Origin of the sequence: Phyllobacterium chamaecytisi, from assembly GCF_020164455.1 — a bacterium.
GTDB lineage: Bacteria > Pseudomonadota > Alphaproteobacteria > Rhizobiales > Rhizobiaceae > Phyllobacterium > Phyllobacterium chamaecytisi.
This window is the reverse complement of record NZ_JAIQWW010000006.1, coordinates 113,518-171,188: the sequence shown is the minus strand read 5'-3', so window position 1 is coordinate 171,188 and position 57,671 is coordinate 113,518. Positions and strand designations below refer to the sequence as shown.

The following is a 57,671-nucleotide window of genomic DNA, read 5'->3' as shown; positions in this document are numbered from 1 at the left end:
GCTTCGATTTCCTTGGCGAACAAGGGCACGAAAGCAGAGTTGAACGCGCCTTCCGCGAAGAGCCGCCGGAACGTGTTTGGAAAACGGAAGGCAGCATTGAAAGCATCGGCGACAGGACCCGTACCCAAAGCAGAGGCCATCAGCATTTCGCGTGTGAAACCGAAGACGCGGCTCATCAACGTGCCGGACGCAACCGTTGCAAATTTCTTGACCAAGCTCATTCTATTCAGCCGTCATGAGGATGTTTTGCCGTTGCGGCTGGGCGGTCGTGATGTCTCCTTCGCCAAAGAGCGCAAGCAGCTTCTTGCGGATACGATTCTGGCGTGTCGTATTGGTGATCTGGTGACCAACAAGATCGGTGACGTAGAACACGTCGATGACCTTTTCACCGAAGGTCGTCACGTGTGCAGAGGCAATATCGAGTGAGAGATCAGAGATAGTCCCGGTTATCTCAGATAGAACGCCGGGACGGTCCAGGCCTTCCACTTCGATGACCGTGAATTTGTTGGAAAGCGTATTGTTTATCTCGACACGCGGCGTAATGCGGAAGGCTTTGACCGCGCGCTTCGGTTTGGTGCGGCTTGCCAGCATCTCCGGCAGGTAGGACTTCCCGGAAAGCACGTCTTCGATCAGCCGGCCGACGCGCATGGCGCGCCGCCGTTCATCATCGTCGGTCGGGAATTCGCGGCTTATGAGGATCGTATCAAGTGCGCGCCCGTCGCTGGTCGTGAATATCTGCGCATCGACGATGTTGGCGCCGGCCCCGGCGCAGGCGCCCGCGATGATTGAAAGCAAACGCGGATGGTCGGGTGACAGTACGGTGATCTCTGTTACACCCTCGAAATCATGGGTTTTTACCATGGTGGCGAGTGCTTTGCCGCTGGCATCGGTCTCGCGCACGAAATTGGCGTGGCGAATCTGATCTTCGAGGCTGACGGTCAACAAGTAGTTTTGATAGTGCAATGCGAGGTATGACTGGCGCTCAATCTGCGGCCAGGATGACAGCGCATTGTCGAGCTGAGTGCGGGCGTGATCGGTGCGCTCCTTGCGGGAGACTTCCGAAAATCCGCCAGTCAGCATCAATTCCGTTTCGTAAAAGAGATTACGTAGCAACTGGCCTTTCCAGCCATTCCAGACCCCTGGTCCGACTGCCTTGATATCGCAGATGGTCAAAACCAGCAGCAGTTTCATCCGGTCGAGGGTTTGGACAATCTCAGCAAAATCTTCGATCGTCTTTCGGTCGTTCAGATCGCGAGACTGTGCCACTCTACTCATCGTCAAATGCTGTTCGACGAGCCAGGCAACGGTTTCCGTGTCGGCCTGTGACAGGCCCAGACGCGGGCAAATCCGCCGGGCGATCCTCGCACCGGCAATGGAGTGGTCTTCCGGCCTTCCCTTGGCAATGTCGTGAAGAAGTAGTGCCACATAGAGAACCTGCCGGTCTTTTTTCAAACCGGGCATGATCTGATTGGCAAGAGGGTGTTCTTGTCCAAGATCGCCGTGGTCGATTTCCGACATGACTGCGATACAGCGCAACAAATGTTCGTCGACAGTATAGTGATGATACATGTTGAATTGCATCATCGCGACGACCTTGCCGAAATCGGGAATGAATTTGCCAAGTACTCCGGATTCATTCATTCGCCGCAGGATGAGTTCGGGGTTGCGCTCCGAGGTTAGCACTTCCAGAAAAAGCCTGTTCGCCTCAGGATTTTCCCGCAGATCAGCTTTGATCAGCGACAGCGAACGCGACACCAATTGCATAGCGTCGGGGTGGAACTCCAGGCCATGCTGGTCCGCCAGACGAAACAGGCGGATTATATTGACAGGGTCTTTCCGGAAGACATCGTCATTGGCAATGGTGATGCGGTGGTTGTCGACGACGAAATCGCTTGTGCCGGGGAGCTTTCGCTTGCGGCGCGAAAACGTGAGGAAAATCCGGTTGAAACCGGGAACGTGCTTGGCTTGCTCTTCTTCCAAAGCGGCGCAGATGATGCGTGTAAGATCACCGACCTCCTTGGCGATAAGGAAGTAGTGTTTCATGAACCGCTCGACGTCTCGCAGACCGGGATGGGCGGTGTAGCCGAGCCGCCGGGCGATCTCGCCCTGGATATCGAACGAAAGGCGTTCCTCTGCCTTGCCGGTCAAGAAATGCATATGGCAGCGTACAGCCCATAGCAGATCTTCCGCCTTACGGAAGATCTTGTGTTCCGCACGAGAAAGAACCCCCAGGTCGACCAGTTCATCACTTGTCTTCACCCGGTAGTAATATTTTGCAATCCAGAACAGTGTATGCAGATCGCGCTGGCCGCCCTTGCCTTCCTTGACGTTCGGCTCCACCAGATAGCGCGTCTCGCCCGCCTTGCGGTGACGGGCGTCACGTTCGGCAAGCTTGGCCTCGATGAAAGCCGGCCCGGTACCCTTGACCACCTCGGCATCAAAGCGTTGCACCAGTTTGGCGAAAAGGTCTTCATTCCCGCAAAGGTAACGGGCCTCCAGAATGCTGGTGCGGATCGTCATATCGCCCAGCGACTGACGGATGGACTCATCCAGATTACGAGTCGCGTGGCCGACTTTGAGACCGGCGTCCCACAGCATGTACAGAATATATTCGACGACTTGCTCACCCCAGGGTGTCTGTTTGTAAGGTAGCAAGAACAACAGATCGATATCGGAACCGGGTGCCAGTCCCCCGCGACCATAACCGCCAACCGCCACGACCGTCATCCGTTCCGCAGTAGATGGGTTCACAGCGGGATATACGTGGGTAATTGCGAAGTCATAGAGCGCAGAAATAATCTGGTCCATCAGATAAGAAAGCCGGATGGAACAGTGCGTACCGCTAGCATCCTTCATCAGCATGTCTTCTGCCGACTTGCGACCCGCGATCAGCGTCTGTTTCACAAGCTGCAACACGTCGTTACGCTCGACGGTGGCAGTGCCCAGTTTGTTCGTTGACGTGACCAACTCTTCAAATTGGCGATGAAGCTTGGCCGGGTTGACGATCTGTTCCAGTCTCAGGTCTGAAGCGTTCATGAATACGTCTTTATGGATAATGGCCGCACGCTATAGCGCGAATTTGCTTCAAACGAAACGATTACATTTGCCGCGTTTCATACAGACGCCATTCAAGATGTCGTGTTCGCGACGAGGCCCTTCAACCGGTAGAGCGCCTCCAGCGCTTCACGCGGTGTCATCTCATCCGGATTGATGGTGGACATGGCTGCGAGCAGGCCACTATCCTTACCTTGAACAAGCTTGGGTGCCTGTCGCTTCACTTCAACGGAAAACAGAGGCAAGTCGTCGATCAGCTTGTCGGCCTTGCCAGAGGTCTCTCCCGCTTCAAGCTGGTGCAGCACATCGCGGGCGCGATTGACGACGGCTTCTGGCAGACCAGCCAAACGGGCCACCTGCACACCGTATGAACGGTCGGCGGCACCCTTGGCGACCTCATGCAAGAACACGACATCGCCGTCCCATTCCTTCACGCGCATGGTCACATTGCTGAGCCGTTCGAGTTTTTCTGAAAGTGCAGTCATTTCGTGGAAGTGCGTTGCAAAAATTGCTCGACACTGGTTCTTTTCGTGCAAGTATTCAACCGCAGCCCATGCAATCGAAAGGCCGTCGAAGGTAGCGGTACCGCGGCCGATTTCATCGAGGATGACGAGCGAATGATCGCTGGCCTGGTTGAGAATGGCGGCGGTCTCGACCATTTCCACCATGAAGGTAGAACGCCCGCGCGCAAGATCGTCCGAAGCGCCGACGCGGGAGAACAAACGATCCACAATGCCGATATGAGCAGAGCCGGCCGGAACGAACGAACCCATCTGCGCGAGAATCACAATTAGTGCGTTCTGACGCAGAAAGGTCGATTTACCGCCCATGTTCGGGCCGGTCAGCAGCCATATTGCTCCCTTGCCGGCCCCCCCTGGAGAAAGATTGCAATCATTGGCAACAAAGGGAGCGGCCGCTTGCCGACGTAGCGATTGCTCGACGACCGGGTGCCGTCCGGCCACAATCTCGAATGCAAGGCTGTCATCGACCAGCGGTCGGCAGTAGCCTTGTTCTTCGGAGAGAGCCGCCAGCGATACGGAGACGTCAAGCGCCGCCAGCGCCGCAGCACCTGCACGAATGGTGTCGGCGTTGGCCACGGTCTCATTGGTCAAGGCGTCGAAAACGCCAAGCTCGATCGAAAGCGCTCGTTCGGCGGCATTTGCTATCTTTGTCTCAAGCTCTGCCAGCTCCGTTGTCGTGAACCGCATCGCATTGGCAATGGTCTGACGGTGGATGAACTTGCTCTTGGCTTCATCCGTATCGGTCATGACCGAGGCATTGTTGGCGGTCACTTCGATGAAATACCCAAGCACATTATTGTGTTTGATCTTCAGCGATCTGACGCCAGTCGTTTCCATGTAATCGGCTTGCAGACCGGCGATGATGCGGCGCGAATGATCCCGCAGTGCCCGCATTTCGTCTAGCTCGGCATGATATGCCGGCCGGACGAACCCGCCGTCGCGTTTGAGAAGCGGCAGCTCATCGGCAAGCGCCCGGTCAAGGTGTATGGCGAATTCCAGCGGCAATTGGCGAAGACATTCTCTCACTCGCGTGAGTTCTGTCGGCAGTTCCTCGCGCTCCAGCAATTGTGCGATATCGCCGGCTGCTTCAAGACCGCGGGCGAGTGCACCCAGATCGCGCGGACCGCCGCGACCGACTGCGAGCCGTGACAGGGCGCGGGGCATATCGGGCACGCCTTTCAACGCTTCACGCGTCAAATCTGCAAGCGGTTGGCGGAGGAGGAAAAACGAGATCGAATCCAGTCGTTCCGCGATCGCTGCCGGATCAGTCAGAGGTGAGGTCAACCGTTCCGCCAGGAGCCGCGCCCCGCTACCTGTCACCGTTCGGTCGATCGCCCGTAGCAGACTTCCTTCGCGTTTGCCGGAAAGCGTGCGCAGAAGTTCAAGATTGGCGCGGGTTGCAGGGTCAATGAAAAGCGAAGAACCTTCCGACTCCCGCTCGGGCCGCATTAGCGGCGGCCGTTCGGCAATCTGTGTCTTTTCGACATAGGCGATAGCACCGGAAATCGCTGAAAGCTCGGCACGCGAGAATTGACCAAATCCGTCCAGCGTGCTGACGTCGAAATAGCGCTGAATACGGCTTTCGGCCGTAGCGCTGTCAAATAAACTGGGTGGCTGCGGACTAACCGCCCGGCCGATGACATCGAAGACCGGGCGCAGATCCAGATCATGAAATACCGGATCTGCGACAATCAATTCGCGTGGATCCACACGCAGGATGTCCGCGAGCAACCGGCCCGGATCGGTTTCGCTGACCCGGAATGTTCCGGTTGAAATGTCGATCCAGGCAAGCGCAAAATGACCGCTATCCGAGCCCTTTACCCGGCCGAGCGTCATCAAATAATTGGCTTCGGATGGGTCGAGCAGTTTTTCCTCGGTAATTGTGCCGGGAGTCACCAATCGAACGACATCACGTTTTACGACGGATTTTGCCCCACGTTTCCTGGCCTCCGCAGGATCTTCGATCTGTTCGCATACCGCGACGCGAAAGCCACGCGCGATCAGCTTCTGCAGATAATCGTCGGCGGCGTGGACCGGTACGCCGCACATGGGAATATCGTCGCCCAGATGCTTTCCGCGCTTCGTCAGCGTGATGCCGAGTGCCCGCGACGCCTCGACCGCATCATCGAAAAACAATTCATAGAAATCGCCCATGCGATAGAACAAGAGACTATCCGGGTTCGTCGCCTTGATTTCGATATACTGCTCCATCATCGGCGTTGGTCGCGCCAATATGTCAGCGTCATAAGGGGACGGTTCGATGATGGCTGCCAGTTCGGCCAAGACGCTCTCCTGATTTCGATCAGGAGCAATCTATTCGCTAACGGGGAATTTACACACCTCTTCCGAGTTCATCCGTGGCTTTTCTCCACAGATGATCGGTCCAAGTCGAAGGTCTCTAGACGAAGCGCTTCGCTTCAGCAGCGTAATGGCTGACATAGCGTTCCGAAATACGGCTGACCGGCAGAATGATGAAGACATCGGTTGTGCCAAAATCATGGTCGACCACGGCGCCATCGCCAATCATCGCGCCAAGCCTTAAATAGCCCTTGATCAACGGCGGCATGGCGAAGAGAGCTACTTTTGGATTGATCGCTTCATTCGGAACGAGATCCATAGCATGGTAAAGCGCGGGCAGTGCGCGAACGTCCCAGTCGGGTGTCGCACGGCAATTGTGCTGCAGGAAGGACAAAGGCAGTGCGTGCGCCGCAGGAACCGTTCCCTGGAAGGATGCGCAGCCAAACATCACACCGATCGAATGATAGCGGCAATAGGTCCAAATCCCCTGCCAAAGCAATTCGACCGTCCGCTTCGACCGGTATTCGGGGAGGACACAGGAACGGCCGAGCTCAAGAAAGCGCAATTCCGGCTTGGCGGTAACAAGCCGTTCGATCGAAAATTCGCTGGCTGAATAGAATCCGCCAGTTTCGAAAGCTTTTTCGGAGCGCAACAGCCGATAGGTGCCAACAATCTGCTTGTGTTTTGGACCGGCTATGGAGGTGTCATAGACAAGAAGATGATCGCAAAAAGGATCGAAACGGTCTGCATCACGCTGCTCCATCGTGGCAGAACCTTTGGCACCCAACTCGTCAAAAAAAACCTTGAAACGCAATTGTTGTGACGAAGCGATTTCATCTTCCGTTTGCGCGAGGCAAACCTCCATCGTGCCGATGCGGCCAAGCACCGACGCAAGGTGTGGCGCCGTAAACGGCGAGGAAGTTGAATCAACGTGCGACATCACGCGTTGATCTTTAGTGATTGAAGCCGGTTCAAGCAAGGCGATGGTCATATCGATTTGGCTCATCCAGGAGATTTATCGGTATTCGTTCGTTCGTTGAATACAACAATTGGATGACGGCTACATGACGTGACAATGGGCTAATTACCCAGTTTCGCTTCAATTTTTGCCGGTTTGCCCGCCGCCCGTCCGCCGGTCGCGCAACCAGACAAAAATTTCCTCGATTACGACCAATGCTGCGCCAACCGATATGTAAGCGTCAGCGAGATTGAAGACGGCAAACGACCATGACGGCAGGTGGAAAAGAAAATAATCTATGACATACCCATGCAGGATGCGGTCGATGAGATTGCCGATCGCACCACCAATGATAAAGGCAAAACCAAACCGTGAAATCCAGCGCGTGGACGCCGTGCTCCACCACAGATAACTGACAAAACAAATGACGATGATCGTCAGGGCTATCAGCGCTGTATCTCCGAACCCACTTAACATCGAAAAGGCGATCCCATCATTGTGCACGCGAAACAACGCGAAAAAAGGCAAGAGATCGATTTGCTGCTGGTAGTCCATGCCAGTCTCGATGAGATACTTGACGATCTGATCACTGACCGTGGCGAAGGCGATGATGGCCAGAAGACTGTAGAATGCTTTGCTTTTCATAAATCCATTTTCTCAAACGTCAGGGGCAAGTTTCAATGCGTCGCGCCGGATCTCGAACAACATGACGCCGGTCGCAATGGCGAGATTGAGCGAATCGGCACGGCCCTCCTGCGGAATACGCGCGAGCTTGTCGCACGATGAAGCCAATTGATCCGGCAAGCCTTGTTGCTCGTTCCCCATCAACAAAACGATCGGTTTATTGGCATAGGGGATCGTTCGATAATCGACTGCACCTTTCAGATGTGTTCCAACAACTAGCCCAGAGAAACCTTTTCGCCAGGAGAGAAACTCGGCTTCAGTCGCACGTATGACAGGCATTGCAAAAACCGAGCCCATCGTGGCTCGGATCGTTTCCAGCGAGAACGGATCAGTGGTATCCCCAATGAGAATGATGCCTTTTGCGCCTGCTGCGTCCGCGGTTCGAATAATCGTCCCGAGATTGCCGGGATCGCGCACGCGGTCGAGTGCCACATAGACCTCATTGCCTTGCGGTTTGATTGCCGACAAGGATTGCACCTTCTGTTCGAAAACACCGACGACCATTTGCGGGTTATCGCGACGCGTTATGGCAGCAATGACTTTTTCGCCGACCTCAAGAACATCACCACCCTTGGCGATCGTGCGCGCGGCAACTGGCTCGACTAGCGAATTGCCCTTGCCTGCCTTTGAGTAAACCAGGGTTTTGATGATCCAGCCCAGGTCAAGGGCATCGATGACGAGTTTCAGTCCTTCGGCGAGGAAAACGCCTTGCTGGTCACGGAATTTTTTGATCGCCAGCGCACGCAAATCCTTAACGATCGGATTGGTCAGGCTCGTGACCTCCTTGACCCTGCCAGGGCGAACCAAACCACTGCCGCGCTGGTGATCATCCTGTTTGGTCATCAAGCGCTCCAGCGGCTGAAAAGAGAGGTGGAAAGGGCACGATCGGATGAACGCTCCCGCAGGATAAGCTCGCCTGACTCGACCTTTCCTCCAAGCCCGGTGAACGCATCGCGCATCAACTCGTGAATCGCAAAAAACGAAGCGCGGATCGAATAGGCGGTCAGAACGACGGCAAGTGGATTTGGCGTGAGGATCGAGCGACAAAGGTCGACCATGTCTGGCAGGTTGTCGAACAGCTGCCACACTTCACCATTGGGTCCACGTCCATAGGCGGGCGGGTCAAGAAGAATGATGTCGTAGCCACTGCCTCGCCGCTCTTCGCGTGCGACGAATTTCATCGCATCTTCGCATATCCAGCGAATGGGTTTGCTGGAGAGCCCTGCCATCTCCTGATTTTCCCGCGCCCAGACAATGGCTTTCTTCGAGGCGTCAACATGCGTTACCTCTGCTCCCGCTCGCGCCGCCACAAGGGACGCGACTCCTGTGTAACCGAAGAGATTAAGCACCTTGACCGGGCGTTTGGCGTTGCGGATCAGCTGGTCCATATGTGACCAATGCGTGCCTTGTTCAGGAAAAACGCCGACGTGCCGGAACGACGTGAAACGTCCGAAAAACGGGATGCCGTCATAGGCAAGCGGCCAGGTTTCACCGAGTGGAACTTTTGGAAAATGCCAACGTCCGACGCCCTCCTCATCCGTATTGCCGGTGAATATAGCATCGGCCTTGTCCCACTCCGTTCTGTCCCAGGCAGGCAGCCAGATCGCCTGACCTTCTGGACGGACGATCCGATAGGGGCCGTATTGTTCCAGCTTGAGGCCATTGCCGCTGTCAAGCAGGGCATAGTCATCGGAAGGCGAGGTTTCGAGGATGAGGCCGGTTCGTTCCAGAGGGCGTACGCCGGTACGGCGAGTCAAAACGCGCTTTGGAGCGGCTTCCGAACGAGGGGCGGATTTTTGCTGAGGATCGATATCAGTGGCGCGGGGTGCTTTGGCAAATTGCGGCCGCGGCTTCGTTGCGGTTTGCCGATGCGCTGCTCCTTTCGGAGCGCTCGCTTTCTGACCCAGCCCTTTTGCCTTCCTGATTTTTCCGCCGGACGATTTCAAGCTGTGCACCCTCGCAGTTGATTGGATGTTTCCTATGTCAAGAGGAGGGAAGGCGAAAGCAAAAAACGTTCAGGCGGAAGCCGAGATCGCCCTTTCATAGATCAAAATGCCCGCCGCAAGGTCTTCCAGAGCGGCGCCAACCGATTTGAACAGCGTGATTTCGTTGGGGGATTGGCGCCCCTTGATGGTGCCGCGCGTCAGGTCAAAAAGATCGCCGATGACATGGCTTTCGTTGACGACGCCCGCCTTGATCGGTTGCACGATATCACCACCCTCTTTCAGTGCACCGTCCTTGGTATCAACAAAAACGCGCGCGCGTTTGACGCATTCGTCGTCGCTTTCGCGCATCGAAGGCGTGAATGCTCCAATGAGATCCACATGGGCGCCGGGTTTCAAATGTTTGCCAAGGATCAATGGTTCAGTCGAAAGCGTGCCGGCAGTTATGATATCGGCTTCGGCGATTGCCTCATGCTTGTCGTTCACAGCCTTGGCGTTGAAGCCATCCGCAGCGAGTTCTGCAGCTACTTTTTCAGCACCGGCGAAGTTGCGGTTCCAGATAGAAATTTTCGTGATGGGACGGATGGCACTGTGGGCGCGAGCGAGAAATCCCGAAAGCGCACCAGCTCCGAGCACGACGAGATTGGACGCATCTTCACGAGCCAGATACCGAGCTGCGAGCGCCGATGCGCCAGCAGTGCGCCACAGGGTAAGCCGCTGTCCGTCAATGAGCGCCTGTGGTTCGCCGGTCTTGCCGTCAAGCAAAAGATACACACCCATGACAGCTGGTTTCGAAATGGCACCATTGTCCGGGGATACGGTAACGATCTTCACGCCCATATAGCCTTTTGAGGAATCCCCCAAAGCATTGAAGTCAGACCAGGCAGGCATCAGCAGCAGCGTGGAAGCGGCGCCATCCGGGCGATCGACGGTGTGATGATGGCGTACAGGCTGAATCACTCCCTGACGGAAAGCCTGTTCGAGTGCGTCGATCATATCCGGCCACTTCAATAGCCCATCGACCTCGACCGGGGAGATCAGTTTCATTTCATATCCTTGACGGTTGTTTAATGGAGTGAAGGAAGGTTTGGCGTAGACGGTGTCTCGGCCGACGCCTTGCGGGCTTCCTTGCGCAATAACTCCGCTTCGAGCTTGCGCTGACGGGCGAGTTTTCGATGTTTGCCCTGATTATACCAAGTTGCCAAGCTCCCGAGGATCAAACCGAGGATCAGAGAGGCAAACAACCAGACGAAAAGCGGAGCGGAGTAGGAGAGGGCAGGATTACCCGGGTTAAAAGGATCGATTGTGAACGATATCGCCTCGCGATTTGCTACTGACAGGGCAATCAGGATGACGGCAAGCGGCACCAGAATGAGGACAATGACAATACGCGTGATCATATTTCTCTCCTGCAACGCTTCTGATGCTTGAGGGACGCGCCCCTAGCCGTTGCCATTCAGCCTGTCGCGCAATTCTTTACCGGTCTTGAAGAAAGGGACCCATTTTTCCTCAACGTCGACGCTTTCGCCGGTGCGCGGGTTACGTCCGCTACGCGCTGGGCGGTTCTTGACGGAAAATGCGCCGAAGCCACGCAGCTCGACCCGATTGCCTTCAGCCAGTGCATCGGTGATCTCGTCAAAGATGGCGCCGACGATGTTTTCCACATCACGCTGAAACAAATGCGGATTGCGGTTGGCAATGATCTGCACGAGCTCTGATTTGATCACAGCGAAATCCCTTTCGGTTCAAGATCAGGAGGACAAGGTCAAAAAGCACTAACCTGAATACTATGTCACTGATCTTATGAGTTTAATATCCTTATTGCGCGCCGACAGGCTTGCCGTCAACGTGCCAAACAGAAACGAGTCCGTCAAGGAACATGCGATCACCTGTCAATTCGCGCAGCACCCCCGCACTTTCTTCCGGAAGGCCGAGATATCTGGTCAGCATTTTAAGGGCGGAATGCGAAAAAAACATACCGAGGGAGGACTTCTCGACGGGCTTCCATTCGACGACTGGAAGTTTGGCATCGATACCTTTTGTTTTGAGCCAGGCGATTGCCTTGTCTTCGCCGCCAAGTTCGTCAATCAGTTTGTTGGCAACCGCCTGGCGACCTGTAAAGACTGATCCGTCGGCTAGGGCCAAAGCTTGTTCGTGCGTGAATTTACGCCGCTCCTGGACCAGACCGACAAACCAGTCATAGGAATCGATGATCATACGATGAATCATCGCCTTTGCTTCGTCGCTCGCCGGATTGAAAAAATTAGGTTCTGCCTTAAGCGGGCTGGATTTGATCGTTTCGACTTTCACCCCTATCTTGGTCAAGAGCTCAGAAATATCAGGATACTGGAAAAGCACACCAATGGAGCCGATAATCGAGGACTGGCGCGCCACGATGTGATCGGTCGCACTCGCAATCATGTACCCGGCCGAAGCCGCCAGCGTTCCAACTTGGGCAACGACGGGCTTCTTCAGGGCGAGCTTGCGGACAGCTTCATAGATAGCTTCACCGCCGGCCGTTGTTCCCCCCGGTGAATCGACGGAGAGGATCACGCCCTTGACCGCGTCGGAATCTTCCACGTCCTTCAGACGCTTAAGCAGTTCATCATTTTCAAAAATCGTGCCCTCAACGCGAACCTTGGCGATATGCGGCGCTGATTTACCGGAAAACCCATCGGGGCCGGCATTAAAAAAATAAAGTGAAATCAATGCAAGGGCGATGAGCAGGAGCGTGAAAGCGCGCCAAAATGTCAATTTCCTGCGAAGCCGTCGTCTATCGATAATTGCATCAGCAGCGTTTGCCATCGTCCTATCCATTCGCTCTCAAACCAGGGTCAGTTATTCTTTGCGGCATCATTTCGTCGAAGTCCAGACTTGCTGCGGGCGCTTGCTCGGCAGTTTGGACCTTGTATCTCGTCAAACGACGGCATACTTGTTGCAACGAGTGCAACTTGTGCGACGGGTACTTGTCCATTTCATCGAAAAATAACCATATTGGCGTTCAACTAGCCATTATATTGTAATCGGTAAACACAACCAGACCTATGTCCATTGAAAGAAACGATACGCATGCGGGGCGCGATGCCACCGCCGACGCCGACCATCATGCTGAGGTCGCCCGGCAGTTCGCTGGCTCTGACAAAGACTCCATGGTGTTTCGTGCTGCGGAACGCCACTCGAGGCGCGTGCGGTTTCTGAAGTTTGCCTTGCCTGCGGTCGCTCTGATCGGTGCCGCTGTTTTTTCCTGGTTCACTTTCTTTTCCACATCGAGTGTGCCGAGCAACATTTCGCTCGATAATGCCGGGATGGAAAACGGCAAACTTGTCATGACCAACCCGAAACTTGACGGATTTACGAAGGACAAGCTTCCCTACAAAATGAGCGCCGTAAAGGCATTGCAGGACGTGGGCAACAGCAATGTGATCTCGCTGGAGGGGATTAGTGCGGAAATTCCGATTGGTAAGGAACTGCGCGCGCAGGTCACTGCGAAATCTGGTGTATACGACAATGCGAACCGGCAGTTGAAGCTCGACAGCGCCATAAGCTTGACAACATCCGATGGCATTACTGCCCTGCTGCAATCGGCTAATATAGATATAGCTGGCAACACGATGTCGACGGACGATCCAGTCAGCGTAAAAAATAGCAAGTCGAGTATAACCGCGGACAGTATGCAAATTACCGAAAGCGGCAAGGTAATGACTTTTGAAAAGCGGGTAAGGCTTGTCATTCTGCCTACAAAGCTGCAAGAAGGTGACAAGGAAATCAAATCGTCAGAGTAACGTCTGGGGAATATTGCTGATTTCAAGGGAAATCCCGGATTTAGGAGAGAAGACGATGTCGTGCGGGGCAAAACTGATCAGCATTTCGACCGTTGCGTTGGGCCTGTTGGCATCGTCCATGATGATTGCTCCCGTCCTCGCCCAGGATGCTGCCACAGCAACAACCGGAATAAAATTGTCAGGCGACCAGCCGATCCAGATCGATGCTGACAAGCTTGTTGTACATGACAATGAGGGCACTGCTACCTTCACAGGCAATGTGACCGTCGTACAAGGTGCCACGCTTCTGAAAGCGGGTTCCATGATCGTCTATTACGTCAAGGGCCCCAAGAAAGACGCGAGTGGCAAAGATGCAACCGGCGCAGCTGCCGCTGCTGACGCGCCAAAAACCACGGGAGTGGCGGGTGCCGGAGCCCAGGATATCGATCACCTCGAGGTCAATGACAAGGTCTACGTCAAATCCGAAGATCAAGTCGCTACCGGTGATCACGGCACTTTCGATATGAAAACCGAAGTGCTGGTTTTGACTGGCAACAAGGTTGTCCTTTCCCAAGGCGACAATGTTGCCGTCGGGTGCAAGCTGACAGCGCAGCTCAAAACGGGCGAGGCCCAGCTTGAAAGCTGCAAGAGTGGTCAGACAGGTCGTGTCTCTATCGTTGTGGCTCCCAAGAACGCTCCGAAGAACTGAGCCTATAGTGTCCTTGTTTTCGCGTCGCTCTTCCAGCAAGCTTTCCGCTCGGCCTGACTCTACCATCTCTCAGGAAATGCGTCCTGCTGACCCTGCGGCGGTTGACCGTATGAAGGGCACGCTTGTCGCACGTGGCATCACCAAGAGCTACAATGGCCGCCAGGTCGTCAACGGTGTTTCCTTTGGGGTACGCGCTGGCGAAGCCGTTGGTATCCTGGGTCCCAATGGCGCGGGCAAGACCACCTGTTTCTACATGGTGACTGGTCTGGTCCCGGTCGACAAGGGCACGATAGAAATCGATGGTTTCGACGTAACGACGATGCCGATGTATCGCCGTTCTCGGCTGGGTATCGGCTATCTGCCGCAGGAAGCCTCAATTTTCCGCGGTCTGTCGGTTGAAAACAATATCAAGGCCGTTCTCGAGGTTGTCGAGAAAGATCGGAGCGCTCGCGCTCAGGAACTTGATTCATTGCTCGAGGAGTTTCACATCGCTCACCTGCGCAAGGCTCCCGCGCTTTCCCTGTCAGGTGGTGAACGCCGGCGGCTGGAAATAGCCCGCGCCCTGGCGTCTCGTCCTAATTTCATGCTTCTGGACGAACCCTTTGCAGGTGTGGATCCGATTGCCGTTGCGGATATACAGCAACTGGTGCGTCATCTGACCGGCCGGGGCATTGGTGTGCTGATCACCGACCATAATGTCCGCGAGACCCTGAAGCTGATCGACAGGGCCTATATCATCCATGCAGGACAAGTGCTTACCCACGGTCGACCTGATGAAATTATTGCCAATCAGGACGTTCGACGACTTTACCTTGGGGATCAGTTCAAGCTCTGATTTTCCCATTTTCGCGATTTCATTCGCAAGAAATGCCATTTCTCCTACGTCTTTAGATTGAAAATTGCCGCGCCAACACGTTTTTCCCTTGCTTGTGATTGACAAGCAAGGATTGGGCCAGTTCTGTACAGCTGCAAAGGAAATCGTACGGGAGTACCCGCGCCCACCATGGCTCTGTCGGCAAAGCTCGATCTCAGGCAATCCCAGGCATTGGTAATGACGCCGCTGCTGATGCAGTCGATTCGACTGCTGCAGTTGACGCATATCGAGCTCGAACAATTCATAGAGCAGGAGATTGAAAAGAACCCCTTGCTCGAGCGCGATGATACAACGGGCGAGCATTTTTCGCTTGATGAGCGCGGCTTCAGCACCGATCGGATTTCCAGTGATGAACGCGAATTCGGCAGAGGAGCGGTGAGCACCGATGCCGAAGCTGATAACCCTTTGGATGGGCAAGCCGATCATTGGCTGATGAGCGGTGAATCGACGAGTTCTGGTTCGATGTCGGATACGTTTGATAGTTCTCTTGAGAACATCTTTCCCGACGATCCGGGGACACATGATTTTATTGCCGGCGACCTTGCCTCGCAGTGGAAGTCGTCTTCTGGCGATGGCTATGTTTCAACCGGTGGCGAGGGATATAATCTCGAACAGGTGACAGCAACGCCGCAGACCCTTCGGGACCATGTCGCCGAGCAGATTATTTTCGCCTTCGCATCGACGGGCGACCGCCTTATCGCCGCTGAGCTTGCCGACCATCTCGATGAGACAGGCTACTTGCGGGCTGATGTAGAAGAAATCGCCGCAAGGTTTGGTGTCGATGCCAGTCACATCGAGAAACTGATTGCAGTCTTGCAGGGGTTCGAGCCCACAGGGCTGTTCGCGCGTGACCTTGCGGAGTGCCTGTCACTCCAGTTGCGCGCAAAAAACCGCTTAGGCTCGAGCATGAAAACCTTGCTGCAAAACCTCGATTTATTAGCCAAACGGGATTTCCACAGTCTCAAGAGGCTTTGTCATGTAGGTGACGCGGATATTCTGGCTATGTTGCAGGAAATCCAGCACCTTGATCCAAAGCCTGGGACAGCCTTCTCTTCCGGCGTAGCGGATAGCATCGTGCCCGACGTGCAGGTGGACACCGCGTCTGATGGAAGTTGGCGAATTGAGCTTAATCCCGATGCCCTGCCGCGAGTGCTCATCAACAACAGCTACTATGCGACAATAGCGAAAACGAAAACCTCTCCCGCCGAGAAGACGTTTCTGAGCGAATGCTTGCAAAGTGCCAACTGGCTAACGCGTAGCCTTGATCAGCGGGCACAAACAATTCTCAAGGTCGCCACGGAGATTGTTCGCCAGCAGGAACAATTTCTTCGTCACGGCGTTGCCTATCTGAAGCCGCTCAACTTGCGCAATGTTGCTGACGCGATCGGCATGCACGAGTCTACGGTCAGCCGGGTCACAGCGAACAAGTACATGCTGACCAGGCGGGGGGTGTTCGAATTACGGTATTTTTTCAATGCGGCGATCGCGGCAACAGAAGGTGGGGAGCAGCATTCATCGCAGTCGGTACGCCATCAGATCAAGCAGCTAATCGACGTGGAAACACCGGACGACATTTTATCGGATGATACAATTGTGGATTTGTTGAAGGAGCAAGGAATCGAGATTGCACGGCGTACCGTCGCAAAATACCGGGAAGGCATGAATATTGCCTCCTCTGTGCAAAGGCGGCGAGAAAAAAAAGCTCAGGCATCGGCGGGCAAGGACGATGGAAAGTCTGGATTCATCCGCCACGTGGGTGTAGAATTTTGTTGAGTGGGTAATTGAACCGGACCGAAGAAGTCTGGTGAGGGAGACAAGCGCCGGTAATTTGCGACAATTGAAGTGAAAGCGCACCTTTGAATGAAGAATCAGCAATTGAAACGCGATGAAACGCTCGCACGGGTTGTACGGGATGTCTTTGCTCGCCTCCCCACAACAGTGTAGATTGGTTCGGGCAATGAAAAAATCGCAATGAAGGTGAGGTATCATGAGTCTGCGTGTATCTGGGAAACATATGGACATTGGTGACGCTTTCCGCATTCGTATTGAAGAGCGGATAGGGGAGATGGTCTCCAAATACTTCGATGGCGGATATACCGGTCATGTCACGGTGGAAAAGCAGGGATCTCGATTTATTGCCGACTGTCTTGTCCGCCTCGATACCGGTACGGTGCTGCAGGCGGCGGGCGAAGCGCAGGATCCATTACTTGCATTTGACGCAGCGGGTGAACGCGTTGACAAGCGTCTCCGGCGCTACAAAAGACGCCTGAAGTCGCATCAGGCTCCAGGTTCAAATGGGGTTTTCGATGATGTTTCTTACACGGTGATGGCGCCCGTACCGGATGATGATGAGGATATTCCGGAAGATTATGCGCCAACCATAGTTGCCGAGACATCTATGGCGCTGAGAAGCATGAGTGTGGCTTCTGCGGTCGTGGAACTCGATTTGAAGGATAGTCCCGTCGTTGTTTTCCGAAACGCTGGCAGTACGCAGGTAAATATTGTATATCGCCGCGCCGATGGAAATATTGGCTGGATCGATCCATCGACAGTGGCGGGTGAAAACGTTGCTCCGACGTGAAGAAGCGGATTCATAGCGAATTTTGAACTACCGCCCGCGTACAGCCAGTATGCGGGTGGTAATTGGAAGGAAGAGAGATAATGGATCTGGGTGATCTCATTCAGCCCGACGCTGTCCTGCCCGCATTGAAAGTCAATTCCAAGAAGCAACTCTTGCAGATCATGTCGGAAAAGGCGGCCGCCTTGACCGGCCTGAGCGAGCGAGAAGTATTTGACACGATCATACAGCGTGAACGCTTGGGCTCAACTGGCATTGGCGACGGCATTGCCATTCCCCATGGAAAGATCAATAGCGTGAAGCGAATTGCCGGTGTTTTCGCTCAACTCGAAACGCCCGTCGCTTTCGAAGCACTGGACGACCAGCCGGTTGATATCGTGTTTCTGCTCTTGGCGCCAGAAAATGCCGGGGCCGATCATCTTAAGGCATTATCCCGCATTGCGCGCATGCTGCGCGATCCCGAGCGCATTGCAAAACTGCGCACCGCCCACGATGCGGGCCTGATCTACGAGCTGCTGACATCGCAGCCAGCGTCTAACGCCGCCTGAGTATTGGCTCATAAAGCCGCCGTTTTTGAGCGGCTTATGAGGAGTGGCGGGTCTTGCGTCCGTAGAGTTCCAGTCGGTGATGGACGATATCATAGCCGAGAGACTTGGCGATCTCTTCCTGTAATTTTTCAATCTTGTCGGACTTGAACTCCACTACCGCGCCGGTATCGATATCGATCAGATGATCATGGTGTTCGCCGTGGGCCTGTTCGAAACGCGATGGTCCGCCATTAAAAGCATGGCGATGGATGGCACCCATCTCTTCCAGCAGATTCATGGTCCGGTAAACGGTGGAAAGAGAAATGCTGTCGTCAATCTCTATGGCACGATGGAAAATCTTCATCGCATCGGGGTGATCTTCGGTAGATGTCAGAATGTCGATGATAATCCGCCGAGGCCTGGTGATACGAACACCAGCCTTGCGCAGTTCCTTTTCATAATTCGGTTTCTGATTCAATGCATGTTTCATAACGCCGACTATGCGCCAGATCGACGTCAGTTGCAAAGATTCTCAACTGGTAATCCGACTGGAAATGAGCTCTTCGGCCTGAAACAACACTGCCGCCAGTGAAATTTCACGGGCGGCAGTGTTATAACAACGCGGAAACTAGCGTTATGACGCGAGCACTTCGATGATGACTTTGTGCTCTCCCGTGGGTTCCAATGGAATGCCATTTTCCGCTTTGGTGAGCTTCTTACCGTTGACAGTGATCTTAGCGGTACCCTTCGATACCGATTTGACTTCTATCGAATAGCGGGCCTCGCCATTGCGCAGAACGAAATTGAAGCCGCTCCATTCCGATGGAAGCGCAGGATCGACGAACAGCCTGTCATTTCGGCGGCTGATGCCAAGGATAGCTTCTGTCGCCACACGGTAGAGCCATCCGGCAGATCCGGTATACCAAGTCCAGCCGCCGCGTCCGCGCATGGGATCTACCGAATAAACATCTGCAGCCACCACGTAAGGTTCCACACGATAAAACTCGGCCTTCTCCATTGTCAGCGAATGGTTGACGGGGTTTAGCTTCTTGAACCAACGGTACGCTTCATCCGCATCGCCGAGCTTGGCCATGGCAAGAACTGCCCACGTTGCGGCATGCGTATATTGCCCGCCATTTTCGCGCACTCCGACCGGATAACTTTTGATATAGCCTGGATCATGCCGCGTCTTGTTGAATGGTGGCGTGAACAGCTTGATGATATCGACGTCATCGTCGATGAGATGCGTTGCGACCGAGTGCATTGCCCGCTTGCTGCGGTCTGGATCGCCATAGCCGGATATAACGCTCCAGGATTGAGCGATCGAGTCGATCTTGCACTCATCGCTCTTTTTCGATCCAAGCGGAGCACCGTCGTCAAAGTAGCCACGACGATACCATTCGCCATCCCAACCGTCCTTCTCGAGAGCGGCTTTCAGACTTTCAATATGGGCCTCCCATCGCAGGATGCGTTCCTTGTCCTTGAATTGTTTTGCTATCGGCAAGACGTCACGCAAAGTGCTGATCAGGAACCAGCCAAGCCATATGCTTTCGCCCTTGCCGTCTTCACCGACACGGTTCATGCCGTCGTTCCAGTCACCCGTCAGCATCAGTGGCAGGCCGTGAAGGCCTGTGCGGGCAACGGCAAGGTCAAGCGCACGGGCTGCGTGCTCATAAACGCTGACTTTCTCGTCTGAGATCGTCGGTTGGTAAAAGGCGTCGTGCTCACCGTTTTCGAGCGCCCTGCCTTCGATGAAAGCGACCTGCTCATCCAGTATACTCATGTCGCCAGTCACCGAGGTATAGTGGGCAATGGCATAGCCGAGCCAGACCACATCGTCGGAGATCTTCGTGCGAACGCCTGCGCCAGTCGTTGGCAACCACCAGTGTTGGACATCGCCTTCTTTGAATTGACGGGCCGACACGTTGAGAATTTGATTACGTGCGAGCGATGGATCCAGGATCAGCATGGATAGTGTATCTTGCAACTGGTCGCGGAAGCCAAAAGCGCCGCTCGCCTGGTAGAAAGCCGAACGTGCCCAGATACGACAGGCGAGGCTCTGATAAGGCAGCCAGCGATTCACCATGACATTGAAAGCGTCGTCCGGGGTGTCAACTTGCAATCCATCGAGGAAGTCTGTCCAGATCGCTCTCGAAGATGAGAGAGCGTCTTTGAACGGCCGCTTGCTATGGCTCGCAAGAATCTCGCGAGCCTCCTCGCGGCTGCCGGCATCGCCCATATAGAAGACCAGCTCCTGCGTTTCGCCCGCGGCGATTTTGATGTCGACTGCAAGTGCAGCACAGGGATCGCCGCCGGCTTCGACCAGGTTTGACAGCCTCTTTGCCTGAAGCACCGCATCTGGACGATCGACAGAACCGAGCGCTCCGAAGAACTCGGCGCGGTCGGCTGTATAGGACTGCGGCTTTACACTAGCAGCATAGAACGCCACACGTTCACGCCGGTCCGTGCCATATGGATTACGAGCAAACAGAACGCCGGTTTCAGCGTCGCAGGACGGCACGATGAATGGCGAGGTCTTTGCGCGGGCATTACCAAGCACCCATTCAACAAATCCGTAAACACGCAATTGCTTGGCGGTACCGCCATTGTTCGTGATCTTGAGGCTCGATAGGCGAACGGGTTGGTCGGGATCGATCGTATGCGTAAGCTCAAGTCCTATATTGCCGTGGCGTGAAATAAAGGTCGAATAACCTTGTCCATGCCGGGTCTCATACTGGACAGAGGGGTCGCGAAGCACCGATGCCGTCGGTGAGAACGCGGCATTCTTGTCCGTATCCACCACATAGATAGCCTCACCGGACCGGTTGATGACCGGATCATTCGACCACTGTGTCAGCTGATAGTCGCGGCTATTGCCGGACCAGGTGAAACCTGCGCCTTCGGCTGATACGTGAAAGCCAAAATTCGGGTTGGAAATCACATTGATCCAGGGCTGTGGGGTGCTGCCCAGCCCACCAAGACGAACGACATATTCGCCGCTTTTCATGTCGAAGCCGCCAAACCCGTTCCAGAATGATAGGTCGTCAGCAGAAATCTTGGGACGCCGTTTGTTCATGAGCTGCGTCGGCGCCGGCGCGATCCCCCGCAAATCGCTATTTTCAATGTCACCGGTTATTATAGATTTACCCCTGGTTTCCGTGACAGGCACCAGGTCAGCAGTCAGTCCTGCGATGCGTTTCAATTGCTCGGAAAGCGAACCATTTTGCGCGTGCAGGACAATACGGGCTGCAGCCAGAAGCGTGTTGTAGCTGGCGTCGCTCATCTGATCTTTACGGACAGCAAAGATGTGGACACGCGGTCCGAGCTGAGCGCCGCGGGCACGGCTATTTTCGCAGATCGCTTCCAAGCCGCGCTGGAAATCCTGTGCGTAGGAGAACGAACGTTCGTTGATGACCACAACGTCGACAACAAGACCCTTCGCACGCCAATACTCGTGCGCCTTCAAGAGGTTTCTCAGGGTTTCCATATCGGCTTCATCATCAATGCGCAGCGCAAGGATCGGGAAGTCACCGGAGATCGACATGGGCCAAAGCTCGGATTGACTGCCGAGCCCGCTTGCAATGTTTTCGGACGGCATGCGCAGTGCCTTGTCGGGATAGATCAGGTTGGTTGCGACGCGCTGGAATTCAGCTGCCTCGTCGGGATTGATACCGATGTGGTGAAGGCGAACTTGCGAGCTCGTCCACGACAGCGAGAATTCACGGGTAAAGCAATCCGGATGGCGGAAGCGGGAGACGACCTCCTCGAGCTCCTGACGGTTGGGACGTACGAGAGTCCAGAAGACCAGCGTCACTTTCTTGTGCGCGGGCACGCGAACACGGCAACGCAGCGAAGCAATGGGATCGAGCACAAAACCATGACTGCCGCTGAGGGTTGCACCTTCGTCGAAAGCGGCCGGATTGCGCAGGGAACGTCCGCGGCCGATAAAGTTGCGCCGGTCGGTTTCAGCCTGAATTTCGCGCATCGCACCGGAACTGTCGCTTACGACATGCGCTACGTGAATATCCGGATCATCAGCACCCCGCTTGCGACGTGTGGCATAGATCGCATCGCCACGCTTGTCGATCTCCGTCTCCACGAACATCTTGGCAAACGCCGGGTGAGCGGTATCTGTATCTTCGTTCGTCAGGACCAGTTCGGCGTAAGACGTGACTTCAATGATGCGGTCTTTGGTGCCAGTGTTGGTGATGACGATACGACGGCCTTCCCCATCGGAATCCGAGGCAACGATAGTCTCTACGGTAGTATGGATCGTGCCATTTTCCTTGACGAATTCCGCCTTGTAGTCGGCGAAGATGGATGTACTTTTCTCGCCTGCAACGCGCACAGGATCGCCTGTTGCTGACCACCATTCGCCATTTTCGAGGTCCCGCAAGAACAGGAACGTACCATAACCGCTTTCGAGGGGATCGGGTTGGAAACGCGTAATGGCAAGACCATTCCAGCGGCTGTATCCGCCGCCATTGGCAGTGACCATCACCGAATAATGTCCGTTCGACATTATTTGCGTTGCGGTTGGCGCACTCAATGGATTCTGGATGAAGCGGATAGAAGCCGTTTCTTCCGAGCTCTCCACCGCCTTGCGCATCGGGTTCTCTGCTTTGGCTTGCAGAACCGGTATTTCGCGTGGAGCTTTCTCTTGCAGAAGCAGCTCGGCTGCTTCGATTACAGGGTCCGCGTGAAAACGCTCACGCATTCGACCTTCAAACACAACATTGTTGACGGCGACAATCGACATGCCGTGATGGTGGGCCATGTAATTGCGGACCACGGCATATTCTTCATCTTCGCGGACGCGTGACTTGGTAAAGTCCACGGCGTCATAAAAACCATACTGTCCGAGTGCACCCATGGCGCGCAAACGTTGCAGATTCTTGACAGCGGCAGCCGGTTGATACTGGCTGGCCATTATGCTGGCATAGGGCGCTACAACGTAATTCTTCGAAAGGCCGCGCTTGAGGCCGAGTGTCGGAACGCCGAAATTGGTATATTGGTAGTTCATCTCCGGGTCGCGAGCGTTATAAGCCGCTTCGGAAATGCCCCAGGGCAACCCCTTGGACTCACCATATTCGATCTGCCGTTGCACGATCAGCTTGTTGGTTTGATCCAACATGCTTCCAAGCGGTTCAATCATGACCAGAGGCGGCATGAGGTATTCGAACATCGACCCGGACCAGGAGACCAGCGCACCGCGCCAGCCAACCGGCACCAGCAATCGCCCGAGCTTGAACCAGTGATCCACCGGGATATCGCCTTTGGCAATGGCAAAGAGGCTCGCCAGGCGTGCTTCGGAGGCGAGAAGGTCATAACAGCTGGCATCGAGCTCGTTGGTTTCCACGCGGAAACCGATGGACAAAAGGCGCCGCTCCTTGCGCTCCAGGAAGGTGAAATCGGTGTCGAAAGCAAGTTGCCGCGCTCGTGTGGCGAGGGTACCCAAGCGTTCGCGCAGAATGTCTGTGCTCTCGTGGCTCCCAATTGCATCGTCCGTATGTCCTTGACACGTCTTGACGAGCAGTAGCGCCCACTCATTGGCGGTGGCGCTAATCGGGCTTTCGAGCTCGCCATGCAATTCTTCGGTCAGGCGCTGGATATCTCCCGCGAAGAGAGCAAGGTTGATTGTGCGCAGCGATGCGGTTTCGGGCTCCTCCTTGATCGTCGTGATTGCCCGGCGGAAATTGGAAACGCGTTCTTCAAGGCGCCGGCGCAAGGGCCTCAAAACGCGGCGATCATCCGGAATGTCACTGATGGCTTCTTCAAGAATATCGCTGACGTCGAGAACACCGTCGAGATCGCTCTGTAGATAAACTGAGGGTGCTTCGGCCCATTTCTCAAGCGCCGACGACAAGGCGACCAGATGGCCTGCAAGGTTTCCGCTGTCCACAGCGGAAACGTAAAGTGGAAGTAGTGGGCGCAGCGTGGTCGTTTCGTACCAATTGTAGAGATGGCCGCGATATTTCTCCATCTTCTCGAGAGTCTCGAGCGTCTGGTCGATACGCGTCAGTGTCTCGTTGAAACTGATCCAGCCGAAATCCCGGGCTGCGACGGTCGAGAGCAAATACATGCCGATATTGGTCGGCGACGTGCGCGTCGCAATAACGGGATACGGGTCCTCCTGGAAGTTGTCCGGTGGAATGAAATTCTGCTCTTTGGTGACAAATGTATCGTAGTAGTGCCACGTACGGCGGGCGAAACGCCGCAGTTCACCCTTGTCGGATGAGCGCACGTTCAAATCATCGAGCGGTTTGGCTGAGCGGCTGACGAGCCAGGCGATTACCGGCGATAGCAGCCAGATCAGTGCGAAGGGAACTGCGAGAAACCAAGCCCGGCTTTGAATCGCCAAGGGAAGTCCAATAGCGATCAGGGCGACAATTATCGCGGGCCACATGAGTTGCAGGTAGTAGCTCAGCGTATCGGGTGAACTCGTCTTTGCCTGGGCCGCAGCGCGCCACTCAAGCAGATGTTTGCGCGAAATGAACAGACGATAAAGCGTCCGGACGATCGCATCGAGCATCAGGCAAGCCATGTTTGCGATGAAGGTGATGCGCAGGGCGATATCGGCTGCCCCCGCAAAAATGTCCGTGAGAATCGCCTGGAAGTGCCCCTTGAGCGACAGGTTCATGTCTGTCGGCACCAGGTTTGTAAATAATATCATCGTCGGCACGATGAACATGCTGAAAATCATGAAGCACTGCCACAGTGTGGCAAGTCCCGGTGGCAGCAATGTCCAACCTGCAATGGAAGCCAGGATCCAGAAGATCGGTGTAAGCGAGCGGCGAAGATTGTCGACCATCTTCCAGCGCGTGACAGCAGTCACACCGGGTCTCGTACTGAAAAGATAAGGCAGGAGCTGCCAGTCGCCACGCGTCCAGCGATGATGGCGCGAGATATCGACATTGTAGCCCGTGGGGTAATCCTCGACCACTTCGACATCACTTACGAGCGCGCTACGCGCATAGCCGCCTTCGAGCAGGTCATGGCTCAGAACTGCGTTCTCACCGATCTTTCCGTCAAGTGCAGCTTCAAAGAAATCGATATCATAAAGACCCTTGCCGGTGAACGTGCCTTCTCCCAGCACGTCCTGATAGACGTCGGAAACCGCGAAAACATAAGGGTCGATGCCGCGATTGACCGAGAAGACGCGCTGCAGGAACGAGGCATCATCGCCGGTCGTCAGCGAAGGGGTGACCCGAGGCTGCAGGATAGCATAGCCACTCACCACACGGCCTGCCTTGGCGCTGTAGATGGGTCGATTGAGCGGATGAATAAGCTTGCCGGCCAGACGATTGACGGAGTCCGGCGTCAGGCGGGTGTCCGAGTCGAGCGTCATCACAAACTTGATGTCGGTCGGGACTTCCTCGTTCGACGGGAAATACGTCGTATCCTTGTCGCCGCGCAGCAGCATATTGAGCTCGTGCAATTTGCCGCGCTTGCGCTCCCAGCCCATCCAGCGGTTCTCCTGCGCATTGAACAGGCGCTTGCGATGCAACAGGAAGAAGCGGGGATTGTTTTGCGTGTAGTGCTCGTTGAGCGCGGTGATTTTCTCCCGCGCATAGTCGAAGATGTCGAGATCATCGTCGGTCTGTTCGAATTTGCTGTCGGCCCAGTCCGTCAAAAGAGCGAAATAGACCTCGCCGCGCGGATTGGTGAGATAGTGAACTTCGAGATTGCGGATATGCTCATCGACGGAGTCACGCGAGGTAATCAGCGTCGGCACGGCAACGAGGGTTTTTGCCTCCGGAGGCAGGCCATTCTTGTACTCGAAGCCGATTAGCCGCGTCGGCGGCATGAACATCGGTATGATCCAGTTGACGAAGCCGTTGGCTGTTTCCATCGTGGGGAACACTGCCAGCAAAGTGAACAGCCAGGTCATGCCGTCAGACAATCCGGCACGACGCAGGAAATAATTGATCAGTAAGAGGATGGCGATTGAGAAGAACGAAGCCGGCGCCCACAAGCCGGCGAGACCCAATCTCCGGTAGAAACGTACCCAGCGAATAAGCACGGTCGGCTTGTAGTCACACGTCTCTTCAAGTTCCGGACGGCCGTCTCCAGCAAGATAATAGCCAACATCGCGTTTGCGCTGCTCGGTAACGCCACCTTCGCCGGCGGTCTCTTCAGCACTTTTATGCGCGAGTTCGAGAGCCGATTGTGTGATGTCGTGTTCGCTCTTGCCTGAGCGGCGGGCAATCTTTTCAATAGCAACGCGGTAGGCATTGCGAGAATGAAAGTCGAGCGCGTCGAAATTGGAGTTGTCGCGCAGAACGGCATCGACGCCGCTGACTGTCTCAAACCAGGTAATCCAGTCAACGTCATCGATCGCCTTCAGGCTGCGAATGAGATTGCCCATGCTCACGCCACCCGTCGATTGGCGGGTATGTTCCTGGATGATGGCATCCTCGGAATCGCTGCCATTCTTTTCGAGCTCGTCTTCGAGCCACGCGACCGCGGCTCCGGAGTGAGCGGTGCCGCCACGCAAACGATAAAGCAGGTGGGTGGCAAAAGTGCTGTCCTTGGCCGCCGGCGCATACTGTGCCAAAAGCTGCGGAAGGGTATCTTTCTCAGCGTTCAGCGTAATTTCGTCGGCAACGCTATTTGCATAAGCGCGCATGCGGCGGGCACGCTCGACGCGCAGGGAAAGACGCCGGGCATTTTCGATTAGAATAAAGCGAACGGCGGATGGAAGTGCCCACAATTCGCCGATATGCAGAGGTTCGACGGTCTGGAAGCCTTCAACGATGGCGCTCAGGCTATTCAGCGAAAACTGGCTGTCCGTGTGCGCGACGTAGAGCCAGGCAAGCGCCATTACCCGCGGGATATTGGGCTGGTTCGCAAGTGGCGGCAACTGCCTGAAAAATTTCTTGGGCAGGTCGCGCTCGACCTGCTGTATGTTCTGGTCGACCAGGTAATAATTGTCCAAAAGCCATTGAGCCGCTGGTGTTATCGTTTCGCCGTTGCGTGCTGCCGCATCGGAGGAACGGTAGGAATGCAGGATCAGTCTGGCGTTTTCGACTGTTCTCTGCTCGAAAACCATCGGCTCGTAATCGGGCAATCGAACGTCTTCGCCCTTCGCCACCCGGGTCCCAAGATCCCTCAAATCGTCGATTGATTTATAATGAGCCCGTATAGGGTTAGGTTGGACAGCAAAAATCTGACCAACGGTCTTCTTCTGGGATGCAAACGCTTGAAAAAAGCTCAATACGGGCATTGTTTTCATTTCAGTTTGGAAGAAAGAATCTTCGGGATTGCAGCACTAAGGCGATCAGGGGCCGATCGTCCCACGTTCAGTTTACGGTCTAATCGGGTCATGGCAATTAAGCTATCACCACTTTTATCGTTAGCGATCAGTTTTGATGAAAATGAGTCAGATTTCTATTGGTCTTTGTACGCAATTTTGAAGCTTCTGCACAGGGAAAAGCCGCTGTAGCGGCGGGTCGCAGCCGAATAGCCGAACCCTTTGCGATAACTGTGGGGCCACTGACTGTAACAAAAAAGACCAGGATATGGCTATCCCGGTCTTTCGCTAAGTTGGGTCGTATCAGCTCTTCGGGAACACGCGCCAATGTTTGGGGCGAAAAGCGATGCGGCTTGTTTCCGTTGCCGGATGATCCGCTGGAATTTCGATCTCCACATGGTCGGTTACCCCAGCTATTCGGAGCTCGATGCGTCGCGTAGCACCGACACGGCGGCTCGCAACGACTGTACCGGCGATGCCTCCGTTGGAGTCCTCAATAAGATCGACATCGTGCGGTCTGAAATACAGCAATCCTTCGCCGTCAGGTCGATCGCTCGAGATACTCAACGCTTGGCCATCAAGCCACAATTCGCCGTTCTTGACCTGAACTTCGATGGAACTCGATTCACCAATGAAGCTGTAGACAAACGGTGAATTCGGCCGGTCATAGACCTCATCGGGGGTACCGATCTGCTCTATCCTCCCTTGGCTCATGACCACAACGCGGTCAGCCAATTCCAGCGCCTCGTCCTGATCGTGCGTCACGAAAACAGTCGTGTGCTTGGTCTTGTCATGAATCTCACGCAACCAGCGGCGAAGCTCCTTGCGGACCTTCGCGTCGAGCGCGCCAAAGGGTTCGTCCAGCAACAACACACGCGGTTCGATCGCCATCGCGCGGGCGAGCGCAACGCGTTGACGCTGGCCGCCAGAAAGCTGCGCCGGATAGCGCTTCTCAAGACCGGAGAGCTGCACGAAGTCCAGAAGCTCCGACGAGCGGCGACGAATTTCATCCTTGCTGGGCCGACTTGAACCCGGACGTACCTTCAGGCCGAAACCGACATTGTCGATCACTGTCATATGGCGGAACAGAGCATAATGTTGAAAGACGAAACCGACATTCCGCTCCTGTACGGACTTCAGCGAAGCATCCTCATCGCCGAAGAAAACCTTACCCTCGGTGGGAGTTTCAAGTCCCGCGATCAGACGTAACAGGGTGGTCTTGCCAGAGCCGGACGGACCAAGCAGCGCAATGAGTTCGCCAGAATTGATATCAAGTGAAACGTCGTGCAGCGCTGGAAACCGATCGAATTCCTTGCGCACACCACTTACGCGAACATCCATAAATTCTATTCCTCTCTAGTGTCCGCCAACTGCACGTAGCTCCGCGCCGTACCTCAGCTCCAGCAGAGTCTTGAGAACAAGTGTTACCAGCGCAAGAAGCGCCAGGAGCGAAGCCACTGCGAAAGCAGCGACAAAATTATATTCATTGTAAAGAATTTCGACATGCAGCGGCATCGTATTGGTGAGGCCCCTGATATGTCCTGAAACGACAGACACTGCGCCAAATTCCCCCATGGCCCGGGCGTTGCATAAAAGTACGCCGTAGAGCAAGCCCCATTTGATGTTTGGGAGCGTCACATGCCAGAACGTCTGCCAGCCATTGGCTCCGAGCGACAAGGCGGCTTCTTCATCGGTTGTACCTTGCTCTTGCATCAGCGGAATCAATTCTCTCGCGACAAATGGAAAGGTGACGAACATGGTCGCCAGCACGATTCCTGGCACGGCAAAAAGGATCTCGATGCCATGTGATTTCAGCCAAGGACCCAATGCGGATTGCGAAGTGAACAACAGCACGTATACGAGGCCAGAAATGACCGGCGATACCGAGAACGGCAGATCGATCAATGTGGTCAGGAAAGCCTTGCCCTTGAATTCGAACTTGGCGATCGCCCACGCTGCGACAACGCCGAAAACAACGTTGAGCGGTACCGCGATGGAAGCTACCAGCAGTGTCAGACGAATGGCTGCCTGAGCATCAGGTTCTGAAAATGCAGCGAAATATTCGGACGGGCCCTTGCGGAACGCTTCGACAAAAACTGACACAAGCGGAAGCACAAGAAACAGCGCAAGAAAAACCAGGGCAATCCCGGTCAGGATAAAGCGCGCCGTGCGCCGCTCGGTGGTGGCGTGCCGCGCCGTGGCTGTTGGATCTGTGACTTGAACAGGATCAAGCGCCATAACCATACCTCCTCCGGCTCCAGGCCTGAATGAGATTGATGACGAAAAGCATGAAAAATGAGATTAGCAGCATGATCGTCGCAATCGCGGTCGCACCTGCATAATCAAATTCCTCCAGTCGGATCACGATCAAAAGCGGCGCAATTTCCGATACATAAGGAAGATTACCGGCGATAAAGATCACAGAACCGTACTCACCGACCGCCCTCGCAAATGCCAGCGCGAATCCAGTCAGGATGGCCGGCTGCAAGCCCGGCAAGAGCACCCGCGTAATCGTCTGGAAGCGGTTGGCGCCGAGTGTCGCTGCAGCTTCTTCGACTTCCTTGCGGATTTCTTCCATCACTGGCTGAACGGTCCGAACCACAAAGGGCAGACCGATAAAGATCAGGGCGATCGTTATGCCGATTGGTGTGAATGCCACCTTGATCCCGATCAGATCGAGCCAATGGCCTATCCAGCCGTTTCTGGAATAAAGCGCCGTCAGCGCAATGCCGGCAACTGCCGTCGGCAACGCAAACGGCAGATCGACGATGGCATCGACAATTCGACGGCCTGGAAACCGGTAGCGCACCAGTACCCACGCAACGATGACACCGAAGATAACGTTGATCACAGCAGCAATAAGGGATGTCCCAAAGCTGATTTTCAGCGCATTTACGGTTCGTGGATCAGTAGCTACGTGCCAAAATCCGGGAAAACCCAATGAAGCCGAGCGCAAGACAAGGCCAGTTAAAGGAATGAGAACAATGAGTGCGAGGTAGGCAAGAGTGAAGCCGAGCGTCATTCCAAATCCTGGAATAACGCTCGGCTGCTTAAACCGCCAACCCGCTTTCGCAAGGTTGGATGTCATGCTGTTACTGTTTCGGCTTGTAAATCTGGTCAAACGTTCCGCCATCTCCGAAGTGATAGGGCTGTGCCTTTGCCCATCCCCCGAAGATTGGATCATCGATCGTAACCAGTTTCAACTCCGGTAATTTTTTGATTAGCTCCGGCGGTACCAGTTCAGGTTCGGAGGGACGATAATAGTGCTTGGCTGCGATCGTCTGGCCTTCCTTGGAATAAAGATATCCAAGATAGGCTTCTGCTACCTTGCGTGTGCCTTTTGCATCAACATTCGCATCTACGACGGCAACCGACGGCTGGGCGAGAATCGAGCTGGGTGGAACGACGATATCGAATTTGTCATCGCCGAATTCCGCTGATGCCAGGTAGGCCTCATTTTCCCAGGCAAGCAATACGTCACCGAGTTCGCGCTGGGCGAATGTATTGGTCGCACCGCGTGCACCGGAATCGAGCACGGGAACGTGCTGGAACAAATTTCCAATATATTCCTTGATCTTGGCTTCATCGCCGCCGTACTGCGCGTTGGCCCAAGCCCAGGCCGCAAGGTAATTCCAGCGGGCGCCACCGGATGTTTTAGGATTAGGCGTGATCACCTCGACACCATCTTTGACGAGGTCCCCCCAATCCTTGATGCCTTTGGGATTACCTTTGCGAACGAGAAAAACGATCGTCGATGTGTAGGGTGCAGAGTTGTGCGGAAATTTTTTGATCCAGTCGGGATTGATTTTCTTGGCCTTGACGATGGCATTCACATCGCTTTCAAGCGCCAGCGTCACGACATCGGCGTCCAGCCCATCGATGACGGAACGTGCCTGCGCACCTGAGCCGCCATGAGATGCCTGGATGGTCACTGTCTCGCCCGTGTCGGCTTTCCACTTGGCTGCGAACGCCGCATTGAAATCCTTGTAAAGCTCGCGTGTCGGGTCGTAAGACACGTTCAAAAGGGTGGTGTCCGCGTTGGCAGCAGACATCGGCTGAATGGCGACTGTTGCTGCAAGCAACACAGCCGCCAGTGTAAGGGAAAATCGGGAATGTTTCATGCCTGCCTCCGTATGATTAGAACTGAAGCGTAGCAGAGCGCCTCCAAATAGGGGCGTTAGAAAGAATTCCTTTTACAGTGAAAAATTAGAATATTCTACCGGATCGGCATAGTCTACTGAAACAGTCGTCTATTCCGCATGGGCATAGGATTCTCTCAAACTTAAGTAGCACGACCGTTTGTGGCCGATTGAGAAGGTCGCTGCGGTCTTTTCTGGAAAATGCGACCGTGCCGGAATAATCTTCCCGGCCGGACCTCTCCGGCCGGTGGAGCTGCGTAGGTGCGCTCGGATGTCTATTTGCCCAATAGCATTTTCACCGGTGTCGCGTCAGCAAGCCGCGTATAGTTGGCTGGATTGGTCCTGGCGTCGTTGAGCGCGCGCGTCTTGATTGGCAAGACAAAGATTGCGGCTGTCAACAAGGCGGTGGCTGCTATGGAAAGGCGGCGTTCCATACGTGAAGTAATGATCATGCGCTTTCTCTCCTCAGTGAAAGTTCGCCCGCAACGGGCGGGAAATAATGTCCTCAATTGCGGATTTCGGGATCGGCAAGAGCATCTGATCCATCTCGGCCAGCGTTTCGGCAAAACCGATCGCTGCGTTCTCCACTTCCTCATGGCGCGAGGGACATGCCATGGCATTGAGGCAGGTTCGTGCCGCAACCATGTCGCAATTTTGTATCCCGGCAATAAGCCCCAAAGTCATGCATTCCTCCCGGCAGACATGGTGCGAACCAAATGGAAAAGTCTTGAGCGGGCATAATGCGCAGTGGCGCAGGGTCCGGATGAAGAACGACAGCTCGGATAGAGCGCGGTTGCCGTTGCGCGTGCCGAGAAGCTCGCTATAGAGCCCATAGGCCATTTCCCACGCGATGACGGATCCGGTTTCGAAACCCGCCGTCCAACGCCGGTAGCCTTCGAGCACCAGCTTTTCCGGTGTGCGATCGAAATAGCAACCTGCATCGTTGCCGGCTTCAGATATGTGCGGATACATCGCTGCTCCCATCCTGCTTGTTGTTGCGGATCAGGGCGAGAGGGCCACTGCGGTGACCGCGGGTGACCAGCTGCCTTAGGCTGTCGCGGCCAAAGACAGGAGACAGTTGCTGATGGTTCAGCAAGGAAACCACGCGGAGGCGTGGCAGAAAAAGACCTATCATAGGGTCCTCCAATCGAAAGGGTTCAAGGCCCAGACATCAAAGGGATGTGCTTTTGCACTTTTTGCATAAAGGCTTCTGAAAATCTCAATGTCAAATACTAAATCTTTAAAACCTATAAAAATATCAATAGGTTAGAATAATTCTAGGAAATTATGAGTTTTTTAGTATACAAATGTTCGGATCAACCCGCAAAGAGCATATTTATCTCTTCCGGACCGGGGACCGGAAGAGATAGCAGGCGCATGTTTTATCCGGCGACCAGCAGCCGAAGCTTTTTCAGCGCAACGTCTGGGCTTTCCTTGTAGTCGATCGTGCTTTTTAACCGCCCGTCGCGATCAAGCAGCATTACCGACGCCGTATGGTCCATGGTGTAGTCGCCGTTCTCCGTCGGCACCTTCTTCGCATAAATCTTCCAGCCCTTGAGGAGTTTCTCGACTTCCTGCGGATTGCCAGTGATACCGGTGATCCGGTCCGTGAAGGCCGATGTATAGCCCTTCATGACGTCCGGAGTGTCGCGCTCCGGATCGACGGAAATGAAGAAGACGCGCAGGTCTTTGCCTTCATCGCCAAGCGTCTTCAGCCATCCGGCCATTTCGAAGAGGGTTGTCGGACATACCTCGGGGCAATGGGTGAAACCAAAGAACAATGCCGTCGGGTGGCCCTTGAAAGCCGCGTCCGTGATAGGAGCACCGTTCTGATCGGTGAGATTGAACGGAACGCCGAGCTGGACCGCTTGGGCATTACCGCCATTGCGGGCACTGATATAAGTGAAGACAAGGAAGCCGCACAAAATGGCGATCAGCGCCCACAATGCATAGCGCAAGAGACGGAAATTCATCAATTGTGCTCCATGCTCGTTGCGCCTGCAGGCCCGACCATGAACTGGACGTCGACCTTGCCGGCTTTGGCAAAATCGAGCGTAACAGGCACCATGTCGCCCTCTTTCAGGGGTGCTGAAAGGTCGATCAACATCAAATGCGTGCCTCCAGGAGAGAGTTCGGCGCTGCCGCCAGCCGGAATCTCAAGTCCGTCCTTCAGCTTGCGCATTTGCATGACGTTGCCATCCATCTTCATTTCATGCACCTCGACGCGGGCAGCAACGGGGCTGGAACCACCAAGGAGCTGGTCGGGTTCGTTCGCTTGATTTTCAATCTTGATATAGCCGCCGCCGACTTTCGCCCCGGGCAGGGTGGCGCGGGTAAAGGCGCCGCTCAAGGTCAGATCCCCAGCTTTTACGGGGTCCATAGAGCCGTCATCGCTCATGGTGGCGCCTTGTGTCATCTTGGAATGATCGTGCGCCTGAGCAGACGAGATTGCCGCAAATACCAGTGCGACGGCGGCAATTCTGGAAATAGATTTCATGAGGCGTCTCCTATCCATATTTCTTATGAGAATACACGTTGCAAAGGCGAAGGGATGCGCGTGATCAACTGGTCGAGGATCAGCATGCCAAGAATTGCGAACCCGGTCAGCGGAAAGGCGATGCCGAATACCAATATGACCAAGGTAAATACGGCGAACACACTTTTTTGCTGCGGCATGGGTGGCACGCCGAGCCGTCCTGAAGGACGCCGCTTCCACCACATGATTACGGCGGAAACCGAGGCGAGGATGATCGCAAGGCATGTCGCGAGCATGGCGAGTTGGTTGGCAAGGCCCCAATATTGGCCCTGATGCACGCCGATCCCAAACTCGATGGCTTTGGCTCCTGCGCCATAGTCGGAAAACTTCAAATCAACCAATGGGTTACCGCTATACTGGTCGAAGTGGATTGTCCGCTGCTTGGCAATGTCGTCGGGGAAGATGGCTGCGGTATAAACCCCCTTCTTGCTGGCAGGCAGCGAAATTTCAAAGCCCGGTGTCATGCCTGCTGCCGCCGCGGAGGCGACGATCCGGTCAAGCCCGACGGGCGTCCCGCCTGGCGTCGACACGGGTACCGGTGCGTTCTCGACAGTCCATCCGGAATTGCCAAGTACTTGTTTTGTCTGAAGTTTTGAAACCGGCACGTTGTCCCAGAGCTGAGCGGGATAGCCAAGTCCATAGCCCGACAATGTCGTATTCAGCTTGTCACCCCAATAGCCCGACCATGGCATGCCGGATATCGCAAGGAAGAAGATCAATGCGCCGGCACCAGCGCCGGTCACGGCATGCAGATCCCGCCAGAACACGCGCTTGTCCGGAGTCCCGCGAACAGTGACGACACCGCCAGTCTGTTTGCGCGGCCACCAAAGATAAAAGCCTGTAATAACAAGGACTAACGCAAGACCGCCGACGGCTTCGACGATGCGGTTGAAGGCAAGGCCGAAATATTCAAGACTGTGAATCTTCTTGACGACCCAGCTGAATTCTTCCTCTTCGCCGACCTTGCCAAGGACCGCGCCGCTATAGGGATCGATAAAGACCAGAACGTTCCCTTCGGGACTGGAGACGGTGACTTTTGCCGATTGTGTTGGCGTGCCAGGTGATTGATATCGCAGCACTTTTGATCCCGGCACCGCCGCTTTCGCATTGTCGGTCAGGAGCGAAGGGGCAAGCGATTCGCTGCGCGGCTGAACCACGTTGCGGTAGGCGAAGACGGTGTTGTCGATCTCGTCCTTGAACAGATAGAGGCTGCCGGTGATGGCGAGATTGAGCATGAAAGGGATGACCAGAAGGCCGGCGAAAAAGTGCCAGCGCCAGATGGCGCGGTAGAGCGAAAGGCTGAGATAATAAGGCTTCCCGGAAGCCATGCTTGAGACGGTCATATGTGTTCCAGTCGTCTGACAGCAAGGGGTGACGGCACCGCCGGAGCAGGCCGCCGTGACGCGCCATCGAGGGCGCATTTTATGTCAGACGAGGGGAGGAGCTTGCGGTGGAGCCGATGGCGGAAAGAGGCTGCGCGCGATCCGGACCGCTTCCCGCTTTATCGTAAGTGATTGAACCGGCTCATTTTTCAAGCCTGATGCCATGGGCGGAACTGGCAGAACGACGGATGCCGAGAGGCGGCAGGCCTCGCAGCCGTTGCCGTGCCAGGCGCTTTTGTGCGAGCCTTGATCCACCTTGTTGTCGAGGCAGAGAACGGGCACTGAGCCGTCCGGCAAGGTATAGGCGGCAAGGTCGATATCACTGGCTGGAGAGGCCGAAATGGGCTGGTGCGCGAAGGCAACGAATACGAGCGCCAATGCGCAAAGCATGCGCACCGCCAATCGCCAGTCGTTCCGAATATTGCGCATCACCGCCTCATTTCACTTCGCGCTCTAAATACAGGAGCTTGATCTGAAAATCCATGCGGCAAAGAGGAATGCAACTGAGCACACTCAAATTTCCCGTCACGGTAGAGAATCTTGAGGCAGATTCGATGATTCTTGCACCAGTTTCGGCAAGTCTTGCATGAGTTTTGGCTATTCTTGCGCAAAAGATGTTCCGGTTCAGACCACCCTACGTCGTATTTCAAATTTACGCGGGATCGCGGCGTCGCATGTCACCCCTTCGGGCTGAAATGGGCAACCAGCCGGTAGGTTTCACCCGGGTAAAACATGCGAACGGCGGTGATCGGCCGTTTGCCTCGCCATGTCGATCGTTCGACCTGCAAACAGGCCGAGCCTTCCTTCACCTCGAGACGGGAGGCAAGCACGGAATCCGCATTGAACGCGCTGATCCGGTTTTCGGCCTCCGACCATGGCACATGACCGCGCAGCCAGGTTCCCGGAGGTTCGTCGGCGAAGGAGATATCGGCGGCTTCCGGCACGCTGACAAGATCGATCAGTCGGTCCTCGAAAGCATGGACGCGCCGGCCGGCAAAGTGACGGCAGTGAATCGCCAGAACCTGACGCGGGCTTTGCACATTAAGGCGTTCCATATCGTCCCGTGTCGAGCGGCGCTGCTGCAGTGAGATCACCTCAAGTCTGTAGACCTGCCCGATGGCCTCGACTTCGGCACGCAAATCCGGAATTTCGATGACGGCCGATTGCGACAGTGGCTGCGAAACGAAGCTTCCCGCCTTGCGACGGCGCTCGATGAGGCCCGACGCCGCAAGCGCCGACAGAGCCTTGTTCACGGTCATCCGCGCACAACCGTAGGTTTCCATCAATTCGCGTTCCATTGGAATGCGAAAACCGGGAGCCCATTCGCCGAGCAGGATCCGCTGTTCGATGTCATGGCGGATACGGGCGGAGAGCTGACCCTTCGGTGTATCGGTGATGGGCTTTTCCAACTGATCCAAGGCGACCTCTTATTCGGCCGATAGAGTTTGCGACAGGTGAACGATGATTGCCTCTCCCGACCCGCCAATGGAGATCTCCAGGGTATCAGCCGAAGCATCGATCAACGCAGCATCATGCGCGTCAAGCACTGACGACTCACCAAGGGTGATCTGGCCACTGCGGCAGAAGATGATGCAGGCATCCGCAGCGACCGGTAGAAGCAGTGTCCCATCGATGGACAGATTGTCGACGCTGTGAGTCCAGCGCCCGCGCCGTGTCATGACATTGAAATCTGTGACGGGCCCAGCGATCAATTTTGCCGATGCAGTCGCGTCTCCCGGGAATGGATAAGGCTTGCTTGCAGGGCTCAATCGAACAAGGGGTGCGCTCTCGATAGCAAGCTCTAGGCCCTCGCCGCTGAGCACGGTCAGCGTGCGGTCGATGCCGTCAAACCGCGAAAATGGTCCATCGGCAGCAACAGTCGCCATGCTGATGCGCCAGTCGAAATCGGCGACAGATGCGAGTGGAGGAGCGACGGCAATCTCGGTGGTGACGCCGCCGCCATTCTTCCAGGGCATTTGCCGGTGATCGCTGGCACGCAGGATTTTCATCAGCCGAGAATGCCCGGCAGGTTGAGGCCTTTTTCCTTCGCGCATTCTATGGCGATCTCGTAGCCCGCATCGGCGTGGCGCATGACCCCGGTTGCCGGATCGTTCCAGAGAACGCGTTTGATGCGTTCCGCCGCGTCGTCGGTTCCGTCGCAGCAAATGACCATTCCGGAATGCTGGGAAAAGCCCATGCCGACCCCGCCGCCATGGTGCAGGGAAACCCACGTTGCACCGGAGGCGGTGTTAAGCAGCGCATTCAACAGCGGCCAGTCGGAAACCGCATCGGAGCCGTCTTTCATGGCTTCCGTTTCGCGGTTCGGCGAGGCGACAGAGCCTGAATCGAGATGATCGCGGCCGATGACGATCGGTGCTTTCAACTCGCCGCTGCGTACCATTTCGTTAAAGGCGAGGCCGAGCCGGTCGCGGTCGCCGAGTCCGACCCAGCATATGCGCGCAGGCAGACCCTGAAACGCGATGCGCTCCCGCGCCATGTCGAGCCAGTTGTGCAGATGCGTGTTGCCGGGCGTTAGTTCCTTCACCTTGGCGTCGGTCTTGTAAATGTCGTCCGGATCGCCCGATAGCGCCGCCCAGCGGAATGGCCCAATGCCACGGCAGAAGAGAGGACGGATATAGGCCGGAACGAAGCCGGGGAAGGCAAAGGCGTTCTCGAGACCCTCGTCTTTGGCGACCTGGCGTATGTTGTTGCCATAGTCGAGCGTCGGAATCCCTCGTTCCCAGAAGGCGATCATGGCTTCGACGTGTTCGCGCATCGAAGCGCGGGCGGCTTGCTCGACGGCTTTCGGGTCGGTTTCGCGCTTCTGGCGCCATTCGGCCAAAGTCCAGCCTTTCGGCAGATAGCCATTGATCGGATCATGTGCGGAAGTCTGGTCGGTGACGATGTCCGGGCGCACATTGCGCCGCACGAGTTCGGGCAGGATATCGGCGGCATTGCCCAGCAGACCGACCGATTTGGCTTCGCCCGCCTTGGTCCAGCGCTCGATCATTTCGAGCGCTTCATCCAGTGTTTCGGCCTTGGCGTCCACGTATCGGGTGCGCAGGCGGAAATCGATGGAGTCCGGGTTGCACTCGACGGCGAGACAGCAGGCACCGGCCATGACGGCAGCCAGCGGCTGTGCCCCACCCATGCCACCAAGTCCACCAGTCAGGATCCACTTGCCCCTGAGATTGCCACCATAGTGCTGACGTCCGGCTTCGACGAAGGTTTCGTAGGTGCCCTGAACGATGCCTTGCGTGCCAATATAGATCCACGAGCCGGCAGTCATCTGGCCGTACATGGCAAGACCTTTTTTATCGAGCTCGTTGAAATGATCCCAGGTCGCCCAATGCGGCACGAGATTGGAATTGGCGATCAGCACCCGCGGTGCATTGGCGTGGGTTTTGAACACGCCGACCGGCTTGCCGGACTGGACGAGCAGTGTTTCATCCTCGTTCAGTGTTTTGAGGGTGGAAACAATCTTGTCGAAATCGTCCCACGTGCGGGCCGCGCGACCGATGCCGCCATAGACCACGAGCTCGTTGGGATTTTCCGCGACGTCGGGATCGAGATTGTTCATCAGCATCCGCAACGGTGCTTCGGTCATCCAGGATTTGGTGTTCAGCTTGTCGCCGCGCGGAGCGCGCACCTCGCGGATATTGTGGCGCGGATTGTTCATTATTTGCTCCCCAGTTTTACGGCCGTCAGTTGGATGATTTCGAGAATGTCTTTGAGGTGCTTGCGGAGCCGTTCGGCTTTGGCCTCGTCATAGGCGAAAGGCGGCGCTTCCTTCGTCAGATGCGAGGACTGCGTCAGTTCCATCTGAATGGCGTGGATGCCGAGCTTTGGTTGTCCATAGTGCCGCGTCGTCCAGCCACCCTTGAACCGGCCGTTGATGACGGCGTCATAACCGCGCGCCGCAAAGGCGATCCGGCCCACTGCCGAGGCGATTTCCGGGGAACAGCTATTGCCCTCATTGGTGCCGATGTTGAAATCCGGAAGTTTGCCCTGGAAGAGAAACGGGATGTGCGAACGTATGGAATGGCAGTCGTAAAGAACGACGAGGCCGTGGGCTTCGTGCACGCGCTCGATCTCCTTGGCCAGTGCCACATGATAAGGGCTGTGGAACTGTTTCAGCCGGTATTCGATGTCCGCGGCCGTCGGCTTCTCGCCATCGCGCCATATCGGTTTGCCGTCGAAATCTGTGTCGGGAATGAGACCGGTGGTATTTTGGCCTGGGTAAAGACTGACCCCCGAGGGATCGCGATTGGCATCGATGACGTAGCGATGAAAGGTCGCGCGGACGGTCGTGACCTCTGGCAGCAAGCCATCATACAGCTTGTCGATGTGCCAGTCTGTATCGGCGAGCATCTGGCCAGTTTCGTTGAGCCGGGCGTGAATGTCGGCGGGCACCTCGGTCCCCGTGTGCGGAAAGCCGAGAATGATCGGGGATGATCCCTGTTTGACGTCAACGGCGCTCATCGGGCTATATCCAGATTGTTGTTGGCTGAACTTATGTCATTCGGAAATCTGCCAGAACGGAGCAAACGGTGCTGCCTTTGCCCTCCCCCTTGTGGGGAGGGTGGCTGCGAAGCAGCCGGGAGGGGACTTGCTTCATTTAGAAAAACCCCACCCCGTCGCTTCGCTCCGTCCCTCCCCACAAGGGGGAGGGTAAGGGCGGCCAACGTTGCGTCAGACGTAGCGATGGAAAGTGAAAGGTCAACGTTCATCATTCAACACTCAGAACCGGCAGAATATCAGGAGAAATCGCGGCATTGAGCGCGCCCGAAGCGACGAGATCGGAAACGGCCTTCAAGTCCGGCGCCATATAGCGGTCCTCGTCGAGTGTTGGCACTGCGACCCGAATAACGCCATGCGCGCGGGTGAGTTCCGGGCTGGTCTGCAAGGGTTCGCGCAGGTCGATCCCCTGTGCGGCGGTCAGCGCCTCGATGCCGATGATCGAGAACAGATTGTCCGTCATCTGCAACAGGCGGCGCGCGCCATGGCAGGCCATCGATACATGATCTTCCTGATTGGCCGAGGTCGGCGTTGAATCCACGGATGCCGGATGTGACATCTGCTTGTTTTCCGACATGAGCGCGGCGGATGTGACTTCTGCAATCATCAGGCCAGAGTTGAGGCCAGGCTTTCTGGCAAGGAACGCGGGCAGGCCGTAGCTCAAGGCCGGATCGACCAGAAGGGCGATGCGGCGCTGGGCTATCGCGCCGATTTCACAAATGGCGAGTGCGATCTGGTCGGCAGCAAAGGCCACCGGCTCTGCGTGGAAGTTGCCGCCCGAGACGACGGAGCCATCGCTGAGCACCAGCGGATTGTCGGTAACGGCGTTGGCCTCGATTTCGAGCGTACGCGCCGCCATGCGCAACAGGTCGAGGCAGGCGCCGTCCACCTGCGGCTGGCAGCGGATGCAATAGGGATCCTGCACACGTTCGTCACCCTCGATATGGCTCTCGCGAATGGGCGAGTTTTCGAGCAGCCGCCGAAGCGCCGTGCCCGTATCGATCTGACCGCGATGACCGCGCAATGTGTGGATATCGGGGTGGAACGGTGCTGACGAACCCATGGCAGCGTCCGTGGAAAGCGCACCGGTGATCAGTGCCGATTGACCAGCGCGGTGGGCGCGAAACAGCCCCGCAAGTGCAAGAGCAGTCGAGACTTGCGTACCGTTGATGAGCGCGAGACCTTCCTTGGCCGCCAGCACGACGGGCTTGAGGCCCGCTTTGGCAAGGCCCTCGGCGGCCGGCATTTGCCTCGCCTCGAACATGACGTCGCCTTCACCGATCATCGCCGCAGCCATGTGGGCGAGGGGCGCGAGATCACCGGAAGCACCGACGGAGCCCTTCTCCGGAATGACCGGGATCACGCCTTTTTCCAGCATGGCTTCGATCAGGCTGATGAGTTCCGGCCGCACACCGGAAGCGCCGCGACCGAGCGAGATCAGCTTCAGCGACATGATGAGACGTACGATGTTTTCCGGCAGCGCATTGCCGACGCCGCAGCAATGGGAGAGGATGAGATTGCGCTGCAGCGTTCCGACATCCGCAGCATCGATCCGGATCGAGGCAAGTTTGCCGAACCCGGTATTGATGCCATAGACCGGCGCATTCCCGGCGGCGATTTCTGCAATTCGTTTCGCTGCCGATTCGATCCCGGCATGAAAAGACACATCAAGCTTTGCAGGCGTGCCATGCCAGTAGATCGTCTCGAGAGTGGCAAGCGGCACGGCGCCGGGATGGAGTGTTATGGTCATCGTCAACTATGCTTTCAAAACGAGCTGGTGGAGCGGGTTGAAGCCGATGCGATAGCAGAGTTCCGCCGGCTGCTCGGCGTTCCAGATAGCGATTTCGGCGCGCTTGCCCGGCGCAATGGTGCCGATTTCCTCATGCAAACCAAGGGCGCGTGCGGCTTCACGCGTGGCGCCGGCAAGCGCTTCTTCGACGGTAAGCCGGAAGAACGTGCAGGCCATATTCATGGTCAGCAACAGCGAAGTCAGCGGCGATGTGCCGGGATTGCAATCGGTGGCGACGGCGATGTGGACGCCGGCATCGCGCAATATCTTGACGGGGGGCGCGCGCTCTTCGCGCAAGGCATAGAACGCGCCGGGAAGGAGCACCGCGACGGTTCCGGCGGCCGCCATGGCCTTGGCGCCTTCCTCGTCGAGGTATTCGAGATGGTCGGCGGACAGGGCGCCATACGACGCCGCAAGCTTGGCGCCGCCAAGGTTGGAGAGTTGTTCGGCGTGGAGTTTGACCGGCAAGCCGAGCGATTTCGCCTTGTCGAAAACGCGGGCGATCTGGGCGGGCGAAAAGGCGATACCCTCGCAGAACCCATCCACCGCATCGACCAGACCTTCCGCATGCGCGGCATCGAGACCGGGCAGCACGACTTCGGAGATATAATCATCGGACCGGCCCTTATACTCCGGCGGTGTCGCATGGGCAGCAAGGTAGCTTGTGCGGATGCGCACGGGGCGCATTGTGGCGAGGCGGCGCGCGACGCGCAGCATTTTCAGCTCGGCGTCGATATTCAGCCCGTAGCCGGATTTTATCTCGACGGTGGAGACGCCTTCGGCAAGCAAGGTATCGAGCCGCGGCAGGCTCTGCGCAAGGAGCACCTCTTCGTTCAGGGCATTGGTCGATTTGACCGAGGAGACGATGCCGCCGCCGGCGCGCGCGATGTCCTCATAGGTCGCGCCTTCGAGCCGCATCTCGAACTCGCGGGCGCGATTACCGCCAAAGACCAGATGCGTGTGGCAATCGATGAGGGCAGGGGTCGCCAGCCTGCCGCCAAAATCCTGGCGCTCGACATCGTTCCAGTCGGAAGGGATCGTCTGTCCAACCCAGGCGATCCGCTCGCCATCGATGCCGATCGCGCCATTTTCGACAAGACCATAAGGCGCGCCGGTGTTTTCCAGCGTGGCAATCCTCAATCCGGTCAGAATTTTCCTCATCGGCCGCAGCCCGCTCCCTTTTTTAGTCTTGCCCGTAACGTTAATATGTATATACATAACGTGTCAATCCGGCGGGAGGAAAGAAATGACTGAGGCTAGAAAATCGGTGTTCGCCCGGACAGCTCTCACGCCGAATGGCTGGGAGAACAATGTTCTGATCGAGATCGACAGCGCGGGCCGCATTGGCTCGGTTGTGGCCGGGAACGAGACTGCACCCAATGCTTACGCCGTGGATGTCCTGCTGCCGGCGCAGGCAAACCTCCACAGCCACACTTTCCAGCGGGCGATGGCCGGGCTTTCCGAAGCACGCAGCCCTGCGGGGCGCGACAGCTTCTGGACGTGGCGCGAGATCATGTACCGTTTTCTCGACATTCTGGACCCTGAGGATATCGAGGCGATCGCCGCCTTCGCCTTCGTCGAGATGCTGGAGTCCGGCTATTCCAGCGTTGCGGAATTTCACTATGTACATCACCAGCCGGGCGGGCAGCCCTACGCGAACCTCGGCGAATTGTCCGAACGCATCGCGGCTGCGGCGAGTGCGACCGGCATCGGTCTGACGCTGTTGCCGGTGGCCTACATCCAGGGCGGCGTAGACGGACGGGTACTGGCGGGCGGGCAGCTGCGCTTCGGCAATGATTTCGACCGCTACGCGAAACTGGCGGGGCAGGCGCAAGAAGCGGCCAAAGCTGTCAGCGCCGATGCGGGTTTCGGCGTCGCGCCGCATTCGATCCGCGCCGTCAACGAACGCGATCTGAAGGCGCTGGAACAGCATTTTCGCGGCATGCCGTTCCACATTCATATTGCCGAGCAGATCCCGGAAATCGAAGAAGTGCAGGCGGCTTACGGACAGCGTTCGATGACATGGCTGCTCGACCATCTGCCAGTCGATGAGCGCTGGTGCCTGATCCATTCGACGCACATGACGCCCGAGGAGACGCGCCGGGTTGCAGCAAGCGATGCGGTTGTCGGGCTGTGTCCGATCACCGAAGCCAATCTCGGCGACGGCATATTCGACGGGGTGAATTATCTTGCCGCAGGCGGGCGCTTTGGCACGGGATCCGACTCCAACATCCGTATTTCACCCTCGGAGGAACTGCGCCAGCTTGAATACAGCCAGCGTCTGCGTGACGTGTCCCGCGTTACTCTGTCAGTCGACGGCAAATCCTGTGGCCGCACACTCTACGATACCGCGCTCGTCGGCGGTGCGCAGGCTCTCGGCCGCGACGCGGGCAGTCTTGCTCCAGGCTTTTGGGCCGACATGATCGCGCTCGATGTTGAAAATCCAGCGCTGCTGGGGCTGAAAGGCGACCGGCTGCTCGACGGCTGGATCTTCGCGGGCGACCGCCACGCAGTCAGCGATGTCTGGTCAGCCGGGCGGCATGTGGTGCATGAAGGCCGCCACCGCGACCGGGATGCGATATACAAGACGTACAAGACGCGGCTGGTGTCGATCCTCGAGAAACTTTAATGGCGGGGTCTCTGGCCGGGTTGCCTGGCTCTTCGCCCTCCCCCTTGTGGGGAGGGATGGAGCGAAGCGACGGGGAGGGGACTTTCTTCACGCCGCCGCAAGAACCCCTCCCTGCTGCTGCGCAGCTTCCCTCCCCGCAAGGGGGAGGGCGAGGCGCTGCGCCTAGATGCAATTCACCATTGGCGATTCGCTCCAACTGCACTATTTGAGGTGGAGGGAATGACAGGGATGGAATTGTAATGGCAAGCGTGACGCAGGAGCAGGTGCTCGAGCAATTGAAGACGGTGACTGGGCCGGACTTCAACAGCAACATTGTCGAGCTCGGGCTGGTTTCCGATATTTTCATCGCCGACAACAAGGTGTTCTTCTCGATCACCGTGCCGGCGCCGCGAGCGCAGGAACTCGAGCCTTTGCGCGCCGCCGCCGAGCGTGTCGTCAAGGCGATGCCGGGGGTAAATGGCGCTATCGTCGCGTTGACCGCCGAGAAAAAAGGCGGGCCGACAAGCGATGATGCCCCGCCCCGCCCAACACCCCCAGCGCGTCCGGCGCAACGTCCGGCGCCGGCGGGGGCGGTTCCCCCACCGCGTGTCGTGGCCCAGAGTGGCGCGGCAGCCCAAGGTGCACCCGCGCAACCGGCGCATGCACATGGCCACGGCGCGCCGGTCAAATCCGGCGTTCCCGGTGTCGGCGCGATCATCGCCGTCGCCTCGGGCAAGGGCGGTGTCGGCAAGTCGACGACGGCCGTCAATCTTGCGCTGGGGCTCAAGGCCAACGGCCACAGCGTAGGCATTCTGGATGCGGATATTTACGGGCCCTCCATGCCGCGGCTGCTTGGTCTGCATGGCAGGCCAGAGGTTGTCTCCGGCCGCGTGCTGAAGCCCATGGAAGGCTACGGCCTAAAGGTTATGTCGATCGGCTTCCTCGTCGACGAGGAAACGCCGATGATCTGGCGCGGGCCGATGGTCATGTCGGCGCTGACGCAGATGTTGCGCGAGGTGCAGTGGGGCGACCTCGACGTGCTGGTCGTTGATATGCCGCCCGGCACCGGCGATGCGCAATTAACCATGGCGCAGCAGGTGCCGCTGGCCGGCGCGGTCATCGTCTCGACACCGCAGGACCTCGCGCTGATCGACGCGCGCAAGGGTTTGAACATGTTCAAAAAGGTGGATGTGCCGCTGCTCGGCATCGTCGAGAACATGAGCTATTTCATCGCCCCGGATACCGGCGCACGCTACGACATCTTCGGCCATGGCGGCGCCCGCAAGGAGGCTGAACGCCTTGGCGTGCCCTTCCTCGGCGAGGTGCCGCTGGTGATGGAAATCCGCGAGACGTCCGATGCCGGAACGCCCATAGTTGTCAGCAATCCCGACGGTCCGCAGGCACAAGCCTATCGCGAGATCGCCGCACAAGTCTGGGACCAGCTGGCGGCGACGAAGGGCGGACGCGCCGCCCCGGCGATTGTGTTCGACTAAGTCTTGCGGAGGCGGGCACGATCCGCCTCTGCAAATCCATCCGGCACCCAAAGATATGCTGAGGTCGGCGTAGGTCGACGACTTAAGTGCTATTCGATCTTCTGGATTGTCGATTTGGCCGCATTTGCCCTCGCCCTTGCGGGCGCTGGCTCGCCCGGCGTGCGGGCATCCATGAATGTCTGAACCTCGTCGATCGTAACGTAGCCGCGCTGCTTCCTGTCGATTGCGGCAAAATGATCGGCAATGAAGCCCCAACCTGCCGCCCTGGCCTGCTCCGACGTCAAATAAGGCGATGAGCCTGCCGCTGCAGCGAAGTCATCAATCAGCCGCTGGTCAAGCTCATGGCGGATGCTGTCATCTGTGATGGGCCTCAGAACCGCCCCGGCCGGTTCGGGCGGAGGTGCGCCGAGCTCTTCGGCGGCATTGGCCTGGGACAGACAGGAAAAAACCACTGCACCGGCCAGCATGAATTTTGTGAACTGTTTCATCAAAGGAGTCTCAATTCGATACGGTTGTTGCAGGTGCAGGGAGGCTATAATCAGGATCGTTGTAATATTGATCGAGCGCGGCCTTGAGTGGCTGCCGCGATTCTTCGGTATTATATGTCATATGCCCGCCCTCGAACCATTTGACCGGCGTACGGTCGAGCATTGTCAGGGCCGGCACACCATTGGCTCCGGCCCGGAAGACAAGGGCTTTCAGATTGAGTTCGGTTTGAAACCCGGGCGTGGCAACATCCTGATAGCCGTGCAGGACAAGCAGTTTAAGCGAGGGGCTATAGGTGAGCGCTTCCATCAGATCGGCAGTGCTGGCAGGGCTGAAAGTGCCCGCAGAGCCCCGGTGCGACCATGCCCAGTTGTCGATCGCTTCGTCCGCCCTTACCGCATAGGTTGATGAGGTTTTATAATTGACGAAATCGGGGAGATAGGTCTTCATTTCATTCTCGAAGGCAACGTCGATATACTCGTCGGCGGGATATTTGCTCGATTTGGGCAATGCCATACGCGCATCGTAGCGGCCAAGCATTTTACCCGGGATAAGTTGCTTCCTGAATTCGCCGGCTAGCAGACTAAGATGATCCTTCCAGTAGTTGCTGGAAATGCCGGTCTTGGCATAGAGCTCGTTGAAAAAGCTCTTTCCTTCCGTTCCTGTGCTGAATTTAATCCAAGGAGAGGCGAATTTGGTACTTGTTGGCCGATCCGGGTATTTTGCCAGGATCGGCATATAGCTGTTGACAGTAAAGTCGGTCATCGATCGCAGATAAACCTCCCTGGATTCGATGTTATGCGCCTGCGGCAAATTGAAAAAATTCGCGGTCATGGCATAGGAGGGCAAATAGCCGGAGCAGGTGACAGAAGCCATCCCTACAGGACGGTCTTCGTTATGGTCGCAATCCTGCATATAATCGAGTATCGGCGAGTTGAGGATGATGCCGTTCAGAACTTTGGTCGGCTTGCCGGAAATGTCCGGGTCATAAGCGCCGGTGCCGGCCTTCAACAGGATATCGGCAACGATCGGCGTGCGAATGCCGCCATAGGACTCCCCATAGAGATATTTGGGTGAGCTCTGCCGGTTGTAGCGATTGGTGTAGGCGGCGATGAACCCGGCAATCACTTTTGTGTCGACATCCACGCCCCAGAAAGTCTGGTTCTTGCTTGGCGCAATCGCCGCCGACAGGCCAGTACCGGGCGGGTCGACAAAAACCAGATCGGTCTTGTCGAGAAGCGTAACGGCATTGTCTTCGAGCGGAAAGCTTGCTGGTTGTTCCGCATAGTATTCCTCAGGAATATTGGGCGCGTCGGATTTGAGCCTTTTTGGACCCCATGAGGCCAGATGCAGCCAGATCGAAGGACTGCCCGGCCCACCGTTCCAGAAAAAGGTCACGGGGCGTTTTTCGTGCGGCAAGCCATCGCGCGTATAGGAGGTATAGAATATGGCGGCGCGCGTGTCGCCATCGCCTTTGGCGATCAAATGACCCGCTCTAGCCGTGAATTTGACGGTCTTGCCATCGATTTTCATGCTGTGGCGCATTGCCGATGCGGTTTCAATGACCGAAGCAGGCTGGATCGAGCCCGACATGCTTGTGTTGTAAATGTTCGGGTCTTTCAGCTCGTTGTCATTTGGTGCCAGAAGATCGAAAGCCTCGTCCTCAAAGCCGCCTTCCGCTAGAATGGTGCCAAGCTCCCCACTCACGCCCGCCTGTTTCAGCACATCGGCCGCGGCGGCACTGTTGCCCTCACGGGCAAGCCCGGCCGCCTTGAGCAGCGCCAGCTCCTCTGTGATCTTCTTCGTCTCACTCAACTTCAGCGCCGTCAGCTCACCGGCAAGCGCCGCTTCTTTTGCAAGTTTCAGCGCCGCCATTTCATCGTCGAGCGCCGCACCCTTTTGGACCTTCAACGCTGCCAATTCCTTATCGAGATCGGCGAGCTTCGTTGTCCGCAATGCCGCAATCTCATCGTTGATGACTGCGGTCTTCGCGATCTTCAATTCGGCAAGATCGTTCTCGATCGTCTTGGTCCCGGTCTCCTTCAGCGCTGCCATTTCCTTGTCGAGATCGCCAGTTTTTCTGGCGCGTTGCACGTCGATTTCCTTGGCGAGCTCGGCTTCAAGTTCGCCTGTGCGCTTTAGCCTGAGCGCAGCGATTTCCCCGTCAAGCGCCCCAGCCTTCTCAATCCTCAGCGCTGCAATCTTCGTATCGACATCCCCGGTTTTTTCCCCCCGCAAGGTGGTGATTTCATTTTCGAGCTCCCCTGTCCGTTTGAGCCGGAGCCCTGCAATCTCGTTATCGAGGGCTGTGACCTTTTCGGTGCGCCGACCGTCGGTCTCCGTCGTCAGATCCACTTCAAGCTCGCCAAGGCGCTTTAGCTTGAGTGCGGCAACTTCCCCGTCCAGCGCTTCGAGCTTGCCGGGCCGCAGTGCCTCGATCTCCTGCCCCAGCTTGGCTGTCTTGCTCGCTCTGAGGCCCGTCAACTCACCCTCGATATCGGCGATGCGCTTGCCCTTTTGAAGGGACAATTCGGTATCGAGAGCCTCCAATTTCTGTTGCTTTGCCGATGCGATCTCCTCGTCAAGCGCAAGATGGGCGGCAGACTTGTCCGCCTCGCTCGCCTTCTTCGCATCGTCGATGATTACGGTCGCGCTCGCTTGCGCATTGGCCTTTGTTGCCGCCGCCTCGGCATTTGCCTTGTCGGTGATCGCCTTGGCATTGGCCAGAGCCTCGTTTTTTGTCGCGTCGGCGTCGAACGTGCTCGTGCCATCGGTCGAGGAATCGGAGCTATTGCAAGCTGCGAGCGCAAGTGCGGAAATGAGCAATAAATTCTTGTAATTCATAGGTGCAAATTCCTGATTGGAAATGCACCGACACTTTCAAATTCGACTGGAGCCGACAATTCGCCTAAAGTTTAATCTTTTTAAAAAAATGCATAGATTTTCGCCATATCCGTTCTGTGCGCGTCTTGAAAGGCGGTGACTGCACAAAGCCGGATAGCGGGCGCACGAAAACCTATCATGGGGCAGGAATGCCGAGCCTTCGTAGCCTAGTCCAGATCCCTGCAAATCAGCGGGGATTAGGCGGGAACCATCAGGCTGGTGCGCGGTTACGTAATCACACTCGGCTCATCACGCCCCGTATGCCCTTTGATATCAGCAAGGTCGTGCGCGGCGCGGATGAGATCGGCAAGCGCGCCTTGCGTTTCGAGATCGTGGCGCTTCGGGTCGGGTTCGTAGCGCTCGATATAGACGCGGATCGTAGCGCCGGATGTGCCGGTGCCCGACAGGCGGAAAACAACGCGCGAGCCGCCCTCGAACAGGACGCGGATGCCCTGGTTCTTGCTGACCGATTTGTCGACAAGATCGTGATAGGCGAAGTCATCGGCATGCGTGATCTTGAGGCCTTGCACCGAAGTGCCGGGAAGCGTTGGCAGTTTAGCCCGCAGATCGTCCATCAGCTTGTTGGCGCCGGCCGTGTCGACGCCTTCATAATCATGGCGCGAATAATAGTTGCGGCCGTAGGTCGCCCAATGCTCGTGCGCGATGTCCTGGACACTCACCTTGCGCACGGCAAGGATGTTGAGCCAGAGCAGTACCGCCCAGAGGCCGTCCTTCTCGCGTACGTGGTTGGAGCCGGTGCCGGAGCTTTCCTCGCCGCAGATCGTCGCCATGTCTGCATCGAGCAGATTTCCGAAGAATTTCCAGCCGGTCGGGGTTTCATACATGCCGATCTTCAGCTTTTCCGCGACGCGGTCCGCCGCACCGCTGGTCGGCATGGAACGGGCAATGCCCTTGAGGCCTGCCTTGTAGCCGGGGGCGAGATGCGCATTGGCCGCAAGCATGGCGAGCGAATCGGAAGGGGTGATGAAGATGCCTTTGCCGATGATGAGGTTGCGGTCGCCGTCACCATCGGAAGCCGCGCCGAAATCAGGGCCGTCCGGCGACATCAGCAGGTCGTACAGATCCTTGGCATAGACGAGATTGGGATCGGGATGATGCCCGCCGAAATCTTCCAATGGCACGAAATTGATGCAGGTGCCTTCCGGGGCGCCGAGGCGATGCTCGAGGATCTCCTTGCCATAGGGTCCCGTGACCGCATGCATGGAATCGAAGCGCAGGGTAAAGCCCGACTTGATCAACGCGCGAATCGCATCGAAGTCGAACAGCTGTTCCATCAGTTCGGCATAATCGGCGACAGGGTCGATGATATCGACATCCATTTCGCCGATCTTCTGCGTGCCGATCGTATCGATATCGATATCCGGCGCATCGGCGATCACATATTGCGTGATCGTCTTGGAGCGGGCGAAGATCGCTTCGGTGATCTTTTCGGGAGCAGGTCCGCCATTGCCGATATTGTACTTGATACCGAAATCCTCGGTAGGACCGCCTGGATTATGACTGGCCGAAAGGACGAGCCCGCCGAACGCCTTGTATTTGCGGATGACATTAGAGGCTGCCGGCGTCGACAGTATGCCGCCCTTGCCGACAAGGACGCGCCCGAAGCCATTGGCGGCCGCCATCTTGACGGCGATCTGCACCACTTCGCGATTGTAGTAGCGGCCGTCGCCGCCAATCACCAATGTCTTGCTCTTGAAGCCTTCAAGCGAATCGAACACCGACTGGATGAAGTTCTCGACATAGTTTTCCTGCTGAAACTCCGGGACTTTCTTGCGCAGGCCCGATGTTCCGGGCTTCTGGTCGTCAAATGGCTTGGTGGCAACGGTCTTGAACATGATGGGCTTCCAGTCTCACTTAAGCGTCTGCGACAATCTATGGGCCGGTCGTGTATCAGGTCAACACGACAGAATTTCGAAGGCACGACGCAATTTGAAAGGTTGAAGGTGATGGGAGAGTGTAGTAACATATCTACAACCAAAAGGAGGCTTCATGGGTATTACCACAATCTCCAGTAGAGAGTTCAATCAGCACGCCAGCGAGGCTAAAAAGGCAGCGAATGACGGACCTGTTTTCATTACGGATCGGGGCCGGCCTGCGCACGTTCTCTTGAGCATCGAAGAGTACAGAAAGCTGACTGGCCAGGAAAAAAGCCTTGCAGAGGCTTTGGCCCAGCAAGGTGATGAAGCGGATTTCGATTTTGAGATTCCGCGGATTGAAATATACTCCAAGCCCGTCGATTTTCCTTGATGTTCATTCTGGACACGAATGTCATTTCCGAATTACGCCTTCCCAAAAAAGCGAATTCTAATGTTCTGAGTTGGGCTTCCGGAATTCCCTTGTCCAGTTTCTTTCTGTCATCAATGACCGTCATGGAAACAGAACGTGGAATATTGCTGATGGAAAGAAAGGACTTCAAGCAGGGAGCAGTTTTGCGTACCTGGTTGGAAAACCGTATACTGCCGGATTTCCAGGGCCGGATTCTCGGAGTCGATATCGCTGTCGCCCTTTGTTGCGCGGGTCTGCATGTTCCAAATCCAAAATCCGAGCGTGATGCCCTTATCGCCGCAACGGCTCTTGTGCATGGCATGACCGTCGTGACCCGCAATGTGGCCGACTTTCAATCCACCGGCGTTTCCATCTTCAATCCCTGGAACGCATAAAGGCCGCTCGAAAGCGGCCTATTACCAGTCGTTGCTGAGCCAGCAGATTATCTGACGATGACCTTGGCGCCGACTTCCGCGCGATTATAAAGGTCCATGATGTCCTGGTTCATCAGGCGAATGCAGCCGGAAGACATGGCCTTGCCGATCGACCACCATTCCGGTGTGCCATGCAGGCGGTAACCGGTGTCGCCACCCTTGTTGAACAGGTAAAGCGCGCGGGCGCCGAGCGGGTTGGTGATGCCGGGGTCCATGCCGTCGCGGAATTCAGCAAGCTTGGGCTGGCGCTGGATCATCTCGCGCGGCGGCGTCCATGTCGGCCATTCGCGCTTCATGGCGACGCGCGCGGTACCGTGCCATTCGAAACCCTGCTTGCCTACACCGATGCCGTAGCGCATCGCCTTGCCACCGCCGAGCACATAATAGAGATATTTCGTACCCGTATCGACGATGATCGTCCCCGGAGCCTCGCTGCCATCGTAGTTGACTTGCTGGCGCAAATACTGCGGCGGGATCTTGGAGCGGGGAACAGCAGGAATCACGTAGCCGGCATCGACGACGGAATTGTAGGAGGCTGTGGAATAGCTGAAACCGATCGTAGAACAGCCGGTCAAGGCAGTTGTAGCCATCAGCCCAACTGCGAGGACGATAGTCTTGAGTTGCATGGTCACCCCAATGTTAAGCGAATCTATGTGCGTTTTCTTGTGTTGCCTCTCTAGCGCCATTATTGTTAATGGCTGATTAACCGTAAAGCGAAGTTTTTCGTTAACCTGTCAATCCTCAACCGGGCGGTGTAGTTTTTTTGCCATGGTTGCAAATTTGCCGATATTCTGCGGATCATGCCACTAGTCAGCCTGGGTCAGACAAGCCCGCTCATCGATGGGCGGCAATCGGAAAATGCCATGCTGGTGCGCCGCGGCGTGCAGCGGCTTTTCCTTGAACTCGGACTTGCAGTGATGCCGGAATTGCCTTTGGCGTCCGGTCGGCGCGCGGACCTTGTGGCGCTGACGCGCAGCGGTGAAATCTGGATCGTCGAGATCAAATCCTCGATCGAGGACTGGAAGGTGGATCGTAAATGGCCGATCTATCGGGCGCATTGCGACCGGTTGTTCTTTGCCACGCATCCGGGTGTTCCAGCGGACATTTTCCCCGAAGATTGCGGGTTCATCCTTTCGGACGGCTACGGCGCCGAAATCATCCGCGATGCGCCGGAGCACAAGCTTGCAAGCGCAACCCGCAAGGCCATGACGCTGCGGTTTGCCCGCGTGAGTGCCGCGCGCATGACGCTCGCGGAACTGTCAGGGATTAGTCTGCCTGAAACGGATGTGGAATAGGCTCTGCGCCAGATGCCGGCTATCTCTCCCCTTGTGGGAGAGAAAGGATTTTCCTGGATTTAGCCTCTTCGCTAAATCCTTGGAAAATCCAAGTGAGGGGGTAGTCAGTGAAGCAAATCCCCTCTCTTGCGATTTCTAGCACTTAGCAAGGGCTAAGATGCTGAAATCGCGTTCTCCCCCACAAGGGGGGAGATAAGCCCTAGCGCGGAGCGCGTTTGGCCAGAATGCGCTGCAGTGTGCGGCGGTGCATGTTTAGCCTGCGGGCCGTTTCGGAAACATTGCGATCGCACATCTCATAAACGCGCTGGATATGTTCCCAGCGAACCCTGTCGGCCGACATCGGATTTTCCGGCGGGGCGACCTTTTCACCGGAACGCCGCGTCAATGCCGCAAAGACTTCATCGGCATCGGCTGGCTTCGACAGGTAATCGATGGCGCCGAGTTTGACCGCATTGACCGCGGTCGCGATGTTGCCGTAGCCGGTAAGGATAACGGCACGCGTGTCTTCGCGCCGGGCGCGGATAGCCTCGATAATGTCGAGGCCGTTGCCATCGCCTAGTCGCATATCGACCACCGCATAGGCCGGGGCGTGAGTCTTGACGCTGGCAAGTCCGGCCTCGACCGAATCGGCAATGGCGACGGTGAAGCCTCGCGTTTCCATGGCGCGTGCAAGACGCTGCAAGAACGGCTTGTCGTCATCGACAAGAAGAAGTGTCGGATCGCCGCCTATGGCTGCAATATCGTCCTGATCCGTATTTTCCATCAGGGTTTCCTGCTCTTTTTTTCATATTATTCGTTGTTAATGGTTCGCAATGAACAAAAAGTCAAAGATTATCAATCGGCAACGAGTTGATTGCGCGGCCAGCTCACGATGACCTCCGCACCCTGGCCCGGATCGTTGCGATTGCGGAAGGTAATCGTCGCGCCCGAACGCTCCAAAAGCGTCTTGGCGATGAACAGGCCGAGCCCAAGCCCGCCGCCGTGTTCATTGATTTCGCGGTCGCGGCCGGTGGTGTAGGGCTCGCCGATCCGGTCAAGAATTTCGGCGGCAAAACCCTGGCCATCGTCGCTGACGATGATCTCCACGGTCCTGTCGGTCCAGCCCCAGCTAACCTCGATTGTCGCCCTGGCAAAATCAATCGCGTTCTCGACCAGATTGCCCAGCCCGTAGATGATGCCGGGATTGCGCCGGATAATCGGTTCGACACCTTCGCCCCTCAGCTTCTTCACCACGATGTTGATACCGAAATTGCGGTTGGGCTCGATGACTTCCTCGATGAGCGAGGAGATCTTCAACCGCGACATGTGTTCTTCGCTGGTCGAGGACAGGCTGGTCAGCCGCTTCAGAATCTCACGGCAGCGGTCGGTCTGCGAGCGAAGAAGTTCGATATCTTCGGCAAATCGGTCGTCCTGTTTCAGGCTCCGCTCCATTTCCCTGGCGACGAGGGCGATCGTAGCAAGCGGAGTGCCGAGCTCATGCGCCGCGGCGGCGGCAAGTCCATCCAGCGCAGAGAGATGCTGCTCGCGCTGCAGGATCAACTCCGTCGCAGTCAGCGCATCGGCGAGGAGCCGCGCCTCTTCCGCCACGCGATAGGCATAGACGGCGGTAAAGGCGAGGGCGGAGACCACGGAACACCAGACGCCGGCAATGAGTACGAAGGGGAGTTGCATGCTCTGGCCCTCATACCAGGGCAGCGGCAGGTAGACATTCGCGAGGACCGTGGCGCAGATGGTGACGAGAAGGCCGAGCGCTATCGTCGAATAGGCTGGAAGCGAGGTGGCAGAAATGATCACCGGGACGATCATCAGCACCGCGAAAGGGTTCTGCAGTCCGCCGGTCATATAAAGGAGACCCGCCACCTGCAGGATATCGAAGGCGAGGACAGTGACCGCTGCGCGCGGCTCGAGCCGGTGGTTGATCGGATAGCGGAATGACATCAGGAGGTTCAGCCACGCCGAACAGGCGATCATCGCGAAACAGATGCTGACCGGGAAGGGGAATTTGAGGTAGAGCGCGACGAAAAGCACCGCGATGCTCTGCCCGGCAACGGCAAGCCAGCGCAGGCGAATGAGCGTCGTCAGCCGCAAACGGCGCGACAGATATGATGAGCGTATGCCGAAATCCTGAACCATGCGGGAGCTTTAGAACAAACGGAGTGCAAAGGGAATTGTGGAGTTTGTGGGGGTGCATGCTGTGGTTATCTCTCCCCTTGTGGGAGAGAAAGGATTTTCCTGGGTTTAGCCTCTTTGCTAAATCCTTGGAAAATCCAAGTGAGGGGGCAGTTCAGTGAGGCAAATCCCCTCTCTTGCGATTTCTAGCACTTAGCAAGGGCTAAGATGCTGAAATCGCTTTCTCCCCCACAAGGGGGGAGATAAAGGAGGCCGAGCCTTTTCAAGTCCCGCGCGGCTTTGCCCGGGCGGTCGGCGATGCATTGGCGGGATCCTCCGGCCAGACATGCCGCGGATAGCGGCCGCGCATGTCGCTGCGCACATCCGCCCACGAGCCTTTCCAGAAGCCGGGCAGATCGCGTGTGATCTGGATCGGGCGATGTGCGGGCGACAGGAGTTCAAGCAGGAGAGGGATGGTGCCACCGGCAATGGCGGGATGCATGCCGAGACCGAAGAGCTCCTGCACGCGTACGCTCAGCACCGGTTCCCCTTCGTCGTAGCGGATCGGGATATTCGAGCCGGTCGGCACTTCGAAATGGGTCGGTGCGAGACTGTCGATGTTGCGTTGGAGATCATAGGGAACAGCTGAGCGCAGCCCCTCGATCAGCACATGCGCGGGGATCTGGCCTAAGTGTGCTGTGCCCTTGAGGAAGGGCAACAGCCAGTCATCCAGCGACGCGACGAGAGCATCGTCGTCCATCGCCGGCCAAGCTGAACCGAGCCCCTGATGCAGCCAAGCGAGCCGGCGGCGCAGGATCGTCGCTTCCTTCGACCATGGCAGAATGTCGAGACCATGCGCGCGGACGGCGGCGATAACGCCAAGGTCAGCCTCTTCGCCGCTCGGCGCGGGCAAGGTCTTTTCGGATAGAGCAATCGCGCCGATGCGGGTGGCGTCACGCGCCTGCAGGGCATTTCGCGCGGGATCGTAGGTCACCTGCCGGCCGCTGACGATGCTTGTCGCGAGCGCTTCGCGGATTTCAGCTTCCGTCACCTCCGCCGCGGCAAGGATCCGCGCACGCCCCGCACGCCCGGCGAGATCAGCGACGACCAGCCATGGCGACTTCGCGAGCGACGTGGCGGGATCGACCTCGCCGCCGCGCCCGTTTGCGAGGGTGAATTGGCCATTGCCGCGCGCCTTGGCGATCCGGTCGGGATAGGCGCCGATGAGCAGGCGGCCGACACTGTCGGGTTCCGCGGCATTGCCATTGCCGGCCAGCCGTTTTGCCAACCCGCGCGCCCGCGTTGCACGGTCGCCGCGCTCGCGCCGGAAGCGCGAAAGACGCACATCGAGATCGATATCGTTACCGCCGAGGCCGCGTTCGGTAAGGAGTACGGCAAGCTCCGCCGCTCGGTATGCCTGCCCGCGTTCGCGCGCGGTCAGTACCATATGGGCAAGGCGGGCAGGCAAGGCCAAAGCCCGCATCGCACTACCCATCGGCGTGACGCGATTGCTTTCCAGCGCTCCGAGATTTTCCAGAAGCGCCTTGGCCTCCTTGATTGCAGGGGCCGGCGGCGCATCGAGAAAGGCGAGGCTGGTCGGGTCCGCAACGCCCCAGGCCGCGCAATCGAGAACCAGACCGGTAAGATCGGCCTCGAGAATTTCCGGCGGGGCGAAGGCTTCGAGCGCGGCCGTCTGTTCGGCTCGCCAGAGGCGCAGTGCGATGCCGGGCTCCGTTCGCCCGGCGCGGCCCGCTCGCTGATCGACTGCCGCACGGGAAGCACGCACGGTTTCCAGACGAGTCAATCCGGTGGCGGGTTCGAATTTCGGCAGTCGCGCCAAGCCGCTGTCGATGACAACGCGCACGCCATCGATAGTGATCGAGGTTTCGGCAATGGAGGTGGCAAGGACCACCTTGCGTTTGCCGGGAGGTGGCGGCTTGATTGCCGCGTCCTGATCCCGGCCTTCGAGTGCACCGTAGAGCGGCACGATCATGACGTCGGCGGCAACGCGGCCTTGCAGCGCCTCGGCGGTGCGCTCGATCTCGCGCTGGCCTGGCAGTAAGGCGAGGATGCTGCCGGTCTCGTCGGCGAGCGTATCGCGGATGGCCTTGACCATGGCATCTTCGATACGCTCGTCGGGATTGCGGGCTCGGTAGCGGATATCGATGGGAAAGGAGCGGCCTTTGCTTTCCAGCACCGGCGCGTCATTGAGCAGACGTGCGACCCGGGCGCCATCGAGTGTTGCCGACATGACGAGGAGCTTCAAGTCAGGTCGCAAGGCCGCCTGCACATCGAGCGCCAGCGCAAGGCCGAAATCCGCGTCGAGGCTGCGCTCGTGGAACTCGTCGAAGAGCACGGCTGCAACCTCTTTAAGATCGGGGTCGTCGAGGATCATCCGCGCAAAGACGCCCTCGGTGACGACGAGGACGCGGGTTTTCGCCGAGACCTTGTTTTCAAGCCGCATGCGATAGCCGACGGTTGCGCCGACATCTTCGCCCAAGAGGCTCGCCATGCGGCTGGCGGCGGCGCGCGCGGCAAGGCGGCGTGGTTCGA

General features: G+C 56.8%; 49 protein-coding genes (2 of these 49 only partly in view). 11 read left to right on the top strand and 38 right to left on the bottom strand.

From position 1 onward, the window contains the following. The 11 genes from murJ to sppA form a co-directional block, all read right to left on the bottom strand. Positions 1–221 carry the 5' portion of a murein biosynthesis integral membrane protein MurJ gene (gene murJ, locus LB462_RS11650; protein WP_224507997.1) on the bottom strand. The gene continues 1,363 nt to the left of window position 1, outside the view, so the window shows 221 of its 1,584 coding nt (coding positions 1–221); its start codon is at positions 219–221; its stop codon lies beyond the left edge, outside the window. 1 nt (position 222) lies between these two features. After that, positions 223–3,036 (bottom strand): [protein-PII] uridylyltransferase, encoded by a 2,814-nt coding sequence (locus LB462_RS11645; RefSeq protein ID WP_224507994.1) that lies wholly within the window; start codon positions 3,034–3,036, stop codon positions 223–225. Between the two features lie 92 nt (positions 3,037–3,128). Continuing rightward, positions 3,129–5,858: a DNA mismatch repair protein MutS gene (mutS, locus tag LB462_RS11640; RefSeq protein ID WP_370637115.1), complete on the bottom strand. Its 2,730-nt coding sequence runs from the start codon at positions 5,856–5,858 to the stop codon at positions 3,129–3,131. Between the two features lie 115 nt (positions 5,859–5,973). Then, entirely contained in the window at positions 5,974–6,864 is an 891-nt protein-coding gene (gene olsB, locus LB462_RS11635; protein WP_370637123.1) for a l-ornithine N(alpha)-acyltransferase, read from the bottom strand. A gap of 108 nt (positions 6,865–6,972) precedes the next feature. After that, positions 6,973–7,476, bottom strand: a complete 504-nt coding sequence (gene lspA, locus LB462_RS11630) for a signal peptidase II (protein ID WP_224507993.1) — start codon at positions 7,474–7,476, stop codon at positions 6,973–6,975. Between the two features lie 12 nt (positions 7,477–7,488). Beyond that, positions 7,489–8,358 carry a TrmH family RNA methyltransferase gene (locus tag LB462_RS11625; protein WP_224507991.1) on the bottom strand — a complete coding sequence of 290 codons (870 nt, stop codon included), beginning with the start codon at positions 8,356–8,358 and terminating at the stop codon, positions 7,489–7,491. Next, the gene (locus LB462_RS11620; protein ID WP_370637122.1) at positions 8,358–9,422 is read right to left on the bottom strand and encodes an RsmD family RNA methyltransferase; all 1,065 of its coding nucleotides are present in this window, start codon (positions 9,420–9,422) and stop codon (positions 8,358–8,360) included. The genes LB462_RS11625 and LB462_RS11620 overlap by 1 nt, the downstream gene beginning before the upstream one ends. A gap of 108 nt (positions 9,423–9,530) precedes the next feature. Next, positions 9,531–10,505, bottom strand: a complete 975-nt coding sequence (lhpI, locus tag LB462_RS11615; RefSeq protein WP_224507987.1) for a bifunctional Delta(1)-pyrroline-2-carboxylate/Delta(1)-piperideine-2-carboxylate reductase — start codon at positions 10,503–10,505, stop codon at positions 9,531–9,533. Positions 10,506–10,525: 20 nt separating this feature from the next. After that, entirely contained in the window at positions 10,526–10,858 is a 333-nt protein-coding gene (locus LB462_RS11610; RefSeq protein WP_224507985.1) for a lipopolysaccharide assembly protein LapA domain-containing protein, read from the bottom strand. Between the two features lie 42 nt (positions 10,859–10,900). Next, the gene (locus LB462_RS11605; protein ID WP_106662485.1) at positions 10,901–11,185 is read right to left on the bottom strand and encodes an integration host factor subunit beta; all 285 of its coding nucleotides are present in this window, start codon (positions 11,183–11,185) and stop codon (positions 10,901–10,903) included. 91 nt (positions 11,186–11,276) lie between these two features. Then, a complete protein-coding gene (gene sppA, locus LB462_RS11600; RefSeq protein WP_224507983.1) occupies positions 11,277–12,263 on the bottom strand; it encodes a signal peptide peptidase SppA in 987 nt (328 codons plus the stop codon). Between the two features lie 239 nt (positions 12,264–12,502). Here sppA and lptC point away from each other — a divergent pair, with 239 nt between their 5' ends. Then, positions 12,503–13,240 carry an LPS export ABC transporter periplasmic protein LptC gene (lptC, locus tag LB462_RS11595; RefSeq protein ID WP_224507981.1) on the top strand — a complete coding sequence of 246 codons (738 nt, stop codon included), beginning with the start codon at positions 12,503–12,505 and terminating at the stop codon, positions 13,238–13,240. On the opposite strand, the gene LB462_RS31145 is transcribed toward lptC, so the two are convergent. Then, on the bottom strand, positions 13,232–13,360 hold the full coding sequence (locus tag LB462_RS31145) for a hypothetical protein (RefSeq protein WP_255626563.1): 129 nt from the start codon (positions 13,358–13,360) through the stop codon (positions 13,232–13,234). The two genes, lptC and LB462_RS31145, sit on opposite strands and share 9 nt — an antisense overlap. On the opposite strand from LB462_RS31145, the gene LB462_RS11590 reads away from it, so the two are divergent. The 5 genes from LB462_RS11590 (at position 13,359) to ptsN (ending at position 17,928) form a co-directional block, all read left to right on the top strand. Further along, a complete protein-coding gene (locus LB462_RS11590; RefSeq protein ID WP_224507978.1) occupies positions 13,359–13,928 on the top strand; it encodes an LptA/OstA family protein in 570 nt (189 codons plus the stop codon). The two genes, LB462_RS31145 and LB462_RS11590, sit on opposite strands and share 2 nt — an antisense overlap. A 76-nt stretch (positions 13,929–14,004) precedes the next feature. Then, complete coding sequence (lptB, locus tag LB462_RS11585; RefSeq protein WP_112525525.1) at positions 14,005–14,763, top strand: LPS export ABC transporter ATP-binding protein; 759 nt, start codon at positions 14,005–14,007, stop codon at positions 14,761–14,763. A gap of 168 nt (positions 14,764–14,931) precedes the next feature. Further along, positions 14,932–16,575: an RNA polymerase factor sigma-54 gene (gene rpoN / locus LB462_RS11580; protein ID WP_224507976.1), complete on the top strand. Its 1,644-nt coding sequence runs from the start codon at positions 14,932–14,934 to the stop codon at positions 16,573–16,575. 214 nt (positions 16,576–16,789) lie between these two features. After that, positions 16,790–17,383 (top strand): ribosome hibernation-promoting factor, HPF/YfiA family, encoded by a 594-nt coding sequence (hpf, locus tag LB462_RS11575; RefSeq protein ID WP_112525521.1) that lies wholly within the window; start codon positions 16,790–16,792, stop codon positions 17,381–17,383. An 80-nt stretch (positions 17,384–17,463) separates the two neighbouring features. Further along, positions 17,464–17,928, top strand: coding sequence for a PTS IIA-like nitrogen regulatory protein PtsN (gene ptsN / locus LB462_RS11570; RefSeq protein WP_112525519.1), 465 nt, complete (start codon positions 17,464–17,466; stop codon positions 17,926–17,928). A gap of 34 nt (positions 17,929–17,962) precedes the next feature. Here the strand turns inward: ptsN and LB462_RS11565 are convergent, their stop codons facing one another. The 19 genes from LB462_RS11565 to hutI form a co-directional block, all read right to left on the bottom strand. Further along, positions 17,963–18,397 (bottom strand): ferric uptake regulation protein, encoded by a 435-nt coding sequence (locus tag LB462_RS11565; RefSeq protein WP_224507974.1) that lies wholly within the window; start codon positions 18,395–18,397, stop codon positions 17,963–17,965. 144 nt (positions 18,398–18,541) lie between these two features. Further along, positions 18,542–27,133 carry a glycoside hydrolase family 94 protein gene (locus LB462_RS11560; protein WP_224507972.1) on the bottom strand — a complete coding sequence of 2,864 codons (8,592 nt, stop codon included), beginning with the start codon at positions 27,131–27,133 and terminating at the stop codon, positions 18,542–18,544. Positions 27,134–27,463: 330 nt separating this feature from the next. After that, complete coding sequence (locus LB462_RS11555) at positions 27,464–28,501, bottom strand: sulfate/molybdate ABC transporter ATP-binding protein (RefSeq protein ID WP_224507970.1); 1,038 nt, start codon at positions 28,499–28,501, stop codon at positions 27,464–27,466. 15 nt (positions 28,502–28,516) lie between these two features. Then, positions 28,517–29,398 (bottom strand): sulfate ABC transporter permease subunit CysW, encoded by an 882-nt coding sequence (cysW, locus tag LB462_RS11550; RefSeq protein ID WP_224507968.1) that lies wholly within the window; start codon positions 29,396–29,398, stop codon positions 28,517–28,519. Continuing rightward, positions 29,388–30,248 carry a sulfate ABC transporter permease subunit CysT gene (cysT, locus tag LB462_RS11545; protein ID WP_224507966.1) on the bottom strand — a complete coding sequence of 287 codons (861 nt, stop codon included), beginning with the start codon at positions 30,246–30,248 and terminating at the stop codon, positions 29,388–29,390. Before cysT ends, cysW begins: the two co-directional genes overlap by 11 nt. Positions 30,249–30,252: 4 nt before the next feature. After that, positions 30,253–31,281, bottom strand: coding sequence for a sulfate ABC transporter substrate-binding protein (locus LB462_RS11540; protein ID WP_224507964.1), 1,029 nt, complete (start codon positions 31,279–31,281; stop codon positions 30,253–30,255). Between the two features lie 293 nt (positions 31,282–31,574). Next, entirely contained in the window at positions 31,575–31,751 is a 177-nt protein-coding gene (locus LB462_RS11535) for a hypothetical protein (RefSeq protein ID WP_224507962.1), read from the bottom strand. A gap of 13 nt (positions 31,752–31,764) precedes the next feature. Next, on the bottom strand, positions 31,765–32,271 hold the full coding sequence (locus tag LB462_RS11530; RefSeq protein ID WP_224507960.1) for a hypothetical protein: 507 nt from the start codon (positions 32,269–32,271) through the stop codon (positions 31,765–31,767). Further along, positions 32,252–32,434 carry a hypothetical protein gene (locus LB462_RS11525; protein WP_224507958.1) on the bottom strand — a complete coding sequence of 61 codons (183 nt, stop codon included), beginning with the start codon at positions 32,432–32,434 and terminating at the stop codon, positions 32,252–32,254. The genes LB462_RS11530 and LB462_RS11525 overlap by 20 nt, the downstream gene beginning before the upstream one ends. A gap of 247 nt (positions 32,435–32,681) precedes the next feature. After that, positions 32,682–33,272 (bottom strand): SCO family protein, encoded by a 591-nt coding sequence (locus LB462_RS11520; RefSeq protein WP_224507956.1) that lies wholly within the window; start codon positions 33,270–33,272, stop codon positions 32,682–32,684. Next, complete coding sequence (locus LB462_RS11515; RefSeq protein ID WP_224507954.1) at positions 33,272–33,796, bottom strand: copper chaperone PCu(A)C; 525 nt, start codon at positions 33,794–33,796, stop codon at positions 33,272–33,274. Before LB462_RS11515 ends, LB462_RS11520 begins: the two co-directional genes overlap by 1 nt. A gap of 23 nt (positions 33,797–33,819) precedes the next feature. Next, complete coding sequence (locus LB462_RS11510; RefSeq protein WP_224507952.1) at positions 33,820–35,178, bottom strand: PepSY-associated TM helix domain-containing protein; 1,359 nt, start codon at positions 35,176–35,178, stop codon at positions 33,820–33,822. Positions 35,179–35,262: 84 nt separating this feature from the next. Continuing rightward, the gene (locus tag LB462_RS11505; protein WP_224507951.1) at positions 35,263–35,646 is read right to left on the bottom strand and encodes a hypothetical protein; all 384 of its coding nucleotides are present in this window, start codon (positions 35,644–35,646) and stop codon (positions 35,263–35,265) included. A gap of 248 nt (positions 35,647–35,894) precedes the next feature. Next, positions 35,895–36,635 (bottom strand): histidine utilization transcriptional repressor HutC, encoded by a 741-nt coding sequence (gene hutC / locus LB462_RS11500; RefSeq protein WP_370637114.1) that lies wholly within the window; start codon positions 36,633–36,635, stop codon positions 35,895–35,897. Positions 36,636–36,644: 9 nt separating this feature from the next. After that, positions 36,645–37,226 (bottom strand): HutD/Ves family protein, encoded by a 582-nt coding sequence (locus LB462_RS11495; protein WP_224507949.1) that lies wholly within the window; start codon positions 37,224–37,226, stop codon positions 36,645–36,647. Next, a complete protein-coding gene (gene hutU, locus LB462_RS11490) occupies positions 37,226–38,896 on the bottom strand; it encodes a urocanate hydratase (RefSeq protein WP_224507947.1) in 1,671 nt (556 codons plus the stop codon). Before hutU ends, LB462_RS11495 begins: the two co-directional genes overlap by 1 nt. Continuing rightward, positions 38,896–39,699: an N-formylglutamate deformylase gene (gene hutG / locus LB462_RS11485; protein WP_224507945.1), complete on the bottom strand. Its 804-nt coding sequence runs from the start codon at positions 39,697–39,699 to the stop codon at positions 38,896–38,898. Before hutG ends, hutU begins: the two co-directional genes overlap by 1 nt. A 247-nt stretch (positions 39,700–39,946) precedes the next feature. After that, complete coding sequence (gene hutH / locus LB462_RS11480; RefSeq protein WP_224507942.1) at positions 39,947–41,485, bottom strand: histidine ammonia-lyase; 1,539 nt, start codon at positions 41,483–41,485, stop codon at positions 39,947–39,949. A gap of 6 nt (positions 41,486–41,491) precedes the next feature. Then, on the bottom strand, positions 41,492–42,685 hold the full coding sequence (hutI, locus tag LB462_RS11475; RefSeq protein WP_224507940.1) for an imidazolonepropionase: 1,194 nt from the start codon (positions 42,683–42,685) through the stop codon (positions 41,492–41,494). Positions 42,686–42,770: 85 nt separating this feature from the next. Here hutI and LB462_RS11470 point away from each other — a divergent pair, with 85 nt between their 5' ends. After that, a complete protein-coding gene (locus tag LB462_RS11470; protein ID WP_224507938.1) occupies positions 42,771–44,153 on the top strand; it encodes a formimidoylglutamate deiminase in 1,383 nt (460 codons plus the stop codon). Positions 44,154–44,392: 239 nt separating this feature from the next. Next, positions 44,393–45,625, top strand: coding sequence for an Mrp/NBP35 family ATP-binding protein (locus LB462_RS11465; RefSeq protein WP_224507936.1), 1,233 nt, complete (start codon positions 44,393–44,395; stop codon positions 45,623–45,625). Positions 45,626–45,714: 89 nt separating this feature from the next. On the opposite strand, the gene LB462_RS11460 is transcribed toward LB462_RS11465, so the two are convergent. The 3 genes from LB462_RS11460 to LB462_RS11450 form a co-directional block, all read right to left on the bottom strand. Beyond that, positions 45,715–46,113 (bottom strand): hypothetical protein, encoded by a 399-nt coding sequence (locus LB462_RS11460; protein ID WP_224507934.1) that lies wholly within the window; start codon positions 46,111–46,113, stop codon positions 45,715–45,717. Between the two features lie 10 nt (positions 46,114–46,123). Beyond that, on the bottom strand, positions 46,124–48,955 hold the full coding sequence (locus tag LB462_RS11455) for a S10 family serine carboxypeptidase-like protein (RefSeq protein ID WP_224507932.1): 2,832 nt from the start codon (positions 48,953–48,955) through the stop codon (positions 46,124–46,126). A 266-nt stretch (positions 48,956–49,221) separates the two neighbouring features. After that, the gene (locus LB462_RS11450) at positions 49,222–50,853 is read right to left on the bottom strand and encodes an alpha-D-glucose phosphate-specific phosphoglucomutase (RefSeq protein ID WP_224508242.1); all 1,632 of its coding nucleotides are present in this window, start codon (positions 50,851–50,853) and stop codon (positions 49,222–49,224) included. Positions 50,854–51,004: 151 nt separating this feature from the next. On the opposite strand from LB462_RS11450, the gene LB462_RS11445 reads away from it, so the two are divergent. Both LB462_RS11445 and LB462_RS11440 read left to right on the top strand, forming a co-directional pair. Then, positions 51,005–51,262, top strand: a complete 258-nt coding sequence (locus LB462_RS11445) for a type II toxin-antitoxin system Phd/YefM family antitoxin (RefSeq protein ID WP_224507930.1) — start codon at positions 51,005–51,007, stop codon at positions 51,260–51,262. After that, positions 51,262–51,675, top strand: coding sequence for a type II toxin-antitoxin system VapC family toxin (locus LB462_RS11440; protein ID WP_224507928.1), 414 nt, complete (start codon positions 51,262–51,264; stop codon positions 51,673–51,675). The genes LB462_RS11445 and LB462_RS11440 overlap by 1 nt, the downstream gene beginning before the upstream one ends. A gap of 47 nt (positions 51,676–51,722) precedes the next feature. On the opposite strand, the gene LB462_RS11435 is transcribed toward LB462_RS11440, so the two are convergent. Further along, complete coding sequence (locus LB462_RS11435; RefSeq protein ID WP_112525747.1) at positions 51,723–52,340, bottom strand: L,D-transpeptidase; 618 nt, start codon at positions 52,338–52,340, stop codon at positions 51,723–51,725. A 174-nt stretch (positions 52,341–52,514) separates the two neighbouring features. Between LB462_RS11435 and LB462_RS11430 the strand changes: the two genes are divergently transcribed. Beyond that, a complete protein-coding gene (locus LB462_RS11430) occupies positions 52,515–53,009 on the top strand; it encodes an MmcB family DNA repair protein (protein WP_224507926.1) in 495 nt (164 codons plus the stop codon). A gap of 199 nt (positions 53,010–53,208) precedes the next feature. Here LB462_RS11430 and LB462_RS11425 read toward each other — a convergent pair whose 3' ends face one another. The 3 genes from LB462_RS11425 to hrpB form a co-directional block, all read right to left on the bottom strand. Further along, complete coding sequence (locus LB462_RS11425; RefSeq protein WP_112525471.1) at positions 53,209–53,772, bottom strand: ActR/PrrA/RegA family redox response regulator transcription factor; 564 nt, start codon at positions 53,770–53,772, stop codon at positions 53,209–53,211. 71 nt (positions 53,773–53,843) lie between these two features. Beyond that, positions 53,844–55,142: an ActS/PrrB/RegB family redox-sensitive histidine kinase gene (locus LB462_RS11420; RefSeq protein WP_224507924.1), complete on the bottom strand. Its 1,299-nt coding sequence runs from the start codon at positions 55,140–55,142 to the stop codon at positions 53,844–53,846. Between the two features lie 259 nt (positions 55,143–55,401). Next, a protein-coding gene (gene hrpB / locus LB462_RS11415; RefSeq protein WP_224507922.1) for an ATP-dependent helicase HrpB crosses the window boundary here: on the bottom strand, positions 55,402–57,671 show its 3' portion. 172 nt of this gene lie beyond the right edge of the window; the window shows 2,270 of its 2,442 coding nt (coding positions 173–2,442); the start codon falls outside the window, past its right edge; its stop codon occupies positions 55,402–55,404.

Coding starts and splice junctions, on each gene's coding strand:
- LB462_RS11645 (WP_224507994.1), bottom strand. CDS start 3,036: ATGAACGCTTCAGACCTGAGACTGGAACAGATCGTCAACCCGGCCAAG.
- olsB (WP_370637123.1), bottom strand. CDS start 6,864: ATGACCATCGCCTTGCTTGAACCGGCTTCAATCACTAAAGATCAACGC.
- lspA (WP_224507993.1), bottom strand. CDS start 7,476: ATGAAAAGCAAAGCATTCTACAGTCTTCTGGCCATCATCGCCTTCGCC.
- LB462_RS11625 (WP_224507991.1), bottom strand. CDS start 8,358: ATGACCAAACAGGATGATCACCAGCGCGGCAGTGGTTTGGTTCGCCCT.
- lhpI (WP_224507987.1), bottom strand. CDS start 10,505: ATGAAACTGATCTCCCCGGTCGAGGTCGATGGGCTATTGAAGTGGCCG.
- LB462_RS11610 (WP_224507985.1), bottom strand. CDS start 10,858: ATGATCACGCGTATTGTCATTGTCCTCATTCTGGTGCCGCTTGCCGTC.
- sppA (WP_224507983.1), bottom strand. CDS start 12,263: ATGGCAAACGCTGCTGATGCAATTATCGATAGACGACGGCTTCGCAGG.
- lptC (WP_224507981.1), top strand. CDS start 12,503: ATGTCCATTGAAAGAAACGATACGCATGCGGGGCGCGATGCCACCGCC.
- LB462_RS11590 (WP_224507978.1), top strand. CDS start 13,359: ATGATGATTGCTCCCGTCCTCGCCCAGGATGCTGCCACAGCAACAACC.
- LB462_RS31145 (WP_255626563.1), bottom strand. CDS start 13,360: ATGGACGATGCCAACAGGCCCAACGCAACGGTCGAAATGCTGATCAGT.
- lptB (WP_112525525.1), top strand. CDS start 14,005: ATGCGTCCTGCTGACCCTGCGGCGGTTGACCGTATGAAGGGCACGCTT.
- rpoN (WP_224507976.1), top strand. CDS start 14,932: ATGGCTCTGTCGGCAAAGCTCGATCTCAGGCAATCCCAGGCATTGGTA.
- hpf (WP_112525521.1), top strand. CDS start 16,790: ATGAGTCTGCGTGTATCTGGGAAACATATGGACATTGGTGACGCTTTC.
- ptsN (WP_112525519.1), top strand. CDS start 17,464: ATGGATCTGGGTGATCTCATTCAGCCCGACGCTGTCCTGCCCGCATTG.
- LB462_RS11565 (WP_224507974.1), bottom strand. CDS start 18,397: ATGAAACATGCATTGAATCAGAAACCGAATTATGAAAAGGAACTGCGC.
- LB462_RS11560 (WP_224507972.1), bottom strand. CDS start 27,133: ATGCCCGTATTGAGCTTTTTTCAAGCGTTTGCATCCCAGAAGAAGACC.
- LB462_RS11555 (WP_224507970.1), bottom strand. CDS start 28,501: ATGGATGTTCGCGTAAGTGGTGTGCGCAAGGAATTCGATCGGTTTCCA.
- cysW (WP_224507968.1), bottom strand. CDS start 29,398: ATGGCGCTTGATCCTGTTCAAGTCACAGATCCAACAGCCACGGCGCGG.
- cysT (WP_224507966.1), bottom strand. CDS start 30,248: ATGACATCCAACCTTGCGAAAGCGGGTTGGCGGTTTAAGCAGCCGAGC.
- LB462_RS11540 (WP_224507964.1), bottom strand. CDS start 31,281: ATGAAACATTCCCGATTTTCCCTTACACTGGCGGCTGTGTTGCTTGCA.
- LB462_RS11535 (WP_224507962.1), bottom strand. CDS start 31,751: ATGATCATTACTTCACGTATGGAACGCCGCCTTTCCATAGCAGCCACC.
- LB462_RS11530 (WP_224507960.1), bottom strand. CDS start 32,271: ATGTATCCGCACATATCTGAAGCCGGCAACGATGCAGGTTGCTATTTC.
- LB462_RS11525 (WP_224507958.1), bottom strand. CDS start 32,434: ATGATAGGTCTTTTTCTGCCACGCCTCCGCGTGGTTTCCTTGCTGAAC.
- LB462_RS11520 (WP_224507956.1), bottom strand. CDS start 33,272: ATGAATTTCCGTCTCTTGCGCTATGCATTGTGGGCGCTGATCGCCATT.
- LB462_RS11515 (WP_224507954.1), bottom strand. CDS start 33,796: ATGAAATCTATTTCCAGAATTGCCGCCGTCGCACTGGTATTTGCGGCA.
- LB462_RS11510 (WP_224507952.1), bottom strand. CDS start 35,178: ATGACCGTCTCAAGCATGGCTTCCGGGAAGCCTTATTATCTCAGCCTT.
- LB462_RS11505 (WP_224507951.1), bottom strand. CDS start 35,646: ATGCGCAATATTCGGAACGACTGGCGATTGGCGGTGCGCATGCTTTGC.
- LB462_RS11495 (WP_224507949.1), bottom strand. CDS start 37,226: ATGAAAATCCTGCGTGCCAGCGATCACCGGCAAATGCCCTGGAAGAAT.
- hutU (WP_224507947.1), bottom strand. CDS start 38,896: ATGAACAATCCGCGCCACAATATCCGCGAGGTGCGCGCTCCGCGCGGC.
- hutG (WP_224507945.1), bottom strand. CDS start 39,699: ATGAGCGCCGTTGACGTCAAACAGGGATCATCCCCGATCATTCTCGGC.
- hutH (WP_224507942.1), bottom strand. CDS start 41,485: ATGACCATAACACTCCATCCCGGCGCCGTGCCGCTTGCCACTCTCGAG.
- hutI (WP_224507940.1), bottom strand. CDS start 42,685: ATGAGGAAAATTCTGACCGGATTGAGGATTGCCACGCTGGAAAACACC.
- LB462_RS11470 (WP_224507938.1), top strand. CDS start 42,771: ATGACTGAGGCTAGAAAATCGGTGTTCGCCCGGACAGCTCTCACGCCG.
- LB462_RS11465 (WP_224507936.1), top strand. CDS start 44,393: ATGGCAAGCGTGACGCAGGAGCAGGTGCTCGAGCAATTGAAGACGGTG.
- LB462_RS11460 (WP_224507934.1), bottom strand. CDS start 46,113: ATGAAACAGTTCACAAAATTCATGCTGGCCGGTGCAGTGGTTTTTTCC.
- LB462_RS11455 (WP_224507932.1), bottom strand. CDS start 48,955: ATGAATTACAAGAATTTATTGCTCATTTCCGCACTTGCGCTCGCAGCT.
- LB462_RS11445 (WP_224507930.1), top strand. CDS start 51,005: ATGGGTATTACCACAATCTCCAGTAGAGAGTTCAATCAGCACGCCAGC.
- LB462_RS11440 (WP_224507928.1), top strand. CDS start 51,262: ATGTTCATTCTGGACACGAATGTCATTTCCGAATTACGCCTTCCCAAA.
- LB462_RS11435 (WP_112525747.1), bottom strand. CDS start 52,340: ATGCAACTCAAGACTATCGTCCTCGCAGTTGGGCTGATGGCTACAACT.
- LB462_RS11430 (WP_224507926.1), top strand. CDS start 52,515: ATGCCACTAGTCAGCCTGGGTCAGACAAGCCCGCTCATCGATGGGCGG.
- LB462_RS11425 (WP_112525471.1), bottom strand. CDS start 53,772: ATGGAAAATACGGATCAGGACGATATTGCAGCCATAGGCGGCGATCCG.
- LB462_RS11420 (WP_224507924.1), bottom strand. CDS start 55,142: ATGGTTCAGGATTTCGGCATACGCTCATCATATCTGTCGCGCCGTTTG.